The following is a 55845-nucleotide window of genomic DNA, read 5'->3' as shown; positions in this document are numbered from 1 at the left end:
AATCCCTAGACGGTCGATACTATCCTGAACGATCTTCCGTTCTACAATGCGGTTTAAAAAACCATTCCCACCGAATTGACGAAGGATTGGCAAAGTGATATTCTCTCGGATGCTTGTACTAAGGATTAAACCGTCTTCTTGCCTGTTCTCAGGTAAGTACACTAGACCTTTTTCGATGGAGAGCGCGGGACTATGCTTAGGCAAGGAGATTCTTTCAATCTCAACTGTACCCGAATCATAGGTTATCGTGCCAAATATAGCTTGAGCAATGTCTGTTCGTTTCGCACCTAATAGCCCAGCTAGTCCTAAGATTTCCCCTTCGTGTATTTCAAATGTAATGTTTTCAAAAACAGAACGTTTAGTTAGCTGGCTCACCTTCAGTAAAACAGAGCCACGATGTTGGGTAGTTCGGTGAGGATAAATGTGTCCTATCTTTTCACCAACCATTTTGTGTACGATCTGCTCTTTAGTTATAGAAGCCATGGAATCAGTGGAGATCTTTCGACCATCACGTAGTACCGTTACATAGTCTGCAAATCCTATAATTTCTTCAAGACGGTGACTAATATAGACAATAGCCGCACCTTTGGCCTTAAGGTCCTGAATTACCGATAGAAGTTGCTCAGCCTCATCTTTTCCTAACGCAGCAGTAGGCTCATCAAAAATGAATATCTCTGAATTTTTGGAAAGGGCTTCTACAATTGCGATGATTTCTCTTTCCATTACAGAAAGCTCTCTCATCGGCCGATAAAGAATCTGTTTATCGATGCCGAATTTAGATAAAATATCTTCCAGACTCCCATACATTTGATCCCACTTAAGTCTACCGTAGCGATCGACCTCTTCCCTACCAATGAAGATATTCTTTCCAGCAGGAAGCTCTGGAAAATATTGTATATGTTGAAATACGTGGGAAATCCGTAGTCGTTTTTGCCGGTTATTCCAGCAGGTTACATCTTGGTCTCTATAAAAAATTTTACCTTTATCTGGATTTATTACCCCGGAAAGGATTTGGACAAGCGTACTCTTACCCGCTCCATTCTTCCCGACTAAGGCATGAATCTCGCCTGACCTCAGCTCAAAATCTACATCTACTAGGGCCTTGACGCCTCCAAATTCCTTGCTTATACCCTTTAATTCCATTAATTCCGCCATTAAGAAGGCTCTCCCCTCATCAGGCCTGCGAAGGCCAGTAGAGTGTATACTCAGAGACGGCTCCGGGTTTACCCCGGAGCCAAGTGGCATATATATATATATATATATTAACCTTATCTCCTAGACGAATTAGGGGTTTACAATAGAGTTTAGAAATGATATTTATCTATATTTTTCTCATTGAATATTAAAGGTGGACCAAGTAGTACCCACTTCTTTTCAGGGATATATTTAGGGTACCCTTCCTCAATTGCCTCAAATTGCTCAATACCTGGTACTTTATCTGTAAGTGGCTTTCCTTCAATCAGTTGCTTACCTACCCAAACGGACACATAGCCTAAGGCTTTAACATCCCAAAGAACTCCATAGCGGACGACCGAGTTTCCTTTCTTGAAATACTTCCTCATGTTGTCAGGAGTAGTGATAGCTACCGCAACCACCTTTTGCGGGGAAACCTTAACATGTTCGGCAGCGGCAGCAATTCCAGGCCCAGCTTCCGAATGCTCCCCGATATAGCCGGTAATCTCGGGCATAGTCCGCATCATAGTGCTTACAGTATCAAAGACCTTATCGAAAGTAACCCCAGGAGCTTTTATACTAGCGAGTTCCATTGTCTTGGCGTACTTTTGTTGGTAGCGTTCCTTTTCATACTCCATCCATTCGTTGAGCTGGTTAGAAGCTAGATCGCCAGTGATAATAGCGAATTTGCCCTTGTAGTTCATTTCTTTTGCAAGAAGATCCATTACAGTGTACCCGAGTTCCTTTGGAGATACTTGTTGGACCATGACTTCCCGCTCAGAGTCCGGGGCATCGGAATCCCAAGTGAAAACATGGATGCCAGCTTCCCTTGCCTTCTTGATGACAGGTTTTAGTACATTAGCATCCATAACGGATATACCTATAGCATCAACTCCACGTAAAATCAAATTATTAATAACTTGAACCTGCTGAGTGGCATCGGGTTCGCTCGGGCCAACGTAGATTACATTAACCCCTAGTTGTTTACCAGCTAGCTTAGCCCCTTCGGCAGCAACAGTGAAATAAGGAATGCCCTCCCATTTTGGAACTAAGGCGATCGTGGGTGTTTTAGCAAAAGCAGATAGGGTTCCCATAAGAATAAATGAAATACAGACTATCAACGACACAAGAATAACATATCTATTTACTTGTCGGACCTTCATTAACCATACACCCCTTTGCAATTTATCTTAGTTACCAAAAGATCTCACCAATTATCAAGCGTCCCCTAGATCATATACCCACCCCCTTATACGGAATCCCATACTGGGCCAATGCTATGGTCAATTGTAGACCTATAGAAGACTATTGAAAAGATATAACCCACTACTTGAAAAAAGGGGGCCCTGTCGAGTCCCGGATTACCAGATTGGGTCTGAATATGACTGTGTAGGGTTTCTGGCTGTGAGGCCCCTTATGTCTAAGCCGTTTTATAACCATTTTCGTAGCAACCTCGCCAATTTGATTTCGAGGTAAGGCAATGGTTGTAAGAGCCGGTGTAATCAATGATGCCAATACAATATCATCAATTCCTACAACTGAAATATCCTCAGGACATTTTAGACCTTTTCTTCTAATAGACTTTAAGGCTCCTACAGCGACTATATCATTACACGCAACTATTGCCGTTGGTCTGCTTTTTATCCGCAACATAGTATTCATTGCCTGAAATCCGCCTCGTAATGTCCAGTCTTTCGCGACAATTAAACGCTCATCTATTTTTAAGCCATATCTAGACATGGCATTTTGAAATGCTATTAGACGTTTTTGAGCAGTCAACCAATCAGGTGCCCCACCTATATACCCAATACGGGTGTGACCTAGATCCTTCAGATATTGTATAGCTTGCGATATCCCAAATTCATAGTCAATTTCTACACTATCTACCGGAAGTGTAGGGATATTCCTATCATAGACAACGACTTCCATGCCTTGTTCGGTAAGTTGAGAGATTAAATTATCATCAAATTTACTAGCCAAGATAATAACCCCGTCAACCTTTCGCTTACACAAAGTGCGAACTGATTGAGCAATACCCTCTTCGTCGTTGTTCGTACTCGTGAGAATGATATCATATCCATTCTTTGCGGCTGCCCGACTAATGCTGTGAACCACTTCAGGATAAAATGGATTTGTGATATTAGAAATGATAATACCCAGCGTCATAGTGACCTTAGTGACCAGGCTACGGGCGACGCTATTTGGATGATAATTGACCTTTTTAATCGCTGCCAGTACCTTTTGCGCAGTTTTCTCGCTTACCAAAGTAGTATTGTTTAGCACATGGGAAACAGTGGCTATAGATACCCCTGCTTCCCTTGCAACGTCCTTTATTGTAGCCATTAGTTTCCTCCGGAAACTTTTTCTAATTAAACGCTTTATTTAAACGTTATATATAAACGTTTAAACTAACTTGTAGCTACTATATTCGACATACCTTTATATACTCCTGCTAAAACGAAAAATTTCATAGCATGCATAACCCCAGAGATGGGTTTGTCAGTTAAGCCGCTACCTGATCGCACCAATATCCATCCCGTTCCCCGTTATGCCATAGGGTGGTAAGTGCGCATAGCGTGGCGGAACCCTCTCTTGACCAACTTATCCATGCCAACTCCATGCCAACTTAACCTCGCCACCAAAAGGTCTATGTCCCAGTCGCATCCCTGCCCCGATACTCAAAAAAGCCCGGCCCTTTCGAGGGCCGGGCGATAAAAAATCAATGTTCAAACCGCACCTGTGGGATATGATCAATAGCGTCCTTCAACGCTTGCTCCCTTACTGAATCATTTAGCTCCCCCGGATTCTCTTTGGGAAGCCTGCCAGCCGCTACATGATATTCAACCCTGACCGAAAACGGGTCCAGTTTCACGCTGGCTTCAAGTCGGGCTCGGATGTCCCGGAATGCTCGAAAAAACCCATGCGGTTCAAGATCGCCACCACGACATCAACCACTACGCCCAGCAGAAACTCCTCATACTTCTTCAACCACTCAGGAAGAACCAAGCCAAGTCTGGCGAGTTCATCCTTCAGCCGACCTACAACCATCTTCTTCTTCTCTTCGCCCGGCTGGCCAGTATCCTCTGCCAATACCGCGAACGGTAGGACAAGGCATAATGCGATACGGATATAACCCAGAACCTTCAGTATACTCATATTTTCCTCGCTCCTTTCAGATAATCTATTATCCCGCTGGCAATGGCCCTTGCGGCCTTCAACTGGAATCCCTCATTTGCCAATAGCTCCTCCTCTCCCGAATTAGAAATAAACGCGAGCTCCACCAAGACAGCAGGCATCTTGGTATGCCGGAGGACATAGAAGCCTGTCCCCTTCACACCACGATCGACGAGGCCGGTAGCCTTGATCAGGGAAGCATGTATCGCGTTCGCCAGGGCTTCCCCGGGCCTGCTGCCAATGCAGTAGTAAACCTCGGCACCATTCGCTTCGCGGTTTTGAGCCGAATTGCAGTGCAGGGAAATAAAAACCGCAGCATTCGCAGCATTCGCCTTGGATGCGCGATCCTGGAGCGACACGAACGTATCGTCATCCCTGGTCATTACAGTGGGAATGCCTCTCTCAGCCAGCTCCGTCTTGAGCTTCATCGCTACGGCCAGGTTAATATCCGCTTCCTTAATCCCGGCCTGGCCTATAGCTCCGGGGTCCACCCCACCGTGTCCTGGATCGAGGCAGATCAGCCTTTTCATCTCCGGCATACGGCATCACCTCCTCAGCTCGTCGCGCAACCGCTCTAAAAGGTTATCACCGAGCTGGTCTATCTTCTCCGCGAGCTTCTCCAACGCGACACGCCAGCTCTCGTTCGCCGCCATCAGCCGCTCTTCACGTTTCGCGTGTTCCTTCATGGTCCACCAGAGCAACCACACAAACAGAAGCGGCCACGCCACAAAAACGAGCGTAGCCGCAGGATATTGGGAAAGGAGCTGTATGAGTTCCATGTTACCACCACCGCCCTTTTGGAGTACATGAAAAAGCCGCCCAGAGGCAGACTCTACATTCTACACTATATACTCTTAGACTAGACCTTCGTCACCGAGCCATCAGGATTCATTACATAACCTTCCTGCGTGAGCCTATCAATCACCTGTTGCCTTATACTCTCAGGTACATCATTGACGGTCTTCCTTCCGCTCGTAACAAGGGAATAGAATATGTTAACCCAGTAAGCGCTCATGTTATATCACCCCCAGTTTTACAGCCATATCGGCGATGGCAGCCATTAGGTCAAGATTCTGGCTCCGCAGGTCCTCCATCTGCTCCTCCTGCGTAAGCAGCCTATCCACCTGCTCATACCAGGTCTCGCCCGTTTGAGGATTTACGTAGAGCACATGGGATTTGCCTTTCACCGGCTGCGGAGGGTCAGGAACTATATCTACGCTTATTCCCTTGCTACGCTCTTCCTCAGTCAATTGCTCGGGCATGTAATGAATCAGCATTACCCGACCTCGCGTATCAGATTCCGTCTCATAAAACAGCATCGGCATAGATCATTCCTCCTTGTTAATTTACCAATAACTTGGGAAAGCTCCTAAAACTCCAGGGTCAACTGCAACATATCCTTCACCTTCCGCAACAACGAAAGTCCATAATCTAACACCACTAGGCGATATTTTGTAATAGCAATATACAGTAGATGAAGAGGGTGCCCCTGCATAAGGACAATAATAAATATATCCGTATGGGTCTACTGTTAGACTAATTACCGAAGATGAATTTGGATCGGTGTAACCCCACACTTGTGATCCACTAGGTGATATTTTAGCGATAAGACCACTACTACCGGACGCATAAACATATCCACCAGGGCCTACTGTAGGACTTCCGCTCGCGTTTGTGAATTCCCATAGCACTGAACCGCTTGATGACACCTTATAAAGGCTTCCGGAGCTACAATAAACATTCCCTTGGGCATCTACTACTACATCCGACCCAAAACTGCTACGAGATAAAGCCCATACCTCTCCCCCACTAGGTGATATTTTGCGAATAGCTTTAGTATAGTTAGAACAGCCAGCGTACACATAGTTATTAATATCTACTGCTACAGCATAAAATGTGCGATCCGGGTCAGTAAAACACCACACCTGTCCACCATTAGGTGTTATTTTACGGACAGTACCGTCACTATTAGCAGAGTAAACGTATCCATCAGAACCTACTGCTACTCCATTTGCACCATATCCAGTACTGCCCACAAAACGCCACACCAGGGAGCCGGAAGGTGATATTTTGCGGACAGCAGCGCCGTCACCACTAGCAGTATAAATATATCCATTAGGGTCTACTTTCACATCTCTTATGCCTTGGAAAGTCCAACGAACTTGCCACACCTGAGACCCAGTAGATGAAACCTTATACAAATTAGAATAAGAATAGGTGCTAGCCCAACTACCAAAATAAGAATAATAACTCAAGAGGTCTACCCATGCACTCCCATTCCACACTTTGCCGATACCAGACACCCACTGACTACCATTCCAATACTTTGGCTTTTTCTTATAATCCACCCACGCGCTTCCATTCCAATATTTGAGCTGTGCCATTCCATCACCCCCCCAAGCACCGCCAACAGTCTTAAGTCTGAATCCAGATGTCACCTACCGCCTGAGCCGTAGGTTGAGTAGACTGTACCCAGATATTTTGTCCGCCGTTTCGCGCCACAGTTAGTCCACTTACCCCTATAGTCACCTTATCCCCTTCAGCATCCGGGGTTAACGTAACGTTAGCCCCGGCTACCAGTTCAAGGGTATCCTGCTCCTGATCAGCAGATATAATCGTAGCTCCTACCTTGACATTACTAAACGCATTCTGGTTAGGTTCCGCACCGGAAGGTATCGAGTCAAGTTTGCTTTTGTCCGCCGCCGACATAAAGCCCGCCGTCGTTGTAGTGGCTACCGCGTGGGCTGACCCTCCGGCTCCAACATGCGAGGACGGAGCAAAACCACTGGGGCTGACACCGCCAACTGTTGCGGCATCACCCGTGATGCTGGCAGGCAATTTACCGTCAGAATTTAACCGGAGGATCTTGTTAGCTGTCGGCACCGTTACAACATCACTGGTCAGCACATGCCCGCTGTGCGGTGCCACCGCGTCCATGTGGGCCTTTGCCGCCTCAAGGGTCGTCGCCGGAGCCTCCCACCAGTTCGCCTTTCCCGTGATCGCCTTGATGCGGTTAGCGATCCAGCTTACCCACTGCACCAGCTTGCCCGGCCCGTTGTTCGTTGGTGTCTGGGACGGGTCTGCCGTGGGGGTTAGTGCCGCGTCAATCTGATCGGCATTGTAATTTAGGTCCGAGATATTCACTACGTCAGTTCCATCCGGTTTCTTTAGCCCATAGTTAGAAGTAGTCTGCATAGGCGTCACCTCTCCTCGTCACTGAGTGTTTGGCTTTGCCACCCTGAATTGGTCCCAGGTCATCCCGCTTGCCTCCGTCCAGATATATGTCAAAGCCTCTTGCCATACCAGATAAGTATAAGCATACGAAAAAACAAGATGAGCAGGTTTTACCTGCTCAATCGAATCCGTAAGATCATTTAGGTTGGGCGGGATACCTCTCGTCCCGATAAACTTCACCACGAAACAGTATTCCGCCGGGTATTCAATTACATCAACCTCTCCGCCAGAGAAGGCCGCCGCCACCTGCTTTATAAGGTCAACGGTAGCGGTCCCTACCCCTCGGATCTTAGACTTGATCACTGACCGTCTGAAGTCATCAGGCTTGGTCGGGTCTACCGGGATACCTAATTCCTTCTCCCATATCTCGAGGCCCCAAGTCGCCCTATCTACAAAGAACTGATCCAGAACGCTAAATAGGACCTGCCTTAGCAGCCCTATCTCGTTCGCAATCACATTCTGAATCGCGGTCATTACCCTGCTGGTCCGGTAGTAAGGAGGCAGATACTCCATCAAGTCGGGTCGGAAGTCTTCGGGCTTAAGAGTTTCATTATCTCCATACCCGGCCTGCCCGTATATCAGTTCGCCATAGTCCAATCACCTCACCCCCTAAACCCCGGCTAGCTGGTTCCAGGTGACAGGACCTTTGGGCATGAAAGCCGAGGCGTGCTGACCGTCAAGCAGGTCAGCGTCTAGACCCGAATTAGAACCGTCGTTGCCTGCGTGCCAGAAGGCCCCCACATCAAGCACCGTTGTAAGTAAATCATACCCAGTTAGGTCAGTTTTCTGAGTGATAGTCCAGCCAGTTCTGTGATTATCGCTCGAACTATGCCCCTCCAAAAGCGATACCCATAACTTAGGATATGAGTAAACGTCTCCAACATCACCAATGATCAGCACAACCTTGCCTGTAGCTATATTACGTCCCCATCGCACAAGTGGGCGTTTCTTACTCAGATTAATGTAACCATAGTTATAGAAACTCGGTCCGGATGCATAAATATATCCCCCTACTATTAGAAAAAATGGCGAAGTGCTATCATAAAAGTATCCCTCTATTAATAACCGCATCATAACATTTTCGGAGGCAGCAGTTATTGGGGTCTCAATTACAAAGGCTCCTGCCGCACTACTGGTTGACCACTCGTATGCCGCCACGTTTTGGTGATAGCGAGGATTAGCACTGCCGATACGAAACCCTATCGGACCGGTTATCATATCCCCAGCTTTATTTACCGCCCCTATGTCTCCCGGTGTAAGCGCATCGCTACCCCCAGAAGCATGGGTGCTCTTGTGGGCCGATGGCGGGAATGTTGAGGGTTTCCCCGTTACCCCTGCCCATGGAGTACTATCCGCCACCTCAGCCGCGTCTACCTTGCCGTCATTATCGGTGTCGTAGACACTTTTGAGCATATCACCAGCCGTGGAGACGTTGACCAGTAGAACGTTCCCCGCGGTCGTACCGATGAAGAGCTTATTGGTATCAGTCGTGAACCCCAATTCCCCTGGAGCAAGGGTAATGCCCGACAGCTCGGCCTCCGTCCCCCGGCGAATCTGGATGAGTACCTTCCTCGGCATGCTATCACCACCTATGCGAACGTTCCACCATCCACCGCGGCCACCATCAGGCAGTTGCCATTGGCCGCGTCATACACGATGGAAACCCCGTCAATGTTTGCAGCCACACCATTTCCGTCGACCGTGATCCCATTGTAGGCTTTTACGGAGATCGAGTCAGGGTCTACCACGATTCCGTTACCTGCGCCCACGTTGAGAGTAACTGTATCAGCTTGACCCCCACCGGTGAGGCCTGCCCCTGCCACGATGGTTTGGAGAGCTCCGCCTGTCCTCACCCACGCACTCCCGTTCCAGGAGTAGACCTTCTCTTCATCGTCGACGTAGCAGGTCCAACCTATCTGAGGGGTATAAAAGTCCCAGGCGGAACCATTCCATTCGGCGATTTGATTCGTCTTGTCGACCCATGCCCCAGTAGCACCGGCAGGAACTATATACCTGTCCCCAACAGCTGGTGTTGAGGGTGGCGTGGTTAAGTGCTGGTCCTTCACGCTCGCCTGCGGTTCGATGTTGTGCTTTGCAAGCTCGATTTCGTTCCTGATTTTCTGAGCTGACCACAGGTCTGTGGGGCCGGTACCGCTATCATTAATTAACCGGTGAATGGTCACGTTATTTATGTGTCCCGCGATCTCCGCCGCGGTCTTGGTATTTGTGCCGTCCGAAACCTTGTTCACGTGCCCTCCGGAAACATCGGTTTTGAGGACTTTTGCATAGGTCGCGCCGTCAGCGATATCGTCAATGGTGCCGGTGAGATCAGATAGAGCCTGGGCATTGACCCGGTGCCAGGTCGTTCCGTCATCGATATACAGGTATCCCGCATTCTCACCTGACGTCACGTAGTAGAATCTGCCTGGCACTGAGGCGTTGGGACGGTTTACGTAGGTTCCCGACATGGCCCGGCCTACGAAGATGTTCGTCGTACCGTCACCGATATAGACCTCTTTCGTGTCGGTACAGAACCCGAGCTCTCCACTGGCCAATGCTCCGCGTGCGACAAGTTCCACTTTAGTCCCGCGCCGAATCTTGATTATCTGAGGCATTCTGTCTCACCCCTCCATCTACACGAAGCTGCCTCCGTCTATTTCTCCGTTTTCTATATGGCAGTTAAGATCGGCCTTATGCCGTTCGAGCTCCGTCTGTGTCGCCACAAGGCTGCTTTGCACCGTGTTCATATCCTCGGCTTCCACCTGATCCCCCAAAGATTCATAAGTGACATATACCTTTTCAACCGGAGCCATTACCCGGAGCAAGGTTTTCCATGGAGTATCCCCTGGGGACCGAATGGTGTAGGTCACAATCTTTACGCCAGTCTTACCAGGTCCAGTCCAGACCTCCAGAGTGTCAGTCTTTACATTGTCATGGGCAAGGAAACTCTCACCCAAACCATCATTTAGCATTATGACTTCATCCTGGATCACATATGGGATAGCCCGTCGGTTCAGCTTCGTAATAAATTGGTCTACCGCCTGAGGGTAACTCATTCAAACCACCCGCCTAGACACTCAGCGTCACGGTTCCCAGGACCGGAACCCCTTCATCCCCAAGAGTCACATTTGCGGTCCCTCCGTTCACCTGGAGGCTGGAGTAATCCATCACTCCAGGAATGCCCAGAAGGATCGAGCCTATCTGTGCATAGCTCACATACGTCTGCCTGAAGGCAATACTCGCAAAATAATCCCTGAGTCTCTTTACAAACTCTGTCTGAATATCATTGAGGATATATCCGGTATCCAGGGTTACTGTAGCAGTCACCGAAACCGTGACACCTGTTGCAGCCACCACAGTTACCGCCGCTCCTATCGGCCTTTCTTCCTCGATATGCTCCGCCACAGCGGCCACAAGCTCAGGGCTGGCAGGCTGTTTCTCGCTGTCCACGACCAAAACCTTTACAGTTCCAGGACCATTCCAGAGCGGAATGACCTTCGCGTCACCGACACCTGGTACCTCCAGCGCCCAGTTCATGTAATGCGCCTTATTCCCGCTTGTGGCAGGAGTCCTGACCTTGAGATAATAGCGGTTAAGCAAGGACTCATCGCTTTCAGTATCAATCCCTCCGGTTGTCGGCTCAGGGTTAGTCACCGCATTTACACCAGTCACCGGAGCCACCAAAACACTTATTGCACCTGCCACCACATTCCCGCCAGAGCCGGCCTCGACAGCCTCTATTGCGGCAAAGCCCTCACCATTGGCATCCAGGGTGACACTCTCTGTAGTTATAAACTCTACAGACTGCGCACCTGTCGTGGGATCGGCAGGAGTCGCCACCCTGATCCCAGAAGGGACTACAGCACCTGCTGTGCCGGTAAACTTCACCTTCCCTGTGGCCTTCACCGCAGGCCGCCTGATAACTCCATGCTCACCGCAGCGCATATCAAGGTATTGATCAAAGGTAGTACTGGCGAACCCTCTCCGTAGAACCTCCTGCGCCCAAAGGGCAGCCAGGGCAAGCTCAATGGCAGTCGGGGAGAGCGAATCCCAAATAAAATCCCCTTCGGCCTTTGATATATCAGGGGGTAAGGCATTAAGCATGCGTTGCAGTATGGCTTCATATGTCTGGTCCTCCAAATAAGGAGGCAACTCTGCCATTTAGCCCACCCCCTCATACATCAACTCAAACTTCTCCCGTTTTCTTGCTAACCAACGCGTAGCACCGAAATAGAGCCACATATAAACCCGTTTAACCTGCTGATACCCGCAAATCTGAATGTGCCAGGTTTTGTCAGAGTTGGGATCTTTGCTGATCCCCCCACCCCTAATACCAGCATGTTGTCTTATAATTTCCAATGCCCACTTACAGAAGTCTTTTCCGCCCGCAATATTGAATATGGGATCATATACTCCCTTACGTCGCCGGACCGCAATACATCCATCTCCGTCAAATATGCCACGGATATAGTGCGATACCAATTGAGGCTCCGTGATTTTGGGATAAGTATGAGTAAATGCCTTGCGCGGCATAATCCCAAGCTTCAAGAGATCGCTTATCATTTTCCGTGAGTTTACCTTAAGTACTACTTGACCTGGATTTCCTTTCAATATTTCTCGTGAAGTCCCTAAATCATTCTTTAGCAACCGCAAATGAGCAATATCACATTCAGCCAACTGGACTTTTAAGGCATTCGCCCCACCATAAAGGTCAATGGAACCATCAGCCTGAATAAAACCAAGCCAGTATGCGCTATCTGGTGTAAGTGGTTGGGAGAAATAATCTTGCCTAAAAAAGTCAATCCGTTTGTCTTCACACTGACGCACATGATAGCTCCTGAGCCAATCGCAATCCTTCCTAATGCCTAAACGATTGGCCCTAATTATCACTGCCCAAGTAGACCGTCCTAGCCTCTGGGCTAGCTCAGCAGCTTCTGTTGTCGGATAGCATTCACGTAAAATGTCGTCTTCCTCTGCTGTCCATGCAGCACGTTGTCTAGCAATCTGTAGACTATGATCTTCCAGACGCTGAGTAAGCTCCGCCATCACTGAATCACCACCATTCCGCTCACCGTCCCTGTTTCACCCCGGACATTCGACACCTCACAGGTGAAATACACTGTGTCCCCGTCCCACTGGAAAGTGAAATTCCCTACGCTAGCTGTCCGGGGGTCCACCATAAGGCATTCCGTGGCGATTCTCCTGATCTCGCTTTCGTTCGCCTCTCTGGTCAGGTGCCTGCCGATCAATTCCTCAAATTCCTGGCCGTAAGAACGGGAATAGACCATATACCTATACCGAGCCGTCATAAGGGCCTTCTGGCACCATTCAAGCCACGCATCCGCGCCTTCACTCTCTGCTACCCGGCCCGTAGGAGTAAGGACGAATTCGCCCTTATCAAAATCGAAGCGCCACGATCTCCCAAAGGAAACCTGGCGCTCTTCTGTTCCCGCCGGCTCAATCTCCGGCTCATCAACCGGAAATAACTGTTCAGGCATAAGGCACCACCCGCGATATGATCACCACGTCCCGACCTCCATTAACCAGGGCACATATAACCCTGTCGCCGGGTTTATACTCCGGCTTGTGTTTTATCCGGGCCTTAGTGATCTTTATAAGCTTCTCCGGCTTCTCCTCAGCATTGTAAATCCAATCATCGAACTTATAAGTCACCGTATACGTTCCCGCGACTGTAGGACTATGGGCCTGAGTCGGTATAGCCGGTAGCACGATCTGCCCAGTTTCATCGTGTTTAGGGACTTTAAGAGTAAGCTCTATATCCAGGTCTATCACCGGCTCCAGAACTAGCGGGTCTGTGAATTCATGTTTGTATCTATCCAGCTTTACACCCTTCGCCGTAATAGTCCCTAGTTCAGACGCCAGCCCTGCGATAGCTTGTGAGGAGGCCTGCCTTGCCATCCGCTGGAGTTCAACAGCTAACTCAGTCATTGCATCAGGCATAGTACCGCCTCCTGATGTATTGTTCTGACGCCAGGTCCAGGGTCATGTGGCCCGGATCTCCCAGGGAGTGCTGGGCAGTAGTCACAAGCCAGGAGGCACCATTCAACGTAACCTTATCTCCTGCCCGTATTGTCGGGATATCAGGGCCGGTAACAGTAACCGTCTCTTGAATCCCTGTAAGTAGCGCCTTTGCCGCCGCCTTCGCCATACCCTGGGTAGTTATCTGCTCATCTTGAATCACCCTCTGGAGAGTGCCCAGCTTTGTTTCTCCAGTCTCCACGGCCATCACGGAGGACTTCGTGTCCTCTATCGCCGCACCCAAAACCTTAACTTTCGTCACCGCGCCCTCCAGGGTGCGAGACTGGGCAACCTCCTCGAAGGTCTCCAACTGCCAGACCGTGCTATTACTCCCGAGCCGCACAAGCTCCAACTGCTTCCCAGCCATCCGCGCCCGGTATAGCCCGCCCTGCCTTGCCGTCTCTTTGAGATCCGTCCAGAGCATGTTGAATATCGTCTGCGCCCTGTAAACAGCCTTCCCGAGGGCCACACCTGTATCTACTACCCGGCCCAGCGGAATGCTCCAGTCAGCGGTATACCGTTTCAACCTCGCCGTGGCTGTCTGGCCTGCCGGGAAGAGGTATTCATCCTCCGACCTATCCAAGTAAATCGTCCGGTCATAGACCGTAACCGTGACATGTTTCTGCCCTCGCGTCCTGCTCTCCACGGTCCAGACCACGCCATCAAGCAGGACCACCATGTTACCTGAGACTGGGTGAGGACCGCTTATCCTGATCTCCTGGCCCGGCGCAATCACTGGTAAGTCAGGAGTAACAACCAAGGTAATTTCGCCACGGTATGCTATCTCTGCGAGACTGTCTGCCAGGGTAGCCTCCTCCAGCAAGTCACCGAGATAATACCTGTTCGCAAGGACGACCTCAATCATTTAGGCATCACCAGCTTAGTTCCTGGTTGCAGCCTGTTGGGATCAGGACCTATGACCTTCCGATTCGCGGAGTAAATGTCGCGCCACCGGTTCCCATCATTCAATTGGAGTTTCGCTATCTTATAGAGACTGTCACCCTCTTTTGTGATATACACCTTCGGCACTGGCTTTGTGTCCGGCCTCGGCCTGGACTCTCTCTTCTCTGCAGGCTGCGCCGCCGTCCTCACCTTGACGTCTCTCCATGTCCGAAGGGACACCTCATAGTAAATATCACCGGGTTCTCCACCCTTAATGGTGTAATTCACTGAGGTTACCAACGCCAAGGTATTTATGGTAGTCTCAGTCACCAAAAACCTTACCGGCTTGCCCTCTGTCCGCAGGTCTATCAATTGATTGATAGCCTCTTTTGGGTCTGGAATGTCCGCATATCTGCAATAGCCCGAATCATAATGAGCAGGGAAAAATGAGGCGAACCGAATTCCGGTCCGCCTGTCTCCTGTCGGGAAGTCTATCTCTCCTAAATTGATTACATTTACTGTCTCTATCTGCTTCTCGCCCTCGACCGTGACCTCTTCAGGATTCACAGGGAGCCGGAACGTTGAACCCTCCGCCAAAAAATAGAAGTCCATTAGCCCGTCTCCCTCCTTAGCTCGCTAAGTTCTCCAGGACAGCCCGAAGGTTCCTCGCCACTATCCCTGCCGCCTCGTCTGCAACCTTGCCAGCATCGGCTCTGGAGTTGACCTGGATCGTCTTGACTGCTTCGCCCATGTGAATGTGGACAACAGTAGTATTCGACCCGCCCTTAGAAGGTCCGACAGCCAGCGAAGTCGTAAACCCTCCATCCTTGAACCCTTTAACTCCGAGATGTTGCCCAGCTTCCTGCCAGAGTTCCAAAGCCCTCAACCGGAAACGAGGAGTAAGCGGAATTATCGCCTCCGGGCCTTCCTCAGCCACCCTTGCAATATGCGGCCTTGTGGCTATCGTTCCTTTTGCATAACCAGGCAGCCCGTAGGACTTAGCAAAACTCATAACCCTCTTTACATACGCCTGCGTCTCAGGGTATGGAGGTATACCTTTATATCTCCTCACCGCGTTTGGCCCGGCATTGTATGCCGCAAGCGCAAGCGGGACACTCTCAAACTGCCTCAGCATTTGAGACAAATATTTAGCTCCAGCCTCTACCTGTAGGTCAGGCCGCGTCCTCAACTGCGCTGGTTCATAGCCCAGGCTCCTGGCTGTGGAAGGCATTACTTGAGTAAGCCCGATAGCGCCTACACGGGAAACCACTCCAGCTCTCCCACTGCTCTCGGCCTGGATTAGCCCTCTTAAAAGGGCCACGGGAACCCTAAACGTCGCCGCTACCCGAGATACCAGGCCATGCAGCCAGCCTGTAGCCTTTTGAGCATCCTGCACTACCGGCAGTTGCTTGACCCTCTGCGACATACCGCCTTCTATCGCACGGAGGGCAGGCTCTTCAGCCGCAATGCCAGTCGCTCTATTCGCACCCAGCCACCTTCCGGCTTCGGTCCACAATCTTAAAGCCCTTTCCCGCTCACGGGTCAGAGGAATTATCGCCTCCGGGCCTGCTTCGCCGACAAGGGCGAACTGTGGACGCATCACTATCGCACCCTGACCATATGCAGGCCGCATTACCAATTCCTGGCCCTTCAATTTCTCCTGGAGGTCTCGTGTCCTTTCCTCCCACGTCTTATACCGTTCGGCCTCACGTGGCGCCCACGCTTTATCTATCAACTTTCTAGCCTTTTCACCGATATAACCTCCGAGGCCCCAACCGGCACCCACAGCGGCACCCGGTAACCCTCCAATAGCTTTACCTATGATAGCACCCATGAGCGGGTTACTCGAGCCAACTTCTAAAATGCCTTTCATAATAGACTGGGCAATTGAGGTTCCGGCCCTTGTTGCCCACTCTTTGCCACCCGAAGCCCACCATCTATCGAAAGGTTTAACTATGATTTCGCTCCATAGAATCTGTGTCTTCCCGAATAGGTCAGCCTTCTGGAATCTTGGGTCCTTGAGCAGACGATCAATCATATTGAAGGCCCGCTCCAGGCATGTCATGATTCTATCTCCGGCCCGGAATGCTACTTTCTCTAAAGTGTCTCCCCAGCGCTTGGTTACATCTTCGTTCCGGGTAAAGAGATCAACCAACCGCTCCATCCTGGGCTTAACAGCCCTGCTTAAGCCGTCGCCCCAGCGAAATACGATACCCATGTTGAAAACATCTTTTATCGTGCTCCACAGGCCCAGGAGAGACCTCGACTGCCGCGCCATCATGTTTGGAAATCGCTCATTCATGCCCTTGATGAAAATATCAATGGCCTTGCTGGCAGGAATGAGGCCCTTCTCGGACATCTTCATGACCTCGGCGGTGCTCTTGCCCATCGCCTTCGCTAGCATATCCCAGGCAGGGATACCGGCCTCAGTCAACTGCCTCATTTCCTCGCCCGATACCTTGGCCTTGGCCCTCATCTGACCAATAGCAAGGATTAACCTGTCAATGCCCTCAGCGCCTATCCCAAGGCCGGAAGCCGCATTCCCAATAGCCGTCATAGTGGGAAGTATCTCTTTTGCACTGAATCCAAAGGCCAGAAGACGTTTGGAGGCGTCCTGGAGTTCCGGAAACTCAAACGGTGTGAGGGCCGCGAATCTTTGTAGGTCCTTTAGAAACCTGTCGGCCTTTTCCCCGGACTTTAGCATCGTCTCGAAGCCTATCTTCGCCTGCTCCATCTGCCCGGCTAACTGTAACGGTTTAACTACTGCCGCCGCTGTAACCGCCGCGCCACCAATACCGATACCGAGCATCCCGAGCGGCGAAGTCACGGCCCGCATAATCCCACTGATAGCTCCAGTCACCATATTCTTGGCCCGGATGGTCACTGTCCACACTCTGCCTGTGAGGCCGCGTAGCTTGGAACCGATCCAACCGGCTGCACTGGACACCCGGTCTATCAGCGTGGCCCTGGGCCTAGCTATCATATCATCCAGCCCTTTAAGCAGCGATTGAGCCCTTGCAAGCTGTCCGAATAACTCCCCTCTCAGGTCTGCCACCGGCCCGGCCTTGACACCCGAAAGACTTCTCAAAGCCTCTTTGGCCCTTACAATCTCGTCCATGAGCGGGCCTTTCATGTCAGCCACCACGTCATATTTGCCCTTATCCAGGTTTTCCAGGACCGCGCTAATACGGGCCACAACCGCCGATACCCTATCCTGAGCCGCCAAAACCGGCGAAGCCTGCTCAAGGGATAGCTTTTTGATGAATCTATCAGCCTTGAACAAGGTTTGTGTCAGCTTATCCCTTACCTCAATAACCGGAGCTATCCTCTCCCGGCTTAAGACTCTAGCCGTCTTCTGTATGCGGCCTATAGACTCTTCAAACCTCTTCTGCACCCGCTGGGCGCGGGCGATAGCATCCTGGTCGTTTATGTCGATGACTATCTCACTACGATATAGCTCGTCTGCCATCACCCGCCGCCTCCTTCTGCGCCTTCATTTCCTCCTCCAAGGCTACCGCCATGCTTGCCATCATAAACCTACGCGCCCCGTCCGGCTTTGCCCAAAATTCGTCAGGCGGTAAGCCCGTCCTCTGAAATATCTGGTGAACCAAAGCCAGAACAGGGCGCGTCCTTATCAGTTTTTTAGTTCCTCCAGGTCCTCATCGAAGCCCGAAAGGGCAAGGGTCTCAGCAAATATTTGGTCTAGCTCACCCGCCAGGAGTATCCGCTGAATAACCTCCTCCGGACCGCTAGCCTGGTATTTCTCCAGGAGCCTCGCATCATCGAATCTTGGTTTCACAATGCTAGCCAGGGCGACCCTCACGGTGAAAAGCCTGGTATCCACCTCTTCCCTGTCCGGCGTTCCACGCTTCCCTTTTATCACCTGGGTGCATCGCTCACGGATAGCATATATCTGCTTTGTGGTAAGTGCCTGCAAGGTCAGAGGGATACCAAGGCGCTTCAAAAAAAGCGTCCTCTGAGGCACTCTGTCCGCGTTCAGAAGACGCTCTAGTATCTGTTCATCGGTCAACTGCTCATAATCCATAAACTACCCTCCTAGACTGTAATAGTCCCGCCGCCAGCCTCTTCACCCGCTCCGCCCTCGACAATCGGGTCAAGCAATTCATAGTCCTCGAAGGTGAAAGGCCACTCCTCATTGACCACTTCGCCGGTAGTCCAGTTGGCCAAGGAGATCCGGTCGAAGACTACGTTCTTAAGCCGGACCCGCTCATACCCATACGCCTCCGGATCAGCGAGCTTGCTCACAATTTCGGTCTTGACCGAACCCTGGGCATTATCACGTATAGGGTCGTTTAACTGAATCAGCTTGCTCGTTACCTTGAACCCCGAGATCGTTCCAGTCCCACGAAGGCCAGTCACCTTATGATGGACCCACCTATCGCCAGAAGGCCGGACCTCTGCCTTCTGAATCTCGACATTAGCCTCAAGATGGTTGAAGTTCGTTTCCCAATTACCATCTACGTAGACTTCGCCAAAGCTGCCGTTAATTACGCGGCTGGCATCCAGCGCCATCTACCTCCACCTCCCACTATCGAATCCCAAACGTCCCATAGATATATTCCATCGCGTCAGTCAGCCGGGCATCCCAACGAATGTAGACCTCATCCGGCGCAGCAAGCGCAGGATGATACGCCGGGTCTAATTCGACGATATAGTCCCGCTCGATCAGCCCGCCCAAGACCAAGGTCTCCATGTACTGCTTGCAGGCGTTTATGAGGGCTATCTTGCCATCATCATTGTTGTTGACCTTCCCGATGTAATTATCGGAGGCGGTCTTGAGCAGGTCTGCATTGATAGCATCCATGACCCGAATGGCCCGAATCTTCCTCCACTGCCTGTTCTGGCCCTCGCGTAGGCTGGCAAGAGTGTTAAGGCCCTGCTCCACCTTGACCTTCTCGCCGTCATGCACCAGCACCAAAGACCCGGCCTGGAGTGCGGCCTCGACTTGGCTGTTGGTGAGCCTCGGCTTCACGTCCTCAAATGGGCACACGGCATATGTCGTGCTTTCCGAAAGCCTCTGACCCGCGATAAGGCCCGCGATGAAAGGCGCAACCTGTGCGCTCGAATACCAAGTTCCTGCCAGCTTCGCGGAGTTAACCACGTTGACTATACCCTCATAATTCATGAGAGTAGACCGGCTATTACCCTTGGTAATATCAAGGTCATCCGCAGCGCTCCCGCCGATAACCGCAATAACGCCCGTACCCTCATTTCTCAACCGCTCAATCCAGGACTTCACCGAGACCTGGAGAGCAGAATCGCTCACGCCGTCGAGGGCAAACAGGTTGAACTGCCTAGCCTCGAAGGCCGCCATCGCGTCAACGTAATCCGTATTGGTGATCCCGGCTATCCCGTTATTGCCGCCCATGAAGGGCTGAGTGCTGACTGCCGCCAGCGTATTGTTGCCGTCTGCTATTTTCGTAGCGGTGATCCACTCGTTGCCGCTGTCGCCATTGATAGCAGCCACCGCGTTGTCAACCGCACCTTTGGCGAAAGTGAATGTCCGCAAAATGACAGTGCCCTCATAAAGGACAATATCCTGCTTCGTATTGTCCACCGGATTGTCCCGGACCGTCGCATTGAATGCACGGTTAGACTCATACTTCGTCTCCAGCTTGAGGACATCCACAGGAGTAGCCGCTGTGTCCTTGAGGGTAAGGCTACCCTTTGCCGCCGAACTATCGGCAAGCCGGTAACCTATGACCTTCCTTGCGCCACCAAGCAGGGCCATGCGGATGGTATCGTATGCGGTGACTCCATCACCACACTTGGCTGTGTAAGCCTTGATTAACTCGGCCTCACTTTCGATCTCGACTATCTCCTTGATGGGCCCCCAATTCGCCTTCACTGGAACAGCGACCGTCCCACGCGCTCCAGGTTTAATTGCCGCTAAAGCCGCAGCTACGAAGTTTAGATAGAATCCTGGGCGAACTTTGCCCTCAGTCGCCGACCATTGTCCACCTGCCACTTTTTAATCATCTCCTTTTCTAACTTGCAAATCTCCATTGATAGCCATAAGCTGTTTTCCTTCTTCCATGGCAACAATCTCTTACGACTTTTGGATATTTTATCTTCATGGCTTCCGCAGCTTCAGGAATGCTGCCGTAGACTGCAACCACCTCACCGTTACTTATCTGCAGAACCTTTTTCTTTCTCTTTTCGTTGGCTAAACAAGTTACATTCTTCTTAAAATGTTCAATGTCAATAAGCCCTGTACGAATGGCGTGCGTAGTGTTTTCTCGATGCGTTGACCATTCAAGGTTTTGTGCCGAATTGTCGGTTTTGATTCCGTTTCTATGATTGATAGTAGGTTTATTGTCTAGATTTGGGATAAAAGCTTCAGCAACTAACCTGTGAACAGTTACGCTTTTCCGTACTCCTTCGGTCCTTTTTCTGAGCATCACCGTTGCGTAACCATCCTTGTCTATTTTTTGTTTTAATATCCTGCCCTTGAAATGCCTTATCTTGTTATTTGATTGAACAATTGTTCTATCAAGGGACCGGACGTTGCCTAAATTTGATACCTGGTAATATCCCTCGAACCCTTCAATGTCAGCCCATACTTCCACCATCATACTACCTCTCTTATCTCGGTCTTGCCCTAAGGAAGGCATCAATCGCCTTTCTAACCTCATTTACAGTCAATTCCTGTACCTTGCTGCCATACAGCGCACCAGTAACCACCTCCGGCGCTACGCCAAAGATAGCCTGGGCATTACTGATAAGCTCTTCCCTCGGATACCGACTCTCCACCGACTCCGCCCTGACAACCAGCTCTGGTTTCTTTTCAGACACCCATAATCACCTCCAGGCACCATTCAAGTAAACGTGCCACATAAGCGAAACTTCCTCCATCGGTCTTGCCGTCATTCTACTCAAAGTCGCCGTCACCTGCCCTGTATTCAGGGCGTCAACCCTGTAATCAACAGCAGGGCTGTCAACCTGCAGATACCTCTTATGCACAAGGTCAAGAGGTATCTTTATAGCCGTCCCAAGTTCCTGAACGATTTTTACTGCGCCTTCAATCTCCTGATTAGGCGTACCGCCCAAGACGTGCCCTTGAACTGCCTTTGAGACCCTAAACATCGCCCGCGCCTGCTCCTCGACATTCACACGGGTAACCCGCCACATTACCGCAGGCCGCTTGTATCCCAAGGGCCAGAAATTACGATACACAGCCCAACCGGAACCCAGGACGCCCTCCGTCCACTTCGCCAGGGCCTCCAGCCAGAGGTCATTGGCTATCGTCTCCGGAATCTCTACCGGCTGAAGGGCCATGACCGCGAATTGAAGCCCTCTGGTTATCGCGTCCCATTCTTCATCTACAAAGTCGGCCCCGATGGTGCCGAGATAGTGGCACGTGAATACCTCTCCGGCCTGGGTCATCAACAGCTGCCCGTCTAAGGCAACTATCACCTTCGCGGCCAGGGCGTCCACCTGCTGAAACGTCGTCCGGGAAACGTAGGGCCATGCCTCGATGATGCGTCTAAAGCCCGTCCATGGGCTCTCCTCAGCCTCTACACCCTGCCTAACCACGAGGTAGGGCTTCTCTACACCCGGTCCTGCCGCCTGCGGCTCATAAACCCTTCCAGACACATCAGGGACGGCCTGTATCAGCCTCTCCCGTATCGCCTCCCGCATGATAGATCAATCCCTCCAGTAATCCCGCACCGTCTGACCGATACGCGGCGCATGGGCCTGCATCGTGGGAATGACAATAGAATAAGGCCCAGGCTTATACCATAGGGCCTTACGCAGTTCCACGGGCTTACAGGCAAGCTCCAGCCACACGCCATATTCCACGCCGTGGCTCAGATACAGGATGAAGGTATCTCCTCGAACATCCACGCCAGCATGAAGGCTCTGCCTCGCATGTCCGGTCCGGTCAACCCACGCTGCATGGGTCTTTGCATAGCCCTCCAACTGCCCTGCCCAGTTTTGAAGCAGGGCATAAAGGCCAGCCTTCTTCCTCTCCAGGGCGTCAGCCGCGCCTTGAGCAAAGTTTAGCTTTCCAGGCATCTATGACACCTTCTCAAGGTCGGCCTGCATCCCGACTACCTGGCCTTGAACCACCTGCGGGTAGACCGCTTTCACCACAAAATGGCCCAGGCCGGGCACGTCGAATTCATCCTGCACGTCCGGCCCGGCCCGAAGGTCAGCCTGGTAGTCGGCTATCAATCCCCAGCCTCTATCAACTTGCTTAGTCCCTGCCAGTCCCGAGACTTCCTGCGGCATCCGGCCTCCATCAACAAATATCCGCACCGCGAAAGGGCCAACCGTGCTTTTGACCTCGTCAAAGTACCCGCCCTTGTCCACTTTCTCCGTGCGCTTGACTGTTATCAGGACCGAATTCTGCCCGATAGCCCACGTCACATGGGATCGCCGGAGGGCTACCATATCCACGCTCATTCACAACACCTCCGGCGGCGTAATCTTGAGAATCACACTTCCTCCACTCATCCGAGCCATGCTCGCATATTGCTGGGCCATCGCCAGGGCATGGGCAAGCTGGTCCTTTAACGAGGTCAGGTCATATCGTTCCTGTCCGACACTGTAACTCTCTATCTGGCCTTGCAGCATCCCGGCCTTCATGGTCCACCCTGCCGCCGCCGCGCCATAAATACTTATAGCCTCAGTAAGCAAGGTGTCCAGGTCGCTATCCAGAAACCTGGTATCAGCCTCGCTTCCTCCTGCCGGTATCTGCTCGTTTAGAAGTTTCCGGAGTCTTGCTCTCAAGTCTGCTGTTGGAGTCATCTGCCGTCACCACCTCAGGCACAACCCTGGGCTCGAAATGCGGGCACTCCTGCTCAACCCTTGCGCCTTCCTGGGTCCACCGCCTCACCGGAAGGGCAGGGCTGCACCTCATCGCCGGGAGCATAGAAACATCTGCGCCCGGCATCCAAGGATACCAGGCGCAGTCTACACATTTAGGCATCCAGAGTCACCACCCTACGCAGCAGGGAGAGCAAGTTCTTCCACTGCGTTAACAGGACTTGCGATGGTCCCACGGCGTGCCCTTCCGACTATCTGCTGTTCCACGAGGCGGCTCAGGTCAGCACCCTCAGCATCAATCATGAGGTCATGCTTCACAAGCTCCCGGAAGTACTTCTGACCCTCAATCAGGTACGCCTTACCAGGATCAACGCCAGGATAGTCATAGACCTTCTCACCGACCATGGTAGACCAGCCATCATAGAAGATCAGAGTATCAATGCCCGAAACAGCAGGATACTCAGTCCCACTTACCACCATGCGCTGGAGGACTTCCTCAATATCCCACCGCTTGCTAGAGTGCGCCAGCAGAATATTGGGCCGCCTCGGTGCGCCGGTATCAGTGTTCTTATCCTGGCTTGCGTGGACAAGCCCGGCTTTAATGGTCTCGCGGAGTTTCTCACGATAAGTCCCAGCAGTGGTATTGGCCGCCGTCTTGTTCTTCGCAGGATAGGCATAACTAATAATCGGGTTAAGGTGAATGTGGTTCAGAAGTGCGTTATACGCCTCACCAAGCGCCCGGTTCATCTCAGCAACCTGCCAGGTCTTGTCATAGACCCTCATGTCTTCGGTAATCTCGAATCCGGCAGCGTAAGTTACGATCGGCACGGTATCCTTCGGCCCGATCCTGCGGGCGCCGAACCTGACCTCCTCGAGCTCCATATGCTCCATGAAAACCACCTGGGCATTGACAAAAGGCGTAATATCGACAAACTCGGTGAAGTTAGCGTCTTCTACCCGGCGATAGACCGGAGTATAAAGCAGAGGAACGGCTTCGCGCCCGAGTTCGAGGTCAATCACACTCTTCTGTACCACATCATAAAGCCCAGCCGGAGTCACCAGCATCTCACCGAGAGGCTTAGTAAAATCGAAAGTCTCCATCTCGCCATTGACGATCCGCTTGGTGACCTCGTAAAGCCTCCCATTTAATCTAAAGGGCACCCTCTCCTCAATGGTGCCCTGCTGCTTCCGCGCAGCCTTAAGGTCTTCAATTGCATAAACCTTAAACACTCATATCACCTCCATTAATGAGCCAGAACCTGCGGACCCAGCTCGAACCAGATAACGTCATTGGCATCCTTGGCGAGGGTCACGCGCCCTACAGGCCGGTTCTGAGGGTTACCGCTGGCATCTGCATTCGCATTCGTGGTCAAGACCTTGGCAGAAGTGTCATAGAACACCTTATCGCCCTTATTGAATGCGTCAGCGGTATTGATCTGACTTGTCTCATACTCCGCCTGCTCAATATCCAGCACCACCTCAGCCGTTTGCCCGGCACCTGTCGTTACACTCTGAATCGCCATCCCGAAAAAGCCATCCAGCAGGTAAAACTTGCCCTGCTCAATCACCGTGTTCTCCGGCACGGTAACCCTAACAGACTTCCCATCACTTACCTTGCGTCCCACTAGCTCCACCTCCTAAAACTAAAAAGCCTGTCGCTTTACGCGCAGGCTAGAGGACTGGTTGTTGTTATTTCCACCTACCGCAGGCGGCTTGTCCACATAGGATTTACTAATAGCAGCCTTGACCACTTCATCCGCAAGGAGTTTATCAATCTCCCCCGCTATCTGCTCCTTAGTAGCACCCTCCGGCACCTGAAGCAGCTTCTTGACTAACCCCTGCGCCATCTCTCCAGAGACCTTCTCTTTCAAGACCTCATTGACCAGGGCTTCATGCTTCGCCTTACGGCCTTCAGCGACCGCTTTCGCCGCCTCCTCAGCCACCTTGACTACGTCCATTTCTCCCGAGACTCCAAGGGCCTCCCTGACTTTCTTCAGGGTCTCGGCATCCTTGACAGCCTCGCCAGCAGCCTTGACAACGTCCATCTCGCCGGAAACCTTGAGGGCTTCCTTGACTTTCCCAAGAGTATCTTTCGTGCCGCTAACCTCTTTCAGCAAGTCAGCGTCAATCTCGCCGATGATCTCCCGGCCTTTCCAGCCCATCTCTCCTACCACCTGCGCCCTGGTGACCTCCCCAGTCGCAAGCATCGTCTTTAACTGAGCCACAAGCTCCTTCCATGTCATTTTCTTTTGTTCACCTCCGATGATTTCATCCATCTCTCCAATGGCGACTATCTCTGTCGGCATCCCAGCCCGGCCCAGAGGAGTCCAGTCAATGGATAGCGGCTGATAATCGACTACCCTGGTCTCTCCACCGGCCTGATCCAGCTTCGGAATGCCGAATATGCTTACTGTCCTAACCGCCTTAGCCTTGATCCAGCGTTTCAAGTCCGCCGCCGCCTTGTCCACGACACCCCGGAAATACGCCGCGCCATCCTTCCAAAGGGCACCTACCCAATGCGTCACAGGCGTGGGAAATTCGTGGTCCACGTCCTCCGGCTTCTGGTGGCCCAGGAACCCAGGAAGGCCCTGCGTCATGACCTCTCCCACGATCCGCTGTAACGCTTCCGGCCTGTAGTCCCAGCCCCGCCTGCTCTTTCCGGCAGGGACCTTGACCACAACCTCTAGAGGGTCCGTATCGCCCACCTTTAGCGCCGCTATATCAGCCCAGGGCGCAAGCGGTATGTCCTCGACCCTCATTTCGCCCGTCACAGTAGCCATCAGGGAGGCCATTTCACCCGTGCCACCCAAGACAGCAGGTAAAGGCATATCCAACTCTCGATAATGCCCGGTAAGATGTTGTACCGCCTCCCTCCTCTGCTCCGCTGTTAGGTCAGGATTGCTCCTGGCACCCGCCAAGGCACCCACAGCAGCCACAAGGCCAGCACGGTTCAGGACTACCGTCCCATCATCCCTTACCTCGTGGTGAGGGCCCCAGCAGTCAGCCTCCGTCAGGTCTTTATTAACCTCGGCCTTAACTACCGCGTAGACCTCGCGAATAGCCTCAGCTACGCCGGTAGCTCCTTCCTCCAAACCCTGCTTCAACAACCGCCATATACGGCTTTTGTCTACGTCTCCCCACGCGGCATTCGACACCGCTTTACCTATCTCGAATCGCTTACCCATTATGTCACCTCCCTTCCGTACATAAGAAAACCACCTCAGCTTTCTGCTTTGGCAGTCAATTCTTCGTGGTGAATTTCCCTGTCTGCATGTCCCTGACCCTTACTTTACCCGTCCTCGCGCTCACCTCTACCTGTTTCTGTACTACCTGCACGGGCCCAGGCGGTGCAGTGGCGATTTTCACAACGCCCTGTCCCAAGGCATCTCACCTCCTGCGGACATGAAAACACCGCCTCGGCTTACACCTTGGCGGTCAGTCTCAAGGACTCACAAATAGTCATTCTTGCGCCTTCTTCTTGTCTTCCGACAGCTGTCCATCCTCCAAATCCTCAGGATAGACACCATATACCTCAAAAAACCTCTGCCGGTAAATAGCTTTGTTCTCCTCAAGGGATTTGGTATAGTCCGGCATGCCATCTACCATATCCAGCCCAACAGGAATCTTCTCAGCTTTCATTCGGGCCTACCCTCCTATACTCCCAACCAAATTCCTTGGCGACCTCCTCCATTGTAAGATGACTATGTTGATACCACGCTTGTTCTGGAGTCATCTCTCCACTATGAACCTTATTCCAGAAGTAATCATAGTCCTTGTCCCTCGCCTGCGTCCATTTATAAACGATCTCACGCCATCCGGGCCTTTTCCCTTTTCCCACCTTCACTAAATATCTAGTTCCATCATGACCCACCACTGTCATGTATTTTATAGACGGATACATACATAATGTATTTAAATCCTCTGCCGAGAAACTCGAACTGCTGGGATGATTGTGGACAGATAAAACACTCTCAGCAGCCGCATTCAGCAGGAAATCATGTATATCGGGTCTAAAAGCCACAGAAGATTTTTCGCCCTCTACCCGGGAGATCATCTGCTTCCCGGTAGAGGCATCAACATGTAATAACACTTCTTTCCCATTGGCTAGCCCATACTTTTGGGCATCATCCCAAGCACCTACTAGCCCGATTTTAGCAGGCTCTGGTAAATCGGGAACATCTACGTAAAGGTTGGGACGCCCTGCAGGACCTTTGCCGTGGTCACCGCTCTCCCTTACGCGTATTCCTGACCTGTAGATATTATTATACCATTCTTCCAGCCCCGGCTCACTGGCAGGGTTCTCCCTCCACCGCCTCAGCCTTTCGACAAACTCTTCCGGTGTCTCATGTTTAGGCACCAGCACACAAAGGCAGTTCGGGTGAGCAGGGTACATTGGCTCGTTCCCCGGGGAATACACTCCAGCACCCAGGCCGAAGTAATCGGCCTCAGCCAGGGTATCACAAATATCCTCTATCGGGTGAGCCTTGCTCAGAATCCACTGCATACCCTGATAGCTCGGGCTTACCCTTGCGGCAGAGATAGTCCCCTCGCCGAACGCAGCCGTCATCTCTGTCCTTGCAAGCCGTAAGCCCTCGTAGGTCAGGTCCTTCGGTATCCGGCCCTCCATCCGGGCGATCATGTCTGGATACTGCCAGGCGAAAGTCTTCGCGCCTCGCTCGACATACCGTTCCAGCATTCTGGCAACATCCTTTGCATCAATCCCCAGGACCACGGCTTCCTGGATAATATCCCGCATGGAATCTCGGACTCTCTCTGCCTGCTGCCATATGCGGTCAGAAAGGAAAAGGCCCTTCCTCGTCCTGGTCCAGCACGCCTCCACCGCCTGCCTGTTCACCTGGGCAAAAACCTCATGTATAGGCGCGGTATTCCAGCCTGCCGTTTTTACCAAGGACAAGGTGACTGCCTTGGAATACCCTGTCCCGGCGGTTACTGCCTTCACGATATGGGTTTTCAACGCGCCAGTAAAGTCCTCGTTGAACTGCTGGGCTATCTCCTCCAACCCTGTCCTAAGCTGTCTCAACCTCCGTCTCAGGAGAATATCCGACGGCCAGCGGAACCGAGACCGCACAAGCTGACCCGCCCGCCTTGCCGCTGAAATATAAAGCCTCCGGATTTCGGGGTCTTGATTCAACCGGAGGTCTACATACTGCTTCCTTGCATCTAACGCCCACCTGATATATTCCTTATCCCTAGCCGTCCTGCGGATTGACTCTGCGAGGTTACGGGCAAAGTCCTCAGAAAAAGAATATGGCACATTTACGCACCTCGCCGAATGACAAGCTCGATATTCTCCAGCACTCCCTCAGGCACCGCGCTTCCCCGCAGCTCATACAAAAACGAGACCCATTCGCCCTCAGTCATCATAGTCTCCTTCCGCAGATATTCCCTCGCCTTCCCGTTTAGCGGTATCACCTGCCACCAGGAAAAATCACCAGCGTAACGGCAAACGAACACCGGGACTCCTGCCCGGTCGCCAAGGTCTATCATGGCTAGATAACTCGCCAGAGACCAGTTCCTTAATCTCGCCTTTTCATGTTTGTATTCTACAATGGCGGAAGCCCGCCCATGGTCATACTCAATTAGCAGGAAATCAATGTCTATAGCAGGGCAGTCATAACCCCAAAGCTTATGCCTCTCACTCAGGGCCTTATCCCGCCAGCCCGACCGTTCCTGTCTGACCTTCTTCACCGCTAACCGCCTCCGCGATTCTTGCTGCCGATAGCCTGACTGCATCCATATCTACATCCGCGCCTATAAACCGCCTGCCCAACCTGACTGCCGCAACGCCGGTAGTGCCGCCGCCCATGAATGGGTCAAGGATGAGGTCCCCGGGCCGGGTAAGTCTCATGACCAACTCGGCCATGCCGCTCTCACTCTGTCCCCAGTCATGGTAGCGTTTATCATTCATGCTGCTTTTAGCGACATCGCCCACCCAGTCGCCCTGGTATTCGCCCTTCACGAACCACAACACCGGCTTCCAGAAGGTATTCACCTTCCGCGCCCATACCTGCGAAGACTGACCTCCGGGCATCAAATAGGCCAGCGCCCAGTGATACCGGATATGCGGCGCCATTAACTGGATAACCCCCGGCAAATGAGTCAGCCCTGTCATCACTAACAAAGAACCGCCCGGTTTCAACACACGGGCGGCCAGCTTTGCCAGCGTCTCATATAGCGGCAGGTATTCTTCTGGATAAGGGGGGTCAGTTATAATCACGTCAACGCTGTCAGGCTCTATCCCATCATCCAAGTCTCTTATGTCCTTACAGATTAACCTGTAGCCCTCTGCCTGCATGGGACCCTCAACTTTCTGCTTCTCCTCCCTCCTTACGACCTTGATTGCTTCCTTGAGGTTCTTAACCTCGCCCGATTCAACCTTCTTGACCACCTCTTTCCGCTTTTCCTCCGGCAACCTCGCAACCTCAACTACATCCAGTCTGTTGCCCTGGATTTCCCTATTAAGAATCTTGTGTTTGACCTGTTCGCCCGCCACCTTCGCTATCTCGTCTACAGCCTGCGCGAACTGGGCAGCACGCTCGACAGTGGCACGGCCCACCTTGAATTCATCAGCAATGGCTTCTGCTGTCTTTTTCAAGTCCTCACTTTGAGGACTTGATCCTTCGCTTTTCCTGTCTCCACCGTGACCCTGTTTCCGTTTCTCATACAGCTTCCCCAGCATATACGCGAATTTCTCAGGAGTCAGGTTCCGCCGGGCAAGCTGGTTAGAAATAGCCCACGACTCAGCCTCCGTTCGGTCCTTAAACTCCCTGTAGACCACGTCATATTCAATACCGTGCTTGCTGCAAATCTCGTAGCGATTATGTCCGTCAAGCAGGATATTCTCCCCAGCCCACACCACCAGAGGGTCACGGCACCCTTCGGCAAGCAGACTCTCCTCCAATAGCCGCCTTTCCTGCTCAGTAAGCGGAATCAATAGCTCCTTGAATTCCTTGTCAATCCTGAATTCCTTCTGCATTATCTCGCCCTCCCTCGCGGCAAATCTCTCCCAGAAACACAAAAACCCGCTTGACCAGAGGCGGGAGTAACCCTTTTCGCCGCGTCCGGCTAGGTCAAGCGGGAATACCAGAACAGATGTTCTGATTATTTTATGCCGTCAACACCTTCTTTTCACTCTCCAATAATTGGCCCTCCTCTAAGCGGGACATCAAAAGCCTGGTCTTCAGTATCCGTTCCCTCTCCCCGGGGACTTCCGGGTCATCGCTGATATAGTCATTCATCGTCCCGATATACTGCGCCAGGAATTGAGCTGCCGCATCCAGGCTAATGAATCCACCCTGAAGGGCAGTGTTAAGCGACTGGGTTATAAGGTTAAGCTCCTCCGCTACCTCTTTCCCATCCCTCGGGTCAATAACGTCCCATTCAAGGGTAGTAGCGTATGTGCTAAACCTCTTGCCCTCCGCCTGCGCAGTCATAGCTAGGACGACACGGGCAAGAAGCTGCCAGGACTCGGTGAAGTGTTCGCGTTTTCGCGCAACCCTGCGAATCAGAATAGGCATCTGCTCCTTCACGGAGCTAAGGGAACTAGGCGTATGCACTCCGAACGCGAACTCCGGAGTCTCGCTAGTATCCACGATACAGTAATACAGCAGTTTCAATAACGGTTCTGCATCACCGATAGCGGATTTAACCTCGACAAAATCGGCGTCCTCATCATCCGCGAAGAATAGCAACTCGTGCCCATCCAGATTAATGGAACCGCCCTTCCTGGTGAATTCCTCAGGGTTTAGAACACCAAAATTCCGGGCAAGGAATGCTGATATATCCTTCAACCTCAGTTTCAATCTGGGTGTGCTGTGCAGCTTGCTGCCCTGGATAGCATGGAGCATAACATCATGATACGCCTTCATAAACGGCTCAATCGGCTCCAGGTCGCTCCGCCCGAATTCCTCCGTCTCGTCGCCCTCGTTCTTAAAATGAACTATAGGGATGAACCCCCAAGGGTTATCCTCTTCACCCGGAGTAATATCCGGCGGCATATCGCCCTCTACCCGGATCACCCTCCGCTCCTTGCTGATCCTCTGTGTCACCCTGGCACGTCTCTGAATTCCCGAATCATCCAGCCAGACATGCTCAGAATACAGCACATACTCCTTTACCTGCCGGGTGATAGGGTCCCGGATAACCTGCGACACCTGCTCAGGAGGGATGATGTTGTATACAAGGCGTGTCTTCACCTCAGGATAAAGAATAGCATTATCGGCTTCTTCCCTCGTGACCCAGACAAAGCAGTCTCCATCGCGCAGGGCATCCCTATGAGTCTGCTGCATACGACTGACATTCGCGCCGAAAAAGTCATCCAGGACGGCCTGGGCCTCCTCATCCTCAGACCTAAACCGCGGGACGCCCATAAAGCCCACTGCGGTATTGATCACAGGTTTCGCGAATCCGGCACCCAGTTTATAGTTGTCATCCGTATTGTTATAGAGGGCTTTTGCTCTCCTGTAATCCACCCTGCTGGAATCCAGGCGGTATGGCCTGGAATAGGCTCCTCCAACAATGCGCCAGCTAGAAACAGTCCAGAGGTCCCTCAGCTTCGATATTTCACCCACAGCCCGTCCGAGCCATCCTGCCCTCTTCTGCTTTGCCTTCATACCTGCCACCTCTTATGAGTAGACCCTCATCCTACGCAAGACCTCATATGCCACCAGGTTATCTATCCCTCCCTTGACCGGAGCGAACGCCATCGCTATCGCGTCTCCCCAGTCAGGAGAGTGATAACCCTTCCTCCGCATCTCCTCTTTCGACTGGAGCCTCATCTGACCAGCTGAGTTATACGAAAACTTACGGGCCGTTAGCTGGGCAATAACTTTCTTGTTCCCAAACACCGGCCCGCCGATTTCCTGATTTCTCAACCTATCTGCAAGTAAGCCCCACCACTCAGTGCCAGCATCCGCATATTTGCGGTTATCAAAGGACTTACTGCCACCATTCATTTCAACTATATTGACCCCCCGCCTTAACCGGCCTTCCCGCTCCAGCTCCTTCAGCCGGTCCACCACACCGGAACCGATACCCACAACATCGACCTTAACCACTTTGGCCTGGACCTTTTCCACGAAGGCCGCTAACCTGCCCACGGTCTCCATCGTATCTTGTTTCTGGTAAGACTCTGCGGCGAATGCGCAAGAGCCAGCCCTGGCTACAAATACCGTCTCGTCTCCTCCATACCGGGCTATATCAACTCCGACTTCAACGTCACCCTCCGGTTCAAACTCCTGATTAGCCGCCGTCTCGACCCACGTAATAGCGATTAAGGTATCCGTCAATTGTGTCGGGAATTGGCCCAAGATACGGGACTGCCAGAGGAAGGAATCCTCGCCCCAGTCCCGCCTGGAATCCTCAATATCCTGCTCCGTCACAAGGCCAGGGACCACTATCCCGCGCCCTTGGAGGTTTGGCGTATCAAAAGCGCTTATGTGGGTTGTCCACCACCCAGGAGACGAAAAAGCCCGGAAAAATGTCCCTTCCAGGCTCGTAGGGTTGCCTATCGCAAGAAGCCTCGTAAACTGACCTCTCAGGATAGCCATTATCCCTTCCCAGACCGGCTCACTTATGCCGGCGGCCTCATCTGCGATAACAAGTAAGTGCGGAGCATGTATCCCTTGAAATGCATCCGGGTCATAGTCTCGAGTGGCGAACCCTATAGCGAAATGTTCCTCACTGAATTTCCATGTCTTTGTGAGGAGTTCTCCTCCGAGAGGGTGCCCGTTTCTCTCCGCCGCCGCAGCAGCCGCGTGAATCTCCTTCCAGATGATGTGCCTAACCTGTCGGTCTGTCGGTGCCGTAGTAACCACTACCGAAGGACGAAAGACATCCAAAAACCAAGTAGCTGCCCTTGCAGCTAACCAGCTCTTCCCGCACGCGTTCGCGCTAGCCACAGCCACCCTACGATTTACCGCCAGGGCTCGAAGAATTTCCTCCTGTTTACTCCACGGCCTTTCCCCCGTCTTCTCCCTGACCCAGAGGTTCGGAGAGGCCGCCCATATCGCTCTCTGCCGTTCTTCTATTGGCAGCCTCTTGAATTGCTCGTAGGAATTCTTCATCTTTTGCAAGCTCAAGGGTAATGCTGCCGTCATGCTTAACACTCACCTGCCCGTTCACCTCCTGCTGCATGTTGACATCCACCGTGCGGCGGCCCCAACGATCAGGGTAACGGCGCTCCAGGAGCCATGCCTTCGACTGCCATGAAGGATCGGCATCTATATCCTTCACCCACTTAGCTTCCCTTGCCGCCTCAGCCTTTTTTACTTTCTCCCAGAACTCCCGGTAAATTCCACTCTTCGCCTTCTCACCCATTGCCAGCCAACGATAATAAGTGGATGTCCCAATACCCACCAGGCCACAGACAACAACATCATAATTACCAGTAGACACCAAGTTAGCTATTCTATCGGCTAACTCAGGCGTTAACCTTGTCGATCTTCCCATGACTACCACCATCTGCCTTACACGGCGCTTGCAGCCCTGACTTCACATCCAGCGCAGTGTATAAGAATGTTGTCCCTTATATGCTCTGCAACAGCCTTCATAAGCAAAGGAGGCACCGCGTTTCCTATTCGCGCCCAAGCGTCCTCCCATGTACCAACAAACTGAAAGTCATCAGGAAACGAAGCCAATCGCCTAAGTTCCCCTATCGAGAACCCCCGGTCCTCGTCAGGATGAAGCCTCACAGGTACACCCATCATATATCCAGTCTTCAATATAGTGGGGGAAGGCCGGTCCCAGGCAAGACGGGCCACATTGAAATAACTGCCTCCCGTCACATCGGCACCAGTACGGCCCGGCGGTATCATCCGAACAAGCGACATTTTCTTGGGAGAAACAGCCTTGGGCGGCAAATATCCCATGTCCACACCTTCTAAAGCCTCTCGGACAGTAACCGGCCTCATCTGAGGTTTCGGATGACTTGGTTCAATCCCTAGGTCTTCACGGACTCCAATAAAAATCATACGTTCCCTACTCTGAGGTACTCCATAATACTTGGCATTCATCAACCGGGCCCCAACTTTGTAGCCACTTGCCTTCAACTCCCGCATGATCTCCGCGAAAACCCATTTCATCTTTCCTTTAACCATGCCAGAGACATTCTCCATAACGAAAACCTTGGGTTTCAGGCCTCGGAGAATCCTAACATATTCACGGAAAAGCTGATTGCGAGGGTCACCCAGCTTCCTCTTGCCGGACATGCTGAATCCCTGACAAGGTGGGGACCCATCTAAAACATCCAATTCTCCCGGCTTTAACCCACTTCGCCTCAGGCACTCCTCAACACTCAACTTGGCAATATCTCCATGATATATGGGTGTATCCGGGAAATTAAGATGATATGTTTCAACAGCATTATCGTCCCATTCCACAGCCAGCAAGACCTTCCCGCCTGCCATTTTATAACCCAACGATGAACCTCCACACCCAGAAAACAAAGAAATCACACTAAATCGGGAATTCGCGCCTGCACTTTGGACAGACAACGGTTTTCACCTCATCTGCGACGGTCTCATCATATTCGGGTTCCTCATCCGGCACATGAAACTGGGTCATCAAACGTTCTATCTCTGGCTCAGTAAATCCAGTAAGCTCCATATCAAAAGCACCGTCATCAAGTTCCTGCAATATGTCTTTCAAGACGCCTCTATCCATTTCCGCCAATTCAGCAATCCTATTATCAGCTATGAGATCAGCCCATTCCTCGGCCTCAGTCGCATAGAACTGCATATCAACAGGCACCTGCTGAACGCCAAGTATTAACGCCGCCGATAGCCTCCCGTGGCCTCTGACCACGAACCCACTGCGTTTGCTAACCGTAATAGGTGCCCTCCAACCTTGTACCTTGATAATCTTAGATAATAAACGAATCTGCGTATCTGGATGTTTATTAGGATTCCGCGGATTCGGGACCAACACCACAGGGTCCACAAGCTCATCAAAAGCACAATATACAGGTATGCCATCAGCGACAACCTTTGGTTTAGAGCCTTGCTGTCCCATATGCCCTCCCCCTAATCAATAACCCTACACTTGCCCAGGTTCGAATTCATATCCACACCAAGGGCATTGGACCAATTCATCTTCTGCAGCATCCTCCTTGGTATCCCCCTCACTTGAAAAAGGAAGCCCTTCATCTTCCGACTCAGCGGTGTCTGCCTGGCTGGCCTGTGCCGCCAAGGTCTCGTAGTCCTCTTCCGTGACACCAGCAAGCTCCAAATCCAACGGTGCCGCGTCAATCTCTTGGAGCAAGTCTACAAGGGCACCTTTATCCATTTCTGCTAACTCAGAGAGCCTATTATCGGCAACAAGGTCCGCCCACTCGTCAGCATCACTGGCATAATCCTGACGATCTACCGGGACTTCCTTTACACCTAATTTCTGGGCGGCCAACAGTCTCCCATGCCCTCTAACCACAAAGCCGCTGCGATCCGATACAGTAATAGGCACCCGCCACCCTTGGGCTTTGATGATCTTTGCCAGAAGCTCAATCTGCCTTTCGGGATGCCTATTAGGATTGCCCGGATTAGGCACCAACGAAGTTATATCTGCAAGTTCATCAAACGCACAATAGACCGGTATCCCACTTGCTACTGCCCTCGGTTCAACTTGATCCGTACTCATGCTCTCACCCTTGCCCCAGTCCCCTTATCTGGTTTTCTATCTCCTCCACCCTCACTCCATACCTCCGAGCCACCGCCTGGAGAATGCGCTCCCTCGATATACGCCCATCATGATATGCCCGGTGACACTGCCAACATAACGAGATCAAATTAAAATGGACGTCCAGCCTACCGCCGCCGCCCATTCCTCGCGAAAATACGTGATGGACTTCTACCGGCCCTCGCCGCCCGCACAATTCGCAATACGGCTTACGAGCGGCCTCTATTGCCCGCCTGTCAATTATCTTCATCCTCACCACAGGGCGGGACGGGAGGCAAAAGCCTCCCGGCGGCATCCATAGCGCCCTGTTGCCGCAGAATGTGGTATAATTTTCTTGGAGGTGAATCTTATGGCACCAAAGACCAAACCTCTGTCACCCGGCACCCGTGCTCCCGCCTCAGGACAATATGGCATAGTAGGCCCAAAGGGAGGAAACACGGGTGTAGAAAGAACCGTCGTTAAGGACGAACCTTTGCCACCACCGCCCAAAGCAGGACAAAAGTACGTCCTCAAAGACAAAACAAAGACGAAATAGGGTGACGGAATGCCCCGGTTAAACCGGGGCATCTTCACTTTCCATCTGGCCAAAAACCATTATCTTTGAGGAAGCCATACAACACGATAGCAAGTCGAGACGTTAATTCCTCAGAACTCACAGTAATCTCATCATCTCCGCCTCCGGGAAATCCGGCGACATACATTATTCCATGAAGCACCTCATGTATAAACGTAAGCTCCTTTTGCTGAAACGGCAGATCTGTTCGTAACCGAATTATGCCGTCTCTATGTAGGGCTTCACCAATGAGAGTGGCATCCCCCAACGTAGGGATTGCTTCCTGAACCTCATAAACCAGAGGCCCAATCTTGACTTTACTGGGAAGCGCCATGTCAAATGCCTCCTGTTGAGCCCAAAGATAAAACAAAAAGCGGCTCTTCGCCGCTCGCTTCTCACGATACCATAATATCACTATTTTGGGCTTCTAGCGCGTTGAAATTACGTGGAGATTTCTTTCCAAGCCATTCAGCGATCCGTCTCACTATCCTATGCCGCATATTTCTAACCCGCCACTCACTGCAATGTAATATATCCGCAACCTGATAATTGCTCCGGTAATATACATACCGCTGTTCGGTGAGGGTTCGCTCCTCCGGAGTAAGCCTGTTCATGACCTCTTCAATCGGTGCTATCCACTCCTGGAGTTCATGTATCCTGTGCTGGATACTCGCAAGCCTCCGGTGCATCTCTAGCATCTTCTTCGCTATTTTATCTACCTGCTGTTCGTACTCCTCCATCAGTGCAGAGTAATCAGAGTCACCACTCCGCAGGTGGCCTGGGACAACACCATATTTCGCCGTCAGCCCGGGAATACGCCTTATCTCCTGCAGCTCAAGGTCTAACCTCTTCAGGTCGGCAAGCAGGGCTTCCTCCTTTGCCCTTAATCTCTCTATCCGGCCCTTCGTATGCCAATACCGGGCAATTAGTCTTTCAGTCTCCGGATACCAAGAATCATTGACCATCATGCCCACCTCACCTGCCTTATCGCCCCACCTTTGCCGCGCCTATATGCATCGTGTCTCATCATTTGCTTGTAGTGTTTGTGAATTGTCTCAGCGTCCGTGCGCTGCAATCGCACTCCCAAGACAATCTCAACAACCTGCCCACCAAGCAGGCCCAGGGCAACCAGCCTGAGTATCGTCATCTCATCATGCGCCCAGATATATTCAAGTATCGTGACCACCTGCCCACCTCCCAAAAAGAAAAGCCGGCAGCCCGGAGACTAAATCTCCGGAACTGCCGGCATCGCCTCTTTGCTAAGCCAGCTATCGGTTAATGAGAGTTATTCTCTTACTACCTTTAGTTTAGCTCTTAGCACTTTCCAGATTACGCTCCAAAGGTTCCTTGCAGTCTTTTCTGACCTATACTCCTCCTACTATGTGTCACTATCCCATTCTTAAGTGCATAACTAGTAAAATACTGGGTGCCTATTGCATCTTCATACTTAACGATAACCTTAATATCCTTTATTGATGGCATAGGAGCTTCAGGCATAGAAGCGACCACAATCGGCCATGCGCCATCCGATAGAGGCCTAAATGGATTAATCTCACCCGCTGGCGTGGGTCGGCAGGTCTTGTCTTGCCCAGCATGCAAAGCACACCCTAAAAACCCTCCAATTAATACTATGTTTTCCAAGGGATTCGGCCTATTAATATCAAACTCAAATACTGTAAACTCTATATATATATTTAGGGCAGGTCCATGCCCGGAATTACGAATCGTAATATCCGGAAGTTTAGGAGGCAGATCCATTTTGATATCTTCAATGGTAATAATAGGTTGAACACTGCTTCTAACCAACTTATTGGTATCGATAACGTACTTAATAGTCACGCAGACTAAGACTACACTGGCAATTGCCTGAATCCAAGATGAAACTCCCAACTCGCTCACCTCTCCCTCTCAGACCTGTTCATCTAGATAGGCTTCCCATTCTCAGCTTTCATCGCAAACTCACCATTTTGTTAGTCCGAGATACCATCTCATCACTATTATCGCGTTACACAGAGTCAGGGTAGCGGCTTGTCCTTGGGCCACTCTACAGCAACATTACACTCCCACAACCTGGTTTTTGGAGCTACTTCTCTCATCCGCTCGCATGCCACAACAAAACTATGCTCATCGACATTTGACAGAGGCAAAGGCATTCTCTCTACGATCACGTACCCTTCCCTAGCATCAATAGTCTTCCAAACATCGCTGGCCACCTTAAACGCATCCGGAATCTCTCCGGCAAATCCCATGTCTATTCTTAGCTTCCCGGCATCTCGCTTAATAGCAGCTGGCCGGTAATTGCCAACTAGAAAGGTGATGCGATCCTTGCCCCATCGCACTCCACATCTGTAGGGGATAAGCTTTTGAAGCCAGAGAAACGCTTCCACGGCCAGCTGACGATATTGTGTGCTTCCGAAAAGAAAATCGAGTGCTTCACTTAGAGTTACTTGATGCTGAGCCTCTCTCCACAGAAGTCCATCGCTGGTTTCACCATTCTTCATTATCCCTTTCAATGCCTCCATTCGGATACCTAATACTCGTAACCCCTCTTACATAACGGACAGGACTATCTGTCATGCTCTGATGGATCACCTTGATCCTGATCAAGACGCAAGGATAAGGCAGCCTTAGCAAATGTAAATCTTAAGATGGCACCAATGGCCCAAAGTGTACCAAATAGAGCGTATGACGTAATTCCAATTTCTAGAACAAACATAACCAATAAGACTGAACTTGAGGTTCCGTTAGAAGATACCAACCATGTTATCCCTTGTATTATTAGGCTTACTATCCAAAATGCAGAGACCCACCAAAAAGGGAACACAAGCTTTTGCATTACACCAGATCGCCACATAACAGCTAATAACTTTGAATCCAGCATGCTCACTGTGATAGAAAAGCCTGCAATCAGCACACCAAAAAGCGTCGCGGATGCAGTCAACATCTGCCCAGAAAACTCACGCATTCGTATGGCATTAACTGCAATGACATCCTGTAAGGCAAAAATGTATACCATAAGCGCGGCCAAAATAGCAAGCCAGGATTCTGAGCACCACAGTAGCCGCCCCAAGCCATATTTATGCGCCAGCTTCCAAAAGCCATCAGCGATACTGTCATCTGGTTCCCGGTTCATGATAACTCATCCTCCTGAGCGCCTTATAAAAATCCGCAGCAAACACAGCCGGGTCATCTCCGATATTCTCTAATGCTATGCGTTGAATGTTCTCAGGAGATGTAGATGTAATCTTGTGTTTTACCCCTTGGGCATCAGAACCTGTGATACTGAAGTCTCCGTAGGAGGCTGAGGCTATAGCAATTCCGCGTTTAAACACACTAGACTCAACATTGAGTCCTTCAGAGTTGGTATACTCATGGCGGCCCTCTTTAGCGTTTATTTCTTTGATTTCTTCTGCAAGCGCCATCCACTCTGGTTCCTGGTTGAAATTTGGTGGTCTAACAATAAACCGAGCCTGAGTGACTTTCTTAAGCGCTTTGATCTGTTTCCACACGTTATCAAGGTTCGCAATAGGGCCAATGTAAATATGCCCAACCTCGGGGCGGTTTCTCATAAGTATTTCAGCCCAAGCTCGAGCAAAGGCCCTGAACGATATATACCCACTCCTTTCTTCTATGAGCATTCTTTCAGTCTCCAAATCCAGTAGATAATTGGCATATACCCAGGCCGAAGCCTTTTCTGTCACAAACTTATCACCTTGCAGATCCACCATACTCTGGCGACGACGTCTTCCGAGTCTGCCAACGACAACTTCAACTCCAACATCTGAGATAATGAGTTGGTTCTCCGCAAAAACCCAATCTCTGCCTTTTATTCCAACCATAACGCCATTAAGATCAATTAGTGCATCTCGTATGTTAGCAATAGCCTTCTTTACATCACTGACAAATAAGTTCATATCACAGTTGAGCTTAGCAACTAACAAGTTCATTCGACGTATTGCCTCACCCGGCATCTACCCCACCCGCTCCCGTTCGAACTTGTCCACCCAAATGGGCTTCCCACCTTGGACCTTAATGGTAATTTCTCCATTGGTAATTTCGTCAAGAGCTTTCAAAATCCTCCTAATAGTCTCCTGTTTCGACAACTCTATCCTCTGTATCTTCTGCTCCTTCTTGTCCATCCGGGCACCTCCAATCCAGATTATACCGTAGCCGTGAACTTGCTGCTATCCATCAGATATTCCACTACTTCACTCACCTGCTCAATTCGTCTAGGCGTGCATCCGTGCACCTTCATTACGTAGATCGAAGGGCTGCCCTGTTGAGCCCAGGCAAGCAGGGCATGTAACATGCAATCTATGGCTCCCCTGTGACCAGGGTCGTTATACCTGAACCCATCGACCTCGAAGGGGACCCCGTCCGGACGAGCATAAACAATCAAGTCATAGGGACGCCGGCTGAGATAATTCCTCACCCGTTCCCAGTAATTTATGGTGTCCGTATATCTTGCCGTACTGTGATCCACAAGCCAGTACGCCAGGTTGTCTATGACCGTCCTATCGCTGATGAAATCTTCATGCCGGGATTCTGCGCCTATTTGAGCCTCAAGGCATCGCCATTGGAACTCCTCCAAAAGCTCTCTTGGGTATCCCTCATTCAGGTCAGCGATCCCCAGCTCCTTCGCCACATACCGGGCCTGCTCCGATATCAGCTCAAGACCCAACCGTGTTGATAGAGCCCAGGCCAACGTCGATTTCCCCGTCGACTCCGCTCCACATATGCCGATCCTCACGGTTACTACACCTCCTCCGCTTTGATGTTGCCGAATATGTTAGGTGCCTTCTCTCGCACCAACTCAAGCATTCTTCCCGCCAGTTCTTTTATCTCCCACTGGGCCTCCGGCGCCAAGCGCAGTCGGAAGAAGTGCCTTAACTCCCTAGCATTCATGGTCAAAATCAAATCTGTTACCGTGCCCTCAGGCAATACAAAACGGGCATCTTCCCTGGATACTCCAGCTTCAACAAGCTCCTTATAGAATCCAAATGCCGTCCGGTATGCCGCCGCATACCTTGACTGAAGGTGCTTAGGCATATCAGGGATAATAGCTACCGTCTGAGACTCATCACAATAACGCTGGCTCCTCACGCTGTAGCTGGCTATCCGGTGCCGGGTTAGCTGGGCTAGACACGCCCGGCTGATACCTCGAATATCAAACGAGGCGAACCAGTGTTCGAGAACTGATTCATGCCCAAGTTGAATCACCCTCTGGATCATGTCCTCCGAAGCTATTTCCTTCCCGTGGCACCGGGCGATAGCCCGCCGGACAATCTCCTCACTGGACCACTGCAACAACTCTACCTGCATTTATCGACCCTCCTCATCTTTCACCTTTTGACCACCATTTCGATAAGGCCACAAGGAACATGTTTTATATGGACACACGCTAATAACTGCCGGAGGATCTGGAGATATGCACACCTCGCACTGCTTACGGATAGCCACCTCCAGCTCTTGCGCCAGCGCCTCAGCCGCAAGCGCCCGATTTACAGCCTCTTCCCAGCCGCCGTTGTGAGCCTCGACAATAAACCTGGCATTTTCTTCCCATTTATCGTCTTCTGATATGGCCAGAGGAGGAGACTGCAGTAAAGTAATAGCTATAACCTTTCCAGGGTCTACCTGCTCGTCCTCTCCTGCCGCCATTCCTCGCCGCTGATCATGCTCATATTCACCCGGGATGGTCGTTATATATATAGCACACATAAAATCCTTATCATCAGTCGCCTTCATATACCACTTTTCTTTTGTTGTAGCCCGAATGGTCTCTAAATCATTCTTCAGATCTCGCATCCCATCCGCCGCCCTTCAAGAAACATCCTCGATCTCTACCTCTGCCCTTTCCTCGCCATCATAGTAGACCCCTGTAGTCTCACCATACCAGCGGACCTGCTTGTCATTATCGAACACTCTGGCATACTGTAGACCGTCCTCAATCGCCTTAATCAAGTTCGACAGATCTCCGTGCTTCTTATTCTGAAAATAGAACCGTACAGTCAATCGCACATCGCCTTCCATCCGGGGCACCTGGGCAGCTTTCGCTGCCCAGGCCACCCGCTTCTGATAGTCAAGACTTCGACGCGATCTTTTTGACCATTTGCTCTTCTTGGTCATTCGCTGGGCCGGGACCGCCCGGCCCGGAACTATAAACGAGTATCCCATCAACTACACCTCGAATACCCACAAGAGCTACAGGTAGCGCACCCATTCTCATGCCTCATATGCCCTCCACATTCAGGACAAGCTCCCATATGATTCTCAATGTATGGAAGACCATTACCCTTGTGAGGGTTATCCACACTCGCCGCGGCCTCACTAGTTCCCTGACCGCCTTGTTTCTCCTCCAGGTAATGCTCCAGTACAATTCCGATAGCGTCCGGACAGGACAGCACTGCACCGCCCTTCTGCCACGCAGGAGCCGGGCACCTGATACCGCGCAGGTGCTTCACAATAGCCTCCGGCTTTATACCTGCCCTCAATGCCACCGAGATTAGCCGACTGAGGGCCTGGGATTGTGCCGAAGCGCAGCCTCCGGACTTCCCTATGGAGGTAAATACCTCGCAAAGGCCATGCTCGTCCTCGTTCACGGTTACGTAGACGTTCCCACACCCTGTCTGCATTCTCTCCGTGCGACCATGTGTGACCTGCGGCCTCTGCCGAGGAGCTATCCCTTTATCCTCCGGAGTCTTTTGTTTAATGTCACCCTGGGCTTGTCCCTTAACAAGAACCTGAGAAGACCGGCTCCCGTCTCTATAGACCGTTATTCCTTTGCACCCAAGCTCGTATGCCAGCAGGATAGCCCTCCGCACGTCATCAACAGTAGCATCATGCCTGAGGTTAACCGTCTTAGATACAGCGTTATCAGTAAATTCCTGGAATGCAGCCTGTATCTTCACGTGCCATTCCGGGTCTATGTCGTGAGCTGTTACGAATAGCCTCTGAACGTCCTCCGGGACTTCCTCCATACCCTTCACTGTCCCGCGTTCGGAAATCTTACGCATGAGCTCAGGGCTGTAGAAGCCCCGTTCCCGGGCTACCTTTTCAAAGAGTGGATGCACTTCTACCAATTGATCATTATCCAGGACGTTCCGGACATAGGAGACAGCGAACAAAGGCTCTATCCCGCTCGAGCAGTTCGCTATGATGCTAATAGTGCCAGTAGGCGCTATCGTCGTCAATGTCGCATTCCTAAGCCATCCTGTGCCCGACTTGTCAAGGGCACTACCCTTGAACGCCGGGAAAGGACCTTTTTCCTCTGCCAGTCTTGCCGATTCCTTTCGGGCAATCCTCCAGATAAACGACATCACTTCTCGGGCCTTGGATACGGCCTCGTCGCTATTGTAAGGAATCCCAAGCTGGATAAGCATATCCGCAAAGCCCATCACACCCAGACCGATCTTGCGGGTCCTCCAAACAGCTTTGAGTATTTGCTCCAAAGGGTAATGGCTTGCATCTATGGTATTATCTAAGAACCTCACCGCAAGCCGTACAACCCTCTCAAGACGTTCATAGTCTATTTCTTGCGTATCAGGTTTCACCATGTGGCTTAGATTGATAGACCCTAGAACGCAGGCTTCATAAGGGAGCAGCGGGACCTCGCCGCATGGATTACTTCCCTCTATCTCTCCGAGAGCAGGTGTAGGATTAGCAGCATTGATCCTATCCAGGAACAGTACTCCCGGCTCTCCGTTTCTCCATGCGCCTTCAACTATTGCATCGAACACTTCCCGAGCCCGGATGGTCTTTGTAACCTGCCCGGTCCGTGGATTTATGAGATCAAAGAGCTTGTCCTCCTTGACTGCCTTCATGAAATCGTCCGTCACAGCCACGGAGATATTGAAATTTGTGATCTCAGAGTCTTTTTCTTTGCACTGAATGAATTCCATTACGTCCAAATGATCCACCCTCAGGACACCCATATTTGCGCCCCTACGCCGCCCACCCTGTTTTACCGCCTCCGTCGCGGCGTTGAATACCTTCATGAATGAGACTGGGCCGCTAGCGACTCCGCCGGTAGATGAAACCTCATCACCTTTTGGCCTCAAACGGGAAAACGCAAAGCCGACACCTCCACCTGATTTATGAATCAGGGCGGCATACTTGACAGCGTCAAATATCTCCTCCATAGAGTCACCCACGGGTAGGACGAAGCAGGCAGCCAACTGCTGGAATTCCTGCCCGGCATTCATCAGGGTAGGCGAATTGGGAATAAAGTCTAGCTGTTCCATCACACTATAGAACCGCTCTTCCATGTCTCTGATAAAGCCCTTATCCCTGGTGTAGATACGTTCAACCTCCGCCACGGCCCGGGCCACACGCCGGAACATCTCCTCCGGAGTCTCGATGACTTTACCATTTTGTTTCTTAAGATACCTGCGCTCCAGCACTGTCAATGCATTCTGAGATAATTGCAATGTATATCCTCCTCCCTAAATAACCTAGATTATGGGAACATCTTGCCCTGCATTCGCAGCATCTTCGGGCTTTCTATGGTCAAGGAATTCCACGCTATCGGCCACAACCTCATAAGCGGTCCTATTTGTGCCGTCCTTGGCCTGATATTTTCGCGTCTGGAGCCGTCCTACGACTGCCACGAGAGAACCCTTTCCGGTATACTGGCTCACATTCTCAGCGAGTTTGTTCCAGCACACCACCCGGAAAAAATCAGCTTCTCGTTTACCATCTTGGCCTACTGTCGGACGGTTCACCGCGAGGTCGAATGTGGCTACCGGTGTGCCATTCTGGGTATATCGTAAATCCGCCACATCCGTAAGACGTCCGATCAAAATAACCTTGTTGAGCATCCAGCCTAGCCTCCTGACTTTTGGGTTATTCGACTCCGTCTTTCACTCCGCGCATTTCCTTGCTCGCTAGCTTTCTCCGTGTCTCGAGGTGATTGATGTCGCCCTATCTCTCGCCACCAGCCTGGGTCATGAATCCATTTCCTTCTAGTAGAATCCCACCTGAAATCCAGAGGGTCTTCACCATAAGGCCCGAGGATTACTGGCATCTGAAAAGGCATATCACCAGCCGGCCTCCCACATTGAGTCCCGCTCCATAAGCAGATAGTCAATCACCTCGCCAGCCTCTTTGTTGGAGCACTCCTCAATGCTGCACCGGTCCGGGAACATGTCCCTGACAGTGCCCGATAGGTCATAACCCAACTGCTCGGCCAAGGCATATGCAAAATCAATCTGCCTCTGGGTTGCCACCTTTACGCCTCCTTTCGCAGCCGCCAATCCTCGGCGCTCTCAACGCTATCAAACGACCCTCCTAGACATCTCACGCCTTTACCGTCATAGACCCTTATGGCATGGACAAGATCCTGGACAACCACCTTGACTACCTTTACCTTTTGCTTGCATTTCTTGATCCGCTCTCCAATAACACGTTGCCGCCAGCGGATACCCTCACCCGGTTTGATCCTGCGTCCACAGAGTGCACAGACAGGCGGCTTATCCCAAACAAACTCGAAATCCAAATCATATCCCTCTCCCGCAATGAATGGCTTCGGCACCTGCCAATTTGCGTCCAACTCCATGCCTCCTTGATCATCCCGCTCTTCCCGGTAAAATTCCGTTTGCCGCTTCAAGCACTCCCTTGCTGAAGGAAGATAAAGGGCTTTACCGATCTCCTCCCAAGAGAGGCCGTAAAAGGTCCGGAGATACCAGGCTTTTGCGTTCTCTGTATCAATTTCGGAAGGGAATTCGTATTCAAGCTTGCCCATACTCACGCCTCTCTCCGCAGCCGCGCCCGGGCCCGCTCTTTCCGGTAACTTGACCCCTGGTTCGCGACAATGAAACACATCTCGGCGAGCCTATCAAACGTCCGGGCACCGACCTGTCTCTCCAAGAACTCAGGATCGCAATTGCTCGTCACGACCAACGGCCTCTTCCACCGATACCGTTCATCGACCACGTAATACAGCGTTGACTCGCTCCACGTCGACCACTGCTCCGCGCCAGCATCGTCTAACACGAGCAAGTCCGCCTCAGTGAGCGCCTGGATCAGGTCTCGCTCCTTCACCGTGCCACCATCCCACGTGGCCTGAATGCGTTTAAGGAGTGCAGGCACACTCTGGAAGATGCACGGTATGCCCTGAGATAGTAGCCTATTCGTTATCGCTGCCGCCAGGTGGCTCTTCCCGGTCCCTGGCTGACCGTAGATTATGAGTCCGGAGCCAGCCCTCCTATGCTCCTCAAATCGTTTGGCATACTCTAACGCCGCCCTGTAAGCAGCAGCCGTGCCCGGCCTGGACCGCCAGTTTTCGAACGTGCATTCCGCGAAACGCGGTCCAAGTTCAGCAACCGAGAACAGCTTCTCAATCCTGAGTTTCCGCTCAAGCTCCTGCCGTGCCGCCTCTTCGCGCTGCCGCTCTTCATCCATACACGGGCATACACGGCGAATATAGCGCGTCTGGCCCAGGATGTTTAACTCCAAGGGTCGATTCTCACGGCCGCATTTAGGACACCTGTAAGTCAGCTGGGTCGCGGATGACGAGGTCATCGTATTTGCCTGATGTCGGAGGACTTGTCCCAACCGGATTCCCTCTGCCACGCCTGGCACTCCTTTCTCTGGCGAACTCTCTAGCTTTCTCGAGCCAATTGCGGAATTGAAGCCGAGGATTCGATTTCTTGGCTAAGGGCCTATCTCGCTTGTATACACTCCACTTTTTGGCCTCATCGAGGATATCGAGGTCAGGGAAGTCTGGAAGCAGAGTGCGGACATACTCCAGGTCTTTGGTGTAATCAAAGGGATAATCTGGAACTGCCTTTAGCTCATGCAGTATTGCCCGCTCCATAGGAGTGACATCAGTCATAAGCTTGAGGGAGGGTTGGGAGGAGGGGGGTGGGTTTGGTTTCCCACACCCTTCCCCCCGTACTTCTTCTAGTTCTTCTTCTAGTTCTTCTTTAAGTTTAAGTTCTAAGTTAGAAGAAGTTTGTAAGACAGGGCCTTCTGACAGGTTTCTTACACTTTTCTTACGCTCTTCTTCTATGGATTCTTCCGGCAAAGAATCAGCTAAGAAATCATCTTCTGATGGCTGAGTGACTTCGGGACGGAAACCAACCTCCGGCATAGGGCTGACTTCATACTTCCCGGCTCTCGGGTTGCTCTCATAAGGTATCCACTTGATCCATTCCGGGAGCGGAACCTCCGGAGGGTTAGGGTTCTTCAGAGACTGGTGCTTATGAAAGTTTTTCAGGAAAAGGCACTTCTTACCCTGGGCTTCGTATGGAATGAGTTTACCCAGCTCAACCAGGGTATCCCTATACCCTTGAAGTGTCTCCAGGGTAATGTCATTGTCAGCCGGGAACAGGTGGATTTTAAAAGCGAGGGTATCATCCTCCAGACAGCCCGAATCATCCGCTAACTGAATTAGGCCCAGATAAAACATCCGCCCATCCCTGGATAGCTCCCTGATCAGCTCTGTATCCGTCCAGAATGCAGCCTTTATCTGCCTGTTGTGCAGGTGCATTAAAGACTCACCCTCCCGGCCTGTGTCATACGAATAACCGCCCGCAACCTTAACTCCGCCGCCGTCAGCTCATATATCGCCGCGTCTATCAGTTCAGGACTGTCAGCATAATCAAAACGGTTGCGAGCTACTTCTATAGCCTCTAATGCGGCTGCTATTTCCGGGTTTATATGGCAACCGCTAACGCAAGTGGTTAATTGACCATAATTTTCCGCTGATGGGTACAAAAAAGGGCTTTTCACCTTTCCCACTCCTCTGATTCTCCTGAAGGGCGGGCATTCAACCCGCCCTCTATCCTCTCACTTTCCCTCGCTAAAGATTGATTGCTGCCCTACCGTTACTTCCTGTGGTTGCTCTGCTGATTCGGGAGGAGTCTTTTCGCTTCCCTCCACGCCTTCATCCTGGACCTCGGCAGCAGTCACGTCTATGGTCTCCGTCACGTCCGGGACTTCCGTCATATCCTCTTTGATCTCGCGCTTTATGGTTTCATCCTGCGCAATACCGCGCATGACCTCGACAGATATGGGCAAGTATTTGCAAAGCCGCTTAACCACGGTCTTTTTACCCATTTCAACGTAGTCAGTGACCCAAGGACCAGTATTACCAGCCTTAGACCGCTTCCGTATCTGCTCTATCTCGTCAATACTCATGACTTCAATCTGGTGCCCGCCATCACGGAACTTTGCATAAGCGTAGAAAAGAATCACCCTGCCGCGGTCCTTTAGTGCTGGCTTGTGCCGTAGTTTCTCATTGAGCCCATACTCGAACTCAAACTCGTCATTCTCACATACCTCGTGCGCCGCTATGCTCTCTATATTTCCGCTCCTACGGGCTAGGTCTATAAGACCCTTATACCCTATCTGGAACTGGGCTTCACCGCTGTATGGGATTATGTAACAATGTCCAAGCAAGCCAGGCTCAAGTCCAAGCTGGGCAGCAGTCATAACCGCCGCCATAAGGCTTTGAACACTGCATTTAAGGAGTTTTGGGTTAGTTCTTATAGTCGTAAGAGCAATCCTTGTTAGCCGGTCCGGGTCCATGTGCTTGGGCAATGCCCTTTTGATCTCCGGTTCCATCCTTTTAAGATAAGCCGCTATCGTGTCGGCAGGGCCTGCAGCCTTCGGCGCCACAGCCGCCCGCTCTGCCAGCTTGTCCTTCAAATTGCTATTGACGCTAACTGACATCTTGTCTCCTCCTTAGCTGATCATGAATCGCCTTGTCTGGCTTTCCCGCGCATACTTTGCGTAGATATCCGGGCATTCCGTCTTGAGAGTCTTGGTGTCGAGCCGACTGCTTGTGACCATTTTCCACGTGACCTTTCGGTCACCGACTACGCCAATCTCGTTTGTGCCTAGCAGGGCTTTTAGCTTGTTGGCAACGGCCTCTTTCCGCTCGGCAGCCGCCTGCTCCTCCGCCCTTGCCTGCTCATACTCAGCTATAAGGTCTTCTGCCTCCATAGGTAGACGAATCTCCGCGCCCTTCTCAGCCTCCGGATAAAGCATGTCAAGAAGTTTACTCGAGGCTTCGGACCCGTCCATCTCCGGAGGAGTCCGGGATTCGACCAACTGCCAGAAGTCCCGCTCAATCTTAATCAGATAGTTAATGACCTCTTCGTCACGCTTGATCTCTTTATAGATGAACTTGTTACCACCGATTAGGGCGGCAATATAAGCATATTGATAGCCCGTGACCGCCAAGTAGTGTTGGACCTGAATCATGTATGCATCCGGGACCTTGTCGCCCTCCCATTCGCTCCGTAACCACTCAGAGGCAGTCTTGCACTCCAGAACACCTCGCCCACGCTCTTTATCCACAATCACCCTGTCCAGATTAGCTATCATCCATGGATACTCCGAATGCTGGAGTATCGCGTTACGCCTCTGCACCTTTAACCCTGTCATGAGCTGGAATTCGCGAGCCATTATGTCCTCGAGGATGGTACCCCAGTAAGCGGCTTCGCTCTGCTCCTCCTCCGGAGCCTCGCCGACCTTTTCCAGGTATACCTCCACTGGGCTTTTCCACTTGCTGAGCCCGGCAATGGCGGCAACATCGCTGCCGCCAATTCCCTTCCTCCGCTCCTGGAGCCATGTGACGCGGTCCATATCGCGGGTAGAGACTAACTCGACTGCCACCTACGCCACCACCTTTACGTCATGGTCTGCCAACCATGCAAGAATGTCAGCCCGTTTAATTACTCCACCCTCTTGTGGGAGCTTGGCTATGAAGTCCCATTTAAACTCCTGGTGGAGGCTATATGCCGTCTTTTCGTCGGTGAACAGGGCGAGAATGTTCAGCGCAAAATCAGCAGGGCCGCTGCCGCCATAGCCCCACTCCATACCAGTAGGAGAATGGTATTTGATAAGCTGTAGGATATTGAATTGTGGCTCACCAGAGGAATTACGCTTGCAGATAATATCACCATTGAACGGGAGGAGAGGGAGGGTTCCCTGCTCCTCCTCTGCCTCTCTCTCCATCTGGGTCTTCGCCCAGCAGACAGGACCCATGCCGTGGGTAACAGACGCGGGATTTGTAAGCCTTCTATGGCACCTTATGCACTTTGAACTCACTTTTTCTCCCACGCCTTTCCACCTCCTTGACACTCCTTGACAGCTTCAGCCCGGCGTGATATGCTGAAGATGTCCAATGGGTTTTTCTTCTTTCGGGGCTGAGGTAGTGGCTTTACCTCAGCCCTTTCGTTTTTATCGCTCGAACGCCCTGACCTCCAAACGGCCAGAGTTCTTATACCCGTCATCATAACCACGAAAATATTCCTCCCGATATTTTCTTGTGGGACAGAGAACGGCCCAACCCTTAAGGCCGTCCCTGTAGCCCATACGGTAATATTCGCGAGCTTTGCCCTTTATGTCTGCTGGGATCAAAATGCTTTTAGCGTCCATACTCTCAATGCCGCCTCCTTCGGATTTGGAGTCATCACCTCGAGCAGCCTTATGCGGTCTGAGATAGTTCATCATGCAGCACTTGAAGAACCAGTTTTAATGATCTTGCACGGCCCTTGTACCGAATCAGCCTGACACCCTTGCCAAAATCCCGGAGGGCCAGATATAATTCCTGATCTACCGGACTCGTTATCCCACGTTTCTCCAACATCGTCTTCAAATCGCTCGTTATTCCCAACTTGTTCTTCTCCTTTCGGTTCACACTCCAAGAGGACCCGCAGAGCCTTCACCATGCGCTCCATATCTGGTTCGTATTCTCGTATGACTGTTGCCTCGAAGGTCCGCACCATGACCGCTCTCCTCTTACATCACCAGGCCAAAGCCATGATTCATACCGTAGTCCACGACAGATTCGCGCACTTGATCGACCGGCATTTGGTTAGCTGGCGCAATCACCACGCGCCCTACTCCCTCGACATCCACGGTGATAGGGCCAACCACAGCAGCAGCCCTGGCTGCCTTCGGGATTGTCAGGCCGCAATATCCAAGCTCCAGGTTAGAGACATGCTTTGGGTCACACTCCAGAAACTCGGAGAACTGCGCCATTGTAAGCCCTTTGGCTTCTCTCTTCAACCGCAGGTCAACTGCTATGGCCTTCCCGCCGGTGTAGAACATCTTTTGTCCCTCCTTTCTTTGCTGCTTTGGTTTATCTGTTACCTCACCCGTGATAGACTGTAATTGATGGGCAAGGGTCAGAAGCGAACTTAAGAAGCCGACTGTTGTTCGCGACCAGTCTCCTTGTCTCTTGCGTGACGGTAAGTTACCTCAAGGGCATCATAAAGCTCCTCAATTGAGATACCTAAGGCATTGGCCAACTGGCTGGCCTTCTGCATTGACGGCAAGCGATAACCATTTTCGATTTGTGTATAAAAGACTCTTGTTATCCTAGCCCGTCTGGCTACATCCAGTTGGCGTAAGCCCTTGGAAAGCCTAATATCTCGTAACCTTGTTTGCTTCATGATTCATGCCCCTATCAAGTATCGATCTGTTACCTTCATTATAAGTAACATAATGTTACTTGTCAACAGGTAACCTTATCTTTTCTCGAAGAAAAGTACCAGTTTGTTTCCTTAAGTTGCATACTGCTACCTTTATGGGTAAACTAAAAGCAGACGGGCTGGCAATGGGGTGCAAGAATGGCAACCTTCTCTGAGAGGCTTAAGTCGCTACGTGAAGAAAAGGGCTTACTGCAGCGCGAGTTGGCCCATCAGGTGAATTTGTCACGTGTGGCCATAACCTATTATGAGCAGGGTAAGAGATTTCCAGATAGGGATACCTTAATCAAACTTGCCAAGTTCTTCAATGTATCGCTGGATTATCTCTTAGGTGCAAGCGATATCAAACGTCAACCTGATGGAATCCTTGATACTCGGGATGAGATCCTTGACACTCGGGAGGCGTCCTCAGATCTTGGAACTAGACTTAGAGAACTGCGAATGGCTCGAGGTCTGCGTCAGGAGGATGTCGCCGCTGTCATAGGCGTAACTCCTGAAGCAATCGGCATGTATGAAAATGGGAAAAGGGAACCCAAAGGAGAAATCCTTGTTGCCCTTGCGGACTTCTTTTCTGTTCCCGTAGATTATCTGTTGGGTAGAGAAAAAAAGACTCTCCCTCCTATTGATCTAAAGGAAGCACTCACAAAGAATGATTACGTCCTCGTCGATGGTAAACCACTCAGCCCCGGCGACAAGAAGCGCCTCGCCACTTTGATCGATACTGCCATGTCGTTCAAGAAACTAGAGGATAAAGCAGAGGTGAAGGAAGCCGATAAGGAACCTGAGGAACCTATCCTCAACCCTGATACATTCCAGGAAGACTTCGATATTGAGCGCCTAGCAGCCCACCTGGAGGGCGAATATGGACGCAAGCCTTCACAAGAATTCCTGAAATGGCTAGCAGGACAAATCAAATCTATACGGTGCGAACGTGGCATAGAGGAGTAGACACTATGCGTAAAGAATTACTTGACTACGTTGCCGATAATGGCCTCGTTCTTCGTTATGTACGTTTTCCAAGGGATGTCTACCAAGCGTATGGTGTGTACTACTTCGACCGGAGACTTAATTCAGGCGTAATCCTGTTGGACAAGGACCTTAAACGTGACCAAGCCTTGCATAACACGGTCCTGGGTGAGGAATGCGGGCATGATGCGACTTCACCACGTGGAGCAGTGCTCACCGCCTACATGAGCTGCGGTCCCAGGGTCGTAACCTCCCAGGACGAACGGAAGGCGGTCGAATGGGCGGCAGATTTCCTTATACCCGACGACGAACTTGCCAGGGCAGTATACAAACTGGGGCTCAGGACCCCGTGGGAACTGGCGGAATACTTCGAGGTGATGGAGTGGCTGGTAAGGGAGAAAATCGAACTACTTAGCACAAGGACCCAAGATTTAGTAGACTAACGGCTTGTGATGGTGGCCGCCAAGGGTTGAGCTGTTAACTATAAGGATGCCCTGCAGAGTCGCAGGGAAGGACGTGGGTAGGGCGCTGGTAAGATGTGTAAGTGAGGAAGATTAATTGATGAGAAATGAACACGCCTTAAAAAAACTCCAATCCCTCTTTCGGGAGCTTTTCCAATTCGACTTTGCCGATCTAGACTTTGGCCTCTACCGCCTCTTCCATCTGAAGCGGGCGGAGATCGAAGCCTTCATAAGCGAACAACTGCCCCGTGAGGTAGACGCTGTTTTCGAGGCCATTACTGGCGAGGAGCAGGAACGCCTGCAGGCCGAACTAACAACCCTGACGCAGCAAGTGCGGGAGCAGATCACCGAAGACGCCATCCTTCCGACTGGTGAGGTGAATCCACAGTATTCCGGTATCAAACTAGTCAAGCAATATGCCGAACTACGAAATAAACTTGCGGACATCACAGCAATCGAGGCCTACAAAGCCGAGGTCTTTAACCACCTGTATAACTTCTTCAGCCGCTACTACGAAGACGGGGACTTCATCCCGAAGCGTCGATATGGTGTGCGGGAGACCTACGCAGTGACTTACAACGGCGAGGAGGTCTTTTTTACCTGGGCTAACCGCGACCAACATTATGTCAAGACCGCCGAGACCTTCAAAGACTATGCTTTCAAGGTGAGCGGTCTTACCGGCGAGTACCGCGTGCGCTTTACCATGGCCGAGGCGAACACCCCCAAGGACAACACAAAGGGAAACACGCGCTATTTCTTCTCTCGCGTTGACTTGTTAACCTGCAACGCCGAGGCTCGCGAACTGATCCTTCCCTTCGAGTACCGCCTGCCCACGTCGGAGGAAGCCGAGCGCTACGGCCCCAACAGCAAGGCCCAGGAAGCCATCCTGCAAGAAGCCTTGCCCAAAATCCTGGAGGCCGTACCCGATGCTAACATTCGGGCGCTTCTAGCCGCTGACCAACGCAGCGAAAAGGACAAGGAAGAGGGTAAGCCCGAACTGCCCCTTTTGCTCAAGCGCCTGCGCCACTTCTGCCGACGCAACACTAGTGACTACTTCATTCACAAGAATCTGCGTAGCTTTTTGACCCGGGAGCTGGAGTTTTATGTCAAAGACCAAATCATCCACCTGATGGACCTGGAGGCTGATCTGGAGGCCAAGCGCCGGGTGATGCGCACCTTCCGTAAACTGGCCGAGAAGGTAATCGACTTCCTGGCAACCATTGAGGACGCCCAGAAGACCCTCTTCGAGAAGAAGAAGTTTGTGCTGGAGACTAACTACCTCATCCCTATCCGACACGTACCCCGAGACTTCTGGCCGGAGATCCTGCAAAACGAAGGGCAGCTGGAAGAGTGGCGACGCTGGCTGGCTTTGGAGCCCGAGAAAGATTTGTTCAATCCGACGGGTGAGGTGAACGAGGCCTTCCTAGAAGCCCACCCTACCCTGCCGGTGCACACCAGGCACTTTGACCGCAGCTTCGTGCGCTGCCTGCTGGAGGCGTTGCCCTTTAACGATTTGGACGAGGCTACCGATGGCCTTTTGGTGCACGGGGAAAACTATCAAGCTCTGCGTCTTTTACTGCAACGCTATCAGGAGCAGATCAAGTGCATCTATATTGACCCGCCGTACAACACCGGCAACGACGAGTTCATCTACAAAGACCGCTACCAGCACTCCAGCTGGCTAGCAATGATGGAGGAGCGGCTGGAGGTTGCCAAGGACTTATTACGTAAAGATGGTGTGTTATTTTCGAGTATTGACTTCAACGAAATTGATAAGCTTAAGATTTTGTTAACCAATGTTTTTGGTGAAGGCAATTTCGAGGGTATTATAACTTGGAGGCGTCGTCACAATCAACCAAATGATAGAACTAAAATGATCGGTTTAGTTTCTGAGTACCTTCTTGCCTTTTCTATAGATTCCATTTCACTCAAGCGTGCCGGAGTGGGTAAGTTGGATGTAACTGGGAAATTTTCGAACCCAGACAATGATCCGAGAGGCCCTTGGGCCTCTAAACCGTGGAAGGTCGGTTCCGGGCAATCAGGCACTCGTTATAAGATCGTAACACCAACTGGAAGAGTTTACGAGGAAGAGTGGATGGGAGACGAAGAAACATTTAAAAAGCTGTTAGAAGAGGGAAGAATCATCTTCCCTAAAAAGGGTAATGGATTGCCAAGGAAGAAGTACTTTAAATTCGAGCGCGAAGAAGAAGGGCAGTGTGCAACCAACTGGTGGGACCATACCCAGTTTGGGAATAATGCCAGTGCTACTCAAATGATGCACGATTTGTTTGACACAAAGGCTATCTTCGATAATCCAAAGCCGGTAGAGCTTATCCGGGGTTGTATTCTTATATCTGGTAAATACGTCGATAATGTTAATGTTCTCGACTTTTTTGCTGGCTCCGGCACCACCGGCCACGCGATCATTAACCTCAATCGT

General features: G+C 51.4%; 74 protein-coding genes and 1 pseudogene (2 of these 75 only partly in view). 4 read left to right on the top strand and 71 right to left on the bottom strand.

The genetic code is table 11. The features are described 5' to 3' along the window. From HPY71_01805 to HPY71_01580, 46 genes and pseudogenes are all read right to left on the bottom strand, one after another. Window positions 1–1155, bottom strand: partial view of a sugar ABC transporter ATP-binding protein gene (locus tag HPY71_01805; GenBank protein NPV52240.1) — the 5' portion only. Its footprint begins 339 nt before the window's first position; 1155 of the gene's 1494 nt are visible here — the first part of the coding sequence; the start codon lies at window positions 1153–1155; the stop codon falls past the left edge of the window. A gap of 149 nt (window positions 1156–1304) precedes the next feature. Further along, complete coding sequence (locus HPY71_01800) at window positions 1305–2336, bottom strand: autoinducer 2 ABC transporter substrate-binding protein (GenBank protein ID NPV52239.1); 1032 nt, start codon at window positions 2334–2336, stop codon at window positions 1305–1307. A gap of 163 nt (window positions 2337–2499) precedes the next feature. Continuing rightward, window positions 2500–3516 (bottom strand): LacI family DNA-binding transcriptional regulator, encoded by a 1017-nt coding sequence (locus HPY71_01795; GenBank protein ID NPV52238.1) that lies wholly within the window; start codon window positions 3514–3516, stop codon window positions 2500–2502. Between the two features lie 376 nt (window positions 3517–3892). Further along, on the bottom strand, window positions 3893–4045 hold the full coding sequence (locus tag HPY71_01790; GenBank protein ID NPV52237.1) for a hypothetical protein: 153 nt from the start codon (window positions 4043–4045) through the stop codon (window positions 3893–3895). Beyond that, window positions 4042–4329 (bottom strand): hypothetical protein, encoded by a 288-nt coding sequence (locus HPY71_01785; GenBank protein NPV52236.1) that lies wholly within the window; start codon window positions 4327–4329, stop codon window positions 4042–4044. The genes HPY71_01790 and HPY71_01785 overlap by 4 nt, the downstream gene beginning before the upstream one ends. Further along, complete coding sequence (locus HPY71_01780; GenBank protein ID NPV52235.1) at window positions 4326–4886, bottom strand: N-acetylmuramoyl-L-alanine amidase; 561 nt, start codon at window positions 4884–4886, stop codon at window positions 4326–4328. Before HPY71_01780 ends, HPY71_01785 begins: the two co-directional genes overlap by 4 nt. A 6-nt stretch (window positions 4887–4892) precedes the next feature. After that, window positions 4893–5126, bottom strand: a complete 234-nt coding sequence (locus tag HPY71_01775) for a hypothetical protein (GenBank protein NPV52234.1) — start codon at window positions 5124–5126, stop codon at window positions 4893–4895. A gap of 80 nt (window positions 5127–5206) precedes the next feature. After that, window positions 5207–5362 (bottom strand): hypothetical protein, encoded by a 156-nt coding sequence (locus tag HPY71_01770; GenBank protein NPV52233.1) that lies wholly within the window; start codon window positions 5360–5362, stop codon window positions 5207–5209. Between the two features lies 1 nt (window position 5363). Continuing rightward, window positions 5364–5672, bottom strand: a complete 309-nt coding sequence (locus HPY71_01765) for a hypothetical protein (GenBank protein ID NPV52232.1) — start codon at window positions 5670–5672, stop codon at window positions 5364–5366. Window positions 5673–5693: 21 nt separating this feature from the next. Then, entirely contained in the window at window positions 5694–6731 is a 1038-nt protein-coding gene (locus HPY71_01760) for a hypothetical protein (protein NPV52231.1), read from the bottom strand. Between the two features lie 31 nt (window positions 6732–6762). Beyond that, entirely contained in the window at window positions 6763–7542 is a 780-nt protein-coding gene (locus HPY71_01755; GenBank protein NPV52230.1) for a hypothetical protein, read from the bottom strand. An 18-nt stretch (window positions 7543–7560) separates the two neighbouring features. After that, window positions 7561–8094, bottom strand: a complete 534-nt coding sequence (locus HPY71_01750) for a YmfQ family protein (GenBank protein NPV52229.1) — start codon at window positions 8092–8094, stop codon at window positions 7561–7563. 780 nt (window positions 8095–8874) lie between these two features. After that, window positions 8875–9159: pseudogene (locus HPY71_01745) on the bottom strand (phage tail protein). A gap of 11 nt (window positions 9160–9170) precedes the next feature. Beyond that, window positions 9171–10196, bottom strand: a complete 1026-nt coding sequence (locus tag HPY71_01740) for a DUF2793 domain-containing protein (protein NPV52228.1) — start codon at window positions 10194–10196, stop codon at window positions 9171–9173. An 18-nt stretch (window positions 10197–10214) separates the two neighbouring features. Further along, window positions 10215–10637: a phosphoglucomutase gene (locus HPY71_01735; protein NPV52227.1), complete on the bottom strand. Its 423-nt coding sequence runs from the start codon at window positions 10635–10637 to the stop codon at window positions 10215–10217. 13 nt (window positions 10638–10650) lie between these two features. Then, complete coding sequence (locus HPY71_01730; protein ID NPV52226.1) at window positions 10651–11742, bottom strand: baseplate J/gp47 family protein; 1092 nt, start codon at window positions 11740–11742, stop codon at window positions 10651–10653. Continuing rightward, window positions 11743–12630: a hypothetical protein gene (locus tag HPY71_01725; protein ID NPV52225.1), complete on the bottom strand. Its 888-nt coding sequence runs from the start codon at window positions 12628–12630 to the stop codon at window positions 11743–11745. Further along, window positions 12627–13079: a DUF2634 domain-containing protein gene (locus tag HPY71_01720; protein NPV52224.1), complete on the bottom strand. Its 453-nt coding sequence runs from the start codon at window positions 13077–13079 to the stop codon at window positions 12627–12629. Before HPY71_01720 ends, HPY71_01725 begins: the two co-directional genes overlap by 4 nt. After that, window positions 13072–13542 carry a hypothetical protein gene (locus tag HPY71_01715; protein NPV52223.1) on the bottom strand — a complete coding sequence of 157 codons (471 nt, stop codon included), beginning with the start codon at window positions 13540–13542 and terminating at the stop codon, window positions 13072–13074. Before HPY71_01715 ends, HPY71_01720 begins: the two co-directional genes overlap by 8 nt. Then, window positions 13535–14485, bottom strand: a complete 951-nt coding sequence (locus tag HPY71_01710) for a phage portal protein (protein NPV52222.1) — start codon at window positions 14483–14485, stop codon at window positions 13535–13537. The genes HPY71_01715 and HPY71_01710 overlap by 8 nt, the downstream gene beginning before the upstream one ends. Beyond that, a complete protein-coding gene (locus tag HPY71_01705) occupies window positions 14482–15114 on the bottom strand; it encodes a LysM peptidoglycan-binding domain-containing protein (GenBank protein NPV52221.1) in 633 nt (210 codons plus the stop codon). The genes HPY71_01710 and HPY71_01705 overlap by 4 nt, the downstream gene beginning before the upstream one ends. A 16-nt stretch (window positions 15115–15130) precedes the next feature. Next, window positions 15131–17971: a transglycosylase SLT domain-containing protein gene (locus tag HPY71_01700; protein NPV52220.1), complete on the bottom strand. Its 2841-nt coding sequence runs from the start codon at window positions 17969–17971 to the stop codon at window positions 15131–15133. A 165-nt stretch (window positions 17972–18136) separates the two neighbouring features. Further along, window positions 18137–18547 carry a hypothetical protein gene (locus tag HPY71_01695; protein NPV52219.1) on the bottom strand — a complete coding sequence of 137 codons (411 nt, stop codon included), beginning with the start codon at window positions 18545–18547 and terminating at the stop codon, window positions 18137–18139. An 11-nt stretch (window positions 18548–18558) separates the two neighbouring features. Further along, on the bottom strand, window positions 18559–19035 hold the full coding sequence (locus tag HPY71_01690) for a phage tail tube protein (protein ID NPV52218.1): 477 nt from the start codon (window positions 19033–19035) through the stop codon (window positions 18559–18561). A 16-nt stretch (window positions 19036–19051) separates the two neighbouring features. Beyond that, window positions 19052–20491, bottom strand: coding sequence for a phage tail sheath protein (locus HPY71_01685; GenBank protein ID NPV52217.1), 1440 nt, complete (start codon window positions 20489–20491; stop codon window positions 19052–19054). Window positions 20492–20510: 19 nt separating this feature from the next. Next, window positions 20511–21098, bottom strand: coding sequence for an endonuclease (locus tag HPY71_01680; protein ID NPV52216.1), 588 nt, complete (start codon window positions 21096–21098; stop codon window positions 20511–20513). 10 nt (window positions 21099–21108) lie between these two features. Then, complete coding sequence (locus tag HPY71_01675; GenBank protein NPV52215.1) at window positions 21109–21318, bottom strand: hypothetical protein; 210 nt, start codon at window positions 21316–21318, stop codon at window positions 21109–21111. A gap of 6 nt (window positions 21319–21324) precedes the next feature. After that, the gene (locus HPY71_01670) at window positions 21325–22164 is read right to left on the bottom strand and encodes a hypothetical protein (protein NPV52214.1); all 840 of its coding nucleotides are present in this window, start codon (window positions 22162–22164) and stop codon (window positions 21325–21327) included. A gap of 6 nt (window positions 22165–22170) precedes the next feature. Beyond that, the gene (locus tag HPY71_01665; GenBank protein NPV52213.1) at window positions 22171–22542 is read right to left on the bottom strand and encodes a hypothetical protein; all 372 of its coding nucleotides are present in this window, start codon (window positions 22540–22542) and stop codon (window positions 22171–22173) included. After that, window positions 22543–22926 (bottom strand): hypothetical protein, encoded by a 384-nt coding sequence (locus tag HPY71_01660; protein NPV52212.1) that lies wholly within the window; start codon window positions 22924–22926, stop codon window positions 22543–22545. A gap of 6 nt (window positions 22927–22932) precedes the next feature. Further along, window positions 22933–23277: a hypothetical protein gene (locus HPY71_01655; GenBank protein NPV52211.1), complete on the bottom strand. Its 345-nt coding sequence runs from the start codon at window positions 23275–23277 to the stop codon at window positions 22933–22935. Window positions 23278–23472: 195 nt separating this feature from the next. Then, a complete protein-coding gene (locus tag HPY71_01650) occupies window positions 23473–24525 on the bottom strand; it encodes a hypothetical protein (GenBank protein ID NPV52210.1) in 1053 nt (350 codons plus the stop codon). A 14-nt stretch (window positions 24526–24539) separates the two neighbouring features. Next, a complete protein-coding gene (locus HPY71_01645; protein ID NPV52209.1) occupies window positions 24540–24920 on the bottom strand; it encodes a DUF2190 family protein in 381 nt (126 codons plus the stop codon). A gap of 18 nt (window positions 24921–24938) precedes the next feature. Continuing rightward, window positions 24939–26480: a hypothetical protein gene (locus HPY71_01640; protein NPV52208.1), complete on the bottom strand. Its 1542-nt coding sequence runs from the start codon at window positions 26478–26480 to the stop codon at window positions 24939–24941. A 55-nt stretch (window positions 26481–26535) separates the two neighbouring features. Next, window positions 26536–26676 (bottom strand): hypothetical protein, encoded by a 141-nt coding sequence (locus HPY71_01635; protein NPV52207.1) that lies wholly within the window; start codon window positions 26674–26676, stop codon window positions 26536–26538. Between the two features lie 78 nt (window positions 26677–26754). Next, window positions 26755–26934, bottom strand: coding sequence for a hypothetical protein (locus tag HPY71_01630; GenBank protein NPV52206.1), 180 nt, complete (start codon window positions 26932–26934; stop codon window positions 26755–26757). Next, window positions 26924–28570, bottom strand: coding sequence for a hypothetical protein (locus tag HPY71_01625; protein ID NPV52205.1), 1647 nt, complete (start codon window positions 28568–28570; stop codon window positions 26924–26926). Before HPY71_01625 ends, HPY71_01630 begins: the two co-directional genes overlap by 11 nt. A 2-nt stretch (window positions 28571–28572) precedes the next feature. Then, window positions 28573–29004: a hypothetical protein gene (locus HPY71_01620; protein NPV52204.1), complete on the bottom strand. Its 432-nt coding sequence runs from the start codon at window positions 29002–29004 to the stop codon at window positions 28573–28575. Further along, window positions 28964–30292 (bottom strand): hypothetical protein, encoded by a 1329-nt coding sequence (locus tag HPY71_01615; protein NPV52203.1) that lies wholly within the window; start codon window positions 30290–30292, stop codon window positions 28964–28966. The genes HPY71_01620 and HPY71_01615 overlap by 41 nt, the downstream gene beginning before the upstream one ends. A gap of 130 nt (window positions 30293–30422) precedes the next feature. Next, complete coding sequence (locus HPY71_01610) at window positions 30423–31928, bottom strand: phage portal protein (protein NPV52202.1); 1506 nt, start codon at window positions 31926–31928, stop codon at window positions 30423–30425. A gap of 12 nt (window positions 31929–31940) precedes the next feature. After that, a complete protein-coding gene (locus HPY71_01605) occupies window positions 31941–33380 on the bottom strand; it encodes a hypothetical protein (GenBank protein ID NPV52201.1) in 1440 nt (479 codons plus the stop codon). Next, window positions 33262–33765 carry a hypothetical protein gene (locus HPY71_01600; protein NPV52200.1) on the bottom strand — a complete coding sequence of 168 codons (504 nt, stop codon included), beginning with the start codon at window positions 33763–33765 and terminating at the stop codon, window positions 33262–33264. Before HPY71_01600 ends, HPY71_01605 begins: the two co-directional genes overlap by 119 nt. Window positions 33766–33782: 17 nt before the next feature. Beyond that, window positions 33783–34328, bottom strand: a complete 546-nt coding sequence (locus HPY71_01595; protein NPV52199.1) for a DNA cytosine methyltransferase — start codon at window positions 34326–34328, stop codon at window positions 33783–33785. Between the two features lie 442 nt (window positions 34329–34770). Then, entirely contained in the window at window positions 34771–35325 is a 555-nt protein-coding gene (locus HPY71_01590) for a ParB N-terminal domain-containing protein (GenBank protein NPV52198.1), read from the bottom strand. Window positions 35326–35349: 24 nt separating this feature from the next. Further along, window positions 35350–35946, bottom strand: a complete 597-nt coding sequence (locus tag HPY71_01585) for a ParB N-terminal domain-containing protein (protein NPV52197.1) — start codon at window positions 35944–35946, stop codon at window positions 35350–35352. A gap of 4 nt (window positions 35947–35950) precedes the next feature. Further along, complete coding sequence (locus tag HPY71_01580) at window positions 35951–36235, bottom strand: hypothetical protein (protein NPV52196.1); 285 nt, start codon at window positions 36233–36235, stop codon at window positions 35951–35953. A 99-nt stretch (window positions 36236–36334) separates the two neighbouring features. On the opposite strand from HPY71_01580, the gene HPY71_01575 reads away from it, so the two are divergent. Then, window positions 36335–36520 carry a hypothetical protein gene (locus HPY71_01575; protein NPV52195.1) on the top strand — a complete coding sequence of 62 codons (186 nt, stop codon included), beginning with the start codon at window positions 36335–36337 and terminating at the stop codon, window positions 36518–36520. Window positions 36521–36554: 34 nt separating this feature from the next. Here HPY71_01575 and HPY71_01570 read toward each other — a convergent pair whose 3' ends face one another. From HPY71_01570 to HPY71_01450, 25 genes are all read right to left on the bottom strand, one after another. Further along, a complete protein-coding gene (locus HPY71_01570; protein ID NPV52194.1) occupies window positions 36555–36872 on the bottom strand; it encodes an ImmA/IrrE family metallo-endopeptidase in 318 nt (105 codons plus the stop codon). Between the two features lie 61 nt (window positions 36873–36933). Next, the gene (locus HPY71_01565; protein NPV52193.1) at window positions 36934–37506 is read right to left on the bottom strand and encodes a sigma-70 family RNA polymerase sigma factor; all 573 of its coding nucleotides are present in this window, start codon (window positions 37504–37506) and stop codon (window positions 36934–36936) included. Continuing rightward, window positions 37503–37724: a hypothetical protein gene (locus HPY71_01560; GenBank protein ID NPV52192.1), complete on the bottom strand. Its 222-nt coding sequence runs from the start codon at window positions 37722–37724 to the stop codon at window positions 37503–37505. The genes HPY71_01565 and HPY71_01560 overlap by 4 nt, the downstream gene beginning before the upstream one ends. A gap of 143 nt (window positions 37725–37867) precedes the next feature. Further along, window positions 37868–38437 (bottom strand): hypothetical protein, encoded by a 570-nt coding sequence (locus HPY71_01555; GenBank protein ID NPV52191.1) that lies wholly within the window; start codon window positions 38435–38437, stop codon window positions 37868–37870. A gap of 116 nt (window positions 38438–38553) precedes the next feature. Continuing rightward, window positions 38554–39060, bottom strand: coding sequence for a hypothetical protein (locus HPY71_01550; GenBank protein NPV52190.1), 507 nt, complete (start codon window positions 39058–39060; stop codon window positions 38554–38556). Between the two features lie 44 nt (window positions 39061–39104). Next, window positions 39105–39671: a hypothetical protein gene (locus tag HPY71_01545; GenBank protein NPV52189.1), complete on the bottom strand. Its 567-nt coding sequence runs from the start codon at window positions 39669–39671 to the stop codon at window positions 39105–39107. Further along, window positions 39652–40485, bottom strand: a complete 834-nt coding sequence (locus HPY71_01540) for a hypothetical protein (GenBank protein ID NPV52188.1) — start codon at window positions 40483–40485, stop codon at window positions 39652–39654. Before HPY71_01540 ends, HPY71_01545 begins: the two co-directional genes overlap by 20 nt. Window positions 40486–40509: 24 nt before the next feature. Next, on the bottom strand, window positions 40510–40677 hold the full coding sequence (locus tag HPY71_01535) for a DUF2292 domain-containing protein (protein NPV52187.1): 168 nt from the start codon (window positions 40675–40677) through the stop codon (window positions 40510–40512). Window positions 40678–40697: 20 nt separating this feature from the next. Further along, a complete protein-coding gene (locus HPY71_01530; GenBank protein ID NPV52186.1) occupies window positions 40698–41288 on the bottom strand; it encodes an ATP-binding protein in 591 nt (196 codons plus the stop codon). Window positions 41289–41293: 5 nt separating this feature from the next. Then, window positions 41294–41860, bottom strand: a complete 567-nt coding sequence (gene thyX, locus HPY71_01525; GenBank protein ID NPV52185.1) for an FAD-dependent thymidylate synthase — start codon at window positions 41858–41860, stop codon at window positions 41294–41296. Further along, window positions 41861–42343: a hypothetical protein gene (locus HPY71_01520; protein ID NPV52184.1), complete on the bottom strand. Its 483-nt coding sequence runs from the start codon at window positions 42341–42343 to the stop codon at window positions 41861–41863. It lies immediately after the preceding gene. Window positions 42344–42358: 15 nt separating this feature from the next. Next, window positions 42359–42712, bottom strand: a complete 354-nt coding sequence (locus HPY71_01515; GenBank protein ID NPV52183.1) for a RusA family crossover junction endodeoxyribonuclease — start codon at window positions 42710–42712, stop codon at window positions 42359–42361. After that, window positions 42712–44964, bottom strand: coding sequence for a vitamin B12-dependent ribonucleotide reductase (locus HPY71_01510; GenBank protein ID NPV52182.1), 2253 nt, complete (start codon window positions 44962–44964; stop codon window positions 42712–42714). The genes HPY71_01515 and HPY71_01510 overlap by 1 nt, the downstream gene beginning before the upstream one ends. A 24-nt stretch (window positions 44965–44988) precedes the next feature. Next, window positions 44989–45354: a single-stranded DNA-binding protein gene (gene ssb, locus HPY71_01505; protein ID NPV52181.1), complete on the bottom strand. Its 366-nt coding sequence runs from the start codon at window positions 45352–45354 to the stop codon at window positions 44989–44991. A 219-nt stretch (window positions 45355–45573) separates the two neighbouring features. Beyond that, window positions 45574–45762: a hypothetical protein gene (locus tag HPY71_01500; protein NPV52180.1), complete on the bottom strand. Its 189-nt coding sequence runs from the start codon at window positions 45760–45762 to the stop codon at window positions 45574–45576. A gap of 2 nt (window positions 45763–45764) precedes the next feature. Next, a complete protein-coding gene (locus tag HPY71_01495; protein ID NPV52179.1) occupies window positions 45765–46277 on the bottom strand; it encodes a hypothetical protein in 513 nt (170 codons plus the stop codon). 2 nt (window positions 46278–46279) lie between these two features. After that, entirely contained in the window at window positions 46280–47056 is a 777-nt protein-coding gene (locus HPY71_01490; GenBank protein ID NPV52178.1) for an ATP-binding protein, read from the bottom strand. Continuing rightward, entirely contained in the window at window positions 47013–48026 is a 1014-nt protein-coding gene (locus HPY71_01485; GenBank protein ID NPV52177.1) for a hypothetical protein, read from the bottom strand. The genes HPY71_01490 and HPY71_01485 overlap by 44 nt, the downstream gene beginning before the upstream one ends. Further along, window positions 48026–48277, bottom strand: a complete 252-nt coding sequence (locus tag HPY71_01480) for a hypothetical protein (protein NPV52176.1) — start codon at window positions 48275–48277, stop codon at window positions 48026–48028. Before HPY71_01480 ends, HPY71_01485 begins: the two co-directional genes overlap by 1 nt. A gap of 48 nt (window positions 48278–48325) precedes the next feature. Then, window positions 48326–49210 carry a recombination protein RecT gene (gene recT / locus HPY71_01475; protein ID NPV52175.1) on the bottom strand — a complete coding sequence of 295 codons (885 nt, stop codon included), beginning with the start codon at window positions 49208–49210 and terminating at the stop codon, window positions 48326–48328. A gap of 12 nt (window positions 49211–49222) precedes the next feature. After that, window positions 49223–50128 carry a hypothetical protein gene (locus HPY71_01470; protein NPV52174.1) on the bottom strand — a complete coding sequence of 302 codons (906 nt, stop codon included), beginning with the start codon at window positions 50126–50128 and terminating at the stop codon, window positions 49223–49225. A 30-nt stretch (window positions 50129–50158) separates the two neighbouring features. Further along, the gene (locus tag HPY71_01465) at window positions 50159–50500 is read right to left on the bottom strand and encodes a hypothetical protein (protein ID NPV52173.1); all 342 of its coding nucleotides are present in this window, start codon (window positions 50498–50500) and stop codon (window positions 50159–50161) included. Between the two features lie 89 nt (window positions 50501–50589). Continuing rightward, window positions 50590–50787, bottom strand: a complete 198-nt coding sequence (locus tag HPY71_01460) for a hypothetical protein (protein NPV52172.1) — start codon at window positions 50785–50787, stop codon at window positions 50590–50592. 499 nt (window positions 50788–51286) lie between these two features. After that, window positions 51287–51598, bottom strand: a complete 312-nt coding sequence (locus tag HPY71_01455; protein NPV52171.1) for a helix-turn-helix transcriptional regulator — start codon at window positions 51596–51598, stop codon at window positions 51287–51289. 89 nt (window positions 51599–51687) lie between these two features. Then, window positions 51688–51942 (bottom strand): helix-turn-helix transcriptional regulator, encoded by a 255-nt coding sequence (locus tag HPY71_01450; GenBank protein NPV52170.1) that lies wholly within the window; start codon window positions 51940–51942, stop codon window positions 51688–51690. A 177-nt stretch (window positions 51943–52119) separates the two neighbouring features. Here HPY71_01450 and HPY71_01445 point away from each other — a divergent pair, with 177 nt between their 5' ends. From HPY71_01445 to HPY71_01435, 3 genes are all read left to right on the top strand, one after another. Next, entirely contained in the window at window positions 52120–52926 is an 807-nt protein-coding gene (locus tag HPY71_01445) for a helix-turn-helix domain-containing protein (protein ID NPV52169.1), read from the top strand. Window positions 52927–52931: 5 nt separating this feature from the next. Continuing rightward, on the top strand, window positions 52932–53387 hold the full coding sequence (locus HPY71_01440; GenBank protein ID NPV52168.1) for a hypothetical protein: 456 nt from the start codon (window positions 52932–52934) through the stop codon (window positions 53385–53387). A gap of 118 nt (window positions 53388–53505) precedes the next feature. Beyond that, a protein-coding gene (locus HPY71_01435) for a site-specific DNA-methyltransferase (GenBank protein ID NPV52167.1) crosses the window boundary here: on the top strand, window positions 53506–55845 show its 5' portion. 732 nt of this gene lie beyond the right edge of the window; the window shows 2340 of its 3072 coding nt (coding positions 1–2340); its start codon is at window positions 53506–53508; the stop codon falls past the right edge of the window.

Source organism: Bacillota bacterium, from assembly GCA_013178125.1.
Lineage (GTDB): Bacteria > Bacillota > SHA-98 > Ch115 > JABLXJ01 > JABLXL01.
This window is presented reverse-complemented; position numbering and strand designations above follow the sequence as displayed.

What these genes read in the sequence shown, in the direction of transcription:
- HPY71_01720 (NPV52224.1), bottom strand. Translation starts at nt 13,079, where the DNA reads ATGCCTGAACAGTTATTTCCGGTTGATGAGCCGGAGATTGAGCCGGCG.
- HPY71_01690 (NPV52218.1), bottom strand. Translation starts at nt 19,035, where the DNA reads ATGGCGCTGGATGCCAGCCGCGTAATTAACGGCAGCTTTGGCGAAGTC.
- HPY71_01795 (NPV52238.1), bottom strand. Translation starts at nt 3,516, where the DNA reads ATGGCTACAATAAAGGACGTTGCAAGGGAAGCAGGGGTATCTATAGCC.
- HPY71_01700 (NPV52220.1), bottom strand. Translation starts at nt 17,971, where the DNA reads ATGGCAGACGAGCTATATCGTAGTGAGATAGTCATCGACATAAACGAC.
- HPY71_01715 (NPV52223.1), bottom strand. Translation starts at nt 13,542, where the DNA reads ATGCCTGATGCAATGACTGAGTTAGCTGTTGAACTCCAGCGGATGGCA.
- HPY71_01590 (NPV52198.1), bottom strand. Translation starts at nt 35,325, where the DNA reads ATGGGACAGCAAGGCTCTAAACCAAAGGTTGTCGCTGATGGCATACCT.
- HPY71_01490 (NPV52178.1), bottom strand. Translation starts at nt 47,056, where the DNA reads ATGACCTCGTCATCCGCGACCCAGCTGACTTACAGGTGTCCTAAATGC.
- HPY71_01465 (NPV52173.1), bottom strand. Translation starts at nt 50,500, where the DNA reads ATGGAGAGAGAGGCAGAGGAGGAGCAGGGAACCCTCCCTCTCCTCCCG.
- HPY71_01765 (NPV52232.1), bottom strand. Translation starts at nt 5,672, where the DNA reads ATGCCGATGCTGTTTTATGAGACGGAATCTGATACGCGAGGTCGGGTA.
- recT (NPV52175.1), bottom strand. Translation starts at nt 49,210, where the DNA reads ATGTCAGTTAGCGTCAATAGCAATTTGAAGGACAAGCTGGCAGAGCGG.
- HPY71_01585 (NPV52197.1), bottom strand. Translation starts at nt 35,946, where the DNA reads ATGAGTACGGATCAAGTTGAACCGAGGGCAGTAGCAAGTGGGATACCG.
- HPY71_01630 (NPV52206.1), bottom strand. Translation starts at nt 26,934, where the DNA reads ATGAAAGCTGAGAAGATTCCTGTTGGGCTGGATATGGTAGATGGCATG.
- HPY71_01520 (NPV52184.1), bottom strand. Translation starts at nt 42,343, where the DNA reads ATGCGAGATCTGAAGAATGATTTAGAGACCATTCGGGCTACAACAAAA.
- HPY71_01680 (NPV52216.1), bottom strand. Translation starts at nt 21,098, where the DNA reads ATGATGGTGGAAGTATGGGCTGACATTGAAGGGTTCGAGGGATATTAC.
- HPY71_01735 (NPV52227.1), bottom strand. Translation starts at nt 10,637, where the DNA reads ATGAGTTACCCTCAGGCGGTAGACCAATTTATTACGAAGCTGAACCGA.
- HPY71_01515 (NPV52183.1), bottom strand. Translation starts at nt 42,712, where the DNA reads ATGGGATACTCGTTTATAGTTCCGGGCCGGGCGGTCCCGGCCCAGCGA.
- HPY71_01640 (NPV52208.1), bottom strand. Translation starts at nt 26,480, where the DNA reads ATGGGTAAGCGATTCGAGATAGGTAAAGCGGTGTCGAATGCCGCGTGG.
- HPY71_01455 (NPV52171.1), bottom strand. Translation starts at nt 51,598, where the DNA reads ATGTTCTACACCGGCGGGAAGGCCATAGCAGTTGACCTGCGGTTGAAG.
- HPY71_01600 (NPV52200.1), bottom strand. Translation starts at nt 33,765, where the DNA reads ATGGGAAGATCGACAAGGTTAACGCCTGAGTTAGCCGATAGAATAGCT.
- HPY71_01755 (NPV52230.1), bottom strand. Translation starts at nt 7,542, where the DNA reads ATGCAGACTACTTCTAACTATGGGCTAAAGAAACCGGATGGAACTGAC.
- HPY71_01780 (NPV52235.1), bottom strand. Translation starts at nt 4,886, where the DNA reads ATGCCGGAGATGAAAAGGCTGATCTGCCTCGATCCAGGACACGGTGGG.
- HPY71_01450 (NPV52170.1), bottom strand. Translation starts at nt 51,942, where the DNA reads ATGAAGCAAACAAGGTTACGAGATATTAGGCTTTCCAAGGGCTTACGC.
- HPY71_01540 (NPV52188.1), bottom strand. Translation starts at nt 40,485, where the DNA reads ATGAACTTGTTAGTTGCTAAGCTCAACTGTGATATGAACTTATTTGTC.
- HPY71_01605 (NPV52201.1), bottom strand. Translation starts at nt 33,380, where the DNA reads ATGAAGAATTCCTACGAGCAATTCAAGAGGCTGCCAATAGAAGAACGG.
- HPY71_01570 (NPV52194.1), bottom strand. Translation starts at nt 36,872, where the DNA reads ATGGCGCTTCCCAGTAAAGTCAAGATTGGGCCTCTGGTTTATGAGGTT.
- HPY71_01535 (NPV52187.1), bottom strand. Translation starts at nt 40,677, where the DNA reads ATGGACAAGAAGGAGCAGAAGATACAGAGGATAGAGTTGTCGAAACAG.
- HPY71_01775 (NPV52234.1), bottom strand. Translation starts at nt 5,126, where the DNA reads ATGGAACTCATACAGCTCCTTTCCCAATATCCTGCGGCTACGCTCGTT.
- HPY71_01760 (NPV52231.1), bottom strand. Translation starts at nt 6,731, where the DNA reads ATGGCACAGCTCAAATATTGGAATGGAAGCGCGTGGGTGGATTATAAG.
- HPY71_01785 (NPV52236.1), bottom strand. Translation starts at nt 4,329, where the DNA reads ATGAGTATACTGAAGGTTCTGGGTTATATCCGTATCGCATTATGCCTT.
- HPY71_01580 (NPV52196.1), bottom strand. Translation starts at nt 36,235, where the DNA reads ATGAAGATAATTGACAGGCGGGCAATAGAGGCCGCTCGTAAGCCGTAT.
- HPY71_01550 (NPV52190.1), bottom strand. Translation starts at nt 39,060, where the DNA reads ATGGAGGCATTGAAAGGGATAATGAAGAATGGTGAAACCAGCGATGGA.
- HPY71_01445 (NPV52169.1), top strand. Translation starts at nt 52,120, where the DNA reads ATGGCAACCTTCTCTGAGAGGCTTAAGTCGCTACGTGAAGAAAAGGGC.
- HPY71_01705 (NPV52221.1), bottom strand. Translation starts at nt 15,114, where the DNA reads ATGGACTTCTATTTTTTGGCGGAGGGTTCAACGTTCCGGCTCCCTGTG.
- HPY71_01740 (NPV52228.1), bottom strand. Translation starts at nt 10,196, where the DNA reads ATGCCTCAGATAATCAAGATTCGGCGCGGGACTAAAGTGGAACTTGTC.
- HPY71_01730 (NPV52226.1), bottom strand. Translation starts at nt 11,742, where the DNA reads ATGGCAGAGTTGCCTCCTTATTTGGAGGACCAGACATATGAAGCCATA.
- HPY71_01615 (NPV52203.1), bottom strand. Translation starts at nt 30,292, where the DNA reads ATGCAGAAGGAATTCAGGATTGACAAGGAATTCAAGGAGCTATTGATT.
- HPY71_01710 (NPV52222.1), bottom strand. Translation starts at nt 14,485, where the DNA reads ATGATTGAGGTCGTCCTTGCGAACAGGTATTATCTCGGTGACTTGCTG.
- HPY71_01440 (NPV52168.1), top strand. Translation starts at nt 52,932, where the DNA reads ATGCGTAAAGAATTACTTGACTACGTTGCCGATAATGGCCTCGTTCTT.
- HPY71_01565 (NPV52193.1), bottom strand. Translation starts at nt 37,506, where the DNA reads ATGATGGTCAATGATTCTTGGTATCCGGAGACTGAAAGACTAATTGCC.
- HPY71_01575 (NPV52195.1), top strand. Translation starts at nt 36,335, where the DNA reads ATGGCACCAAAGACCAAACCTCTGTCACCCGGCACCCGTGCTCCCGCC.
- HPY71_01770 (NPV52233.1), bottom strand. Translation starts at nt 5,362, where the DNA reads ATGAGCGCTTACTGGGTTAACATATTCTATTCCCTTGTTACGAGCGGA.
- ssb (NPV52181.1), bottom strand. Translation starts at nt 45,354, where the DNA reads ATGCTCAACAAGGTTATTTTGATCGGACGTCTTACGGATGTGGCGGAT.
- HPY71_01665 (NPV52213.1), bottom strand. Translation starts at nt 22,542, where the DNA reads ATGCCTGGAAAGCTAAACTTTGCTCAAGGCGCGGCTGACGCCCTGGAG.
- HPY71_01485 (NPV52177.1), bottom strand. Translation starts at nt 48,026, where the DNA reads ATGCACCTGCACAACAGGCAGATAAAGGCTGCATTCTGGACGGATACA.
- HPY71_01670 (NPV52214.1), bottom strand. Translation starts at nt 22,164, where the DNA reads ATGCGGGAGGCGATACGGGAGAGGCTGATACAGGCCGTCCCTGATGTG.
- HPY71_01655 (NPV52211.1), bottom strand. Translation starts at nt 23,277, where the DNA reads ATGACTCCAACAGCAGACTTGAGAGCAAGACTCCGGAAACTTCTAAAC.
- HPY71_01495 (NPV52179.1), bottom strand. Translation starts at nt 46,277, where the DNA reads ATGGGCAAGCTTGAATACGAATTCCCTTCCGAAATTGATACAGAGAAC.
- HPY71_01750 (NPV52229.1), bottom strand. Translation starts at nt 8,094, where the DNA reads ATGGAGTATCTGCCTCCTTACTACCGGACCAGCAGGGTAATGACCGCG.
- thyX (NPV52185.1), bottom strand. Translation starts at nt 41,860, where the DNA reads ATGCAGGTAGAGTTGTTGCAGTGGTCCAGTGAGGAGATTGTCCGGCGG.
- HPY71_01595 (NPV52199.1), bottom strand. Translation starts at nt 34,328, where the DNA reads ATGAATGCCAAGTATTATGGAGTACCTCAGAGTAGGGAACGTATGATT.
- HPY71_01800 (NPV52239.1), bottom strand. Translation starts at nt 2,336, where the DNA reads ATGAAGGTCCGACAAGTAAATAGATATGTTATTCTTGTGTCGTTGATA.
- HPY71_01545 (NPV52189.1), bottom strand. Translation starts at nt 39,671, where the DNA reads ATGAACCGGGAACCAGATGACAGTATCGCTGATGGCTTTTGGAAGCTG.
- HPY71_01695 (NPV52219.1), bottom strand. Translation starts at nt 18,547, where the DNA reads ATGGATTATGAGCAGTTGACCGATGAACAGATACTAGAGCGTCTTCTG.
- HPY71_01610 (NPV52202.1), bottom strand. Translation starts at nt 31,928, where the DNA reads ATGAAGGCAAAGCAGAAGAGGGCAGGATGGCTCGGACGGGCTGTGGGT.
- HPY71_01470 (NPV52174.1), bottom strand. Translation starts at nt 50,128, where the DNA reads ATGGACCGCGTCACATGGCTCCAGGAGCGGAGGAAGGGAATTGGCGGC.